This window comes from Streptomyces sp. NPDC044044 (assembly GCF_056434405.1).
Genome location: NZ_JBWKFG010000003.1, coordinates 280,327 through 335,035 on the forward strand (window position 1 = coordinate 280,327; position 54,709 = coordinate 335,035).

Genomic DNA, 54,709 nt, shown 5'->3' on the forward strand with positions numbered 1-54,709 from the left:
GTTCGTCGCGATGCGGTACAGCCACGACCTCAGGCTGGAGCGGCCCTCGAACTTCTCATAGCTCCGCCAGGCGCGGACCATCGTGTCCTGCACCGCGTCCTCGGCCTCGAAGGCCGAGCCCAGCATGCGATAGCAGTACCCGGTCAGCTCGACCCGGTGTTTCTCCAGCGTGACGTCCAGTTCCGACGTCGTCCCTGCGATGTCCGTCATACCGACCCACCCACCCCTGCGGCTGCCACGAAAGTCCCAGCACTTTGGAAGCTACCGCAGCCCACTGACAACGGCCCCCGGAGTGGGAAAACCCGCAGGCGGGAGGGGGTCGCCCGGGACGGCTAGTGCGCGGCCACGAGCCCTCGCCGGTCCCGCCGCTCCTGGACCCGGGCCGCGTGCGACCCCCAGAAGGTGATGGACACGACGCCGAGCACCGCGAGCAGACCCAGGCCGACCGTCCCGGCCCAGCCCCCCGAGTGGAAGGCGACCGCGCCGAGCGTGCCGCCCGCGCTGGAGCCCAGGTAGTACGCGGACTGGTAGAGCGCCGAAGCCTGCGCACGCCCCGCGGTGGCCGTACGGCTCACGGACGAGGAAGCGACCGCGTGACCCGCGAAGAAGCCCGCGGTGATCAGGACGAGCCCGAGCAGCACCATGACCAGGGAGTCGGACAGGGAGAGCAGCAGACCGCCGGCCGTCGTGCTCACCGCCAGGTACAGCGCCCCGCGCCGGCCGAGCCGCGCCACCAGCTTCCCCGCGGCGGCCGAGGAGACCGTACCGACGAGATAGACCAGGAAGATCGAGCCGATGATGCCCTGCGGGAGCGAGAAGGGCGCCTCGGTGAGGCGGTAGCCGATCACCGTGTAGACCGCCCCGAAGACCGTCATGAACAGCGCGCCGATCGCGTACAGCCTGCACAGCAGCGGGTTGGCGAGGTGCGAACGGATCGTCCGGCCGAGCGCCTTGGGGTTGAGCGAGCCCGCGGTGAAGTGGCGCGGCGCGGGAAGCAGCGCGCGGAAGGCGAGCGCGCACAGGACGGCCACGACACCGACCACGCCCACGGCCACGCGCCAGCCCCAGGCCTGCGCGACCCAGCCCGTGATGACGCGCCCGCTCATGCCGCCGATCGAATTCCCCGCCACGAACATGCCGATCGCGGCGACCAGTGCCTTGGGCCTGACCTCCTCCGCGAGGAAGGCCATCGCGGACGCCGGGAGCCCGGCGAGCGCCGCGCCCTGCACGGCGCGCAGCGCGATGAGCGCGCCGATGGAGGGCGCGAAGGGGACGAGCAGCCCCACGACCACCGCGACCGTCAGCGAGACCGTCATCAGCGTCCGCCGCCCGAAGCGCTCGCTGAGCGCGCTCAGGGGCAGGACGAAGAGGGCGAGCGCGCCCGTGGCGGCGGACACCGTCCAGCTCGCCGTGCTCGCGCTGACGCCGAAGTCGGCGGAGACGAGGGGGAGCAGCGCCTGCGTGGAGTAGAGGAGGGCGAAGGTGGCGACACCCGCGAGGAAGAGGGCGAAGCTCATCCGGCGGTAGCCGGGGCCGCCGGGGGTGAGCCGGGAGTCGGCTTCGGGAGAGGCATCGGTGGACGACGGGGCGGGGGCGACCGCGTGGGTGGCGGACGCCCCGCTACTGGCGGGAGGCATGTGTCGAACGTAGGCACACGGAACTCATCCGTCCAATGCATGGATTGGCCATAATCGTTCCCATGGTGCATGAGCGCAGTTCAGAGCGGCGTCTGTCGCAGAGCAGTTACGTAGGAGACATCGGCGGGGGCGCGTCGTCGCCCGCCGAGCTGACCCCCGGGTCCTGGTCCGCGCTGCTCTCGCCGCGCCTCGCGTACTTCGCGGGGGTCGCGCGGACGGAGCACGTGACGCGGGCCGCGCAGGAGATGCAGGTGCCGCAGTCGACGCTGTCGCGCGCGCTGGTGCGCCTCGAACAGGATCTGGGGGTCGACCTGTTCGCGCGGCACGGCAGGACGGTGTCCCTGACCCCGGCGGGCCGTACGTTCCTCGCCTCCGTCGAGCGGGCGCTCGGCGAGGTGGAGCGGGCCGCGGAGTCCGTGCGGGCGGACGCGGACCCGGCGTCGGGCAAGGTCGCCTTCGGCTTCCTCCACACGATGGGCTCGGAGACCGTCCCCGGCCTGATCCGCGCCTTCCGCGCGGACCATCCGAGGGTCCGCTTCAGCCTCGTACAGAACTACGGGGAGGCGATGATCGAGCGGCTGCGGGCGGGGGAGCTGGACCTGTGCCTGACCTCGCCCGTGCCGGACGCCCCCGATCTCGTCGCACGCCGCCTGGACGAGCAGCGTCTGCGCCTCGTCGTGCCGGACGACCACCGCCTCGCCTCGCGCAAGCGGGTCCGCCTCGCGGAGGCGGCGGACGAGGCCTTCGTGACCCTCGAACCCGGCTACGGCCTGCGGCGCATCACGGACGACCTCTGCCAGGAGGCCGGCTTCAAGCCGCGGATCGCGTTCGAGGGGGAGGAGGCGGAGACGCTGCGTGGCCTGGTGGCGGCGGGCCTGGGGGTGGCCCTCCTGCCGCCACCGGCCGTCCCGCGTCCGGGAGTCGTGGAGCTGACGGTGACGGGGCAGCGTGCGGTGCGGGAGATCGGCGTGGCCTGGCTCGACGGCCATCCGGACACTCCGCCGGTGGCGGCGTTCAAGAAGTTCCTGCTGGGGCGGCGGGGAAGGCTGCTGCCTGAGGGGACCCCCACGACGGGCTGAGTCACCGCTGCCGCATCGACTCACCGAAGCCGGAGGCGAGCGGCATCCGCAGCCCCAGCGGCGGCGGAGCCGCCAGCGCGTCCTCCAGGGGGCGTGCGTACGCGTGCCCGAACAGCGAACCCATGACGAAGTCCGAAGCCAGCGCCTGGACTTCGGAGTGATGCTGCTGCAACCGGTGCCCGTCGGAGTGGACTTCGAACCGGCACACCTCCCGGTTCGCCTTCTTCGCCCGCTCCGCGAGCCGGAACGAGAGCTCGGGATCGGTCCGCTCGTCGTTCGTGCCGTGCACGATCAGGACCCGCCGCCCCGCGAGCTGCTTCACCGGTTCAGGGGACGCGGCCACATCGTCCTCGGGCAGCCAAGGGGCCAGCGCGAGGACGGAGTTGACCGCGTCGTGCCCACCGGCCCGCAGCGCGGCCCGGCCGCCCATGTCCATGCCGACGAGGCAGATGGAGACGTCGCCGTAGAGGCGGACGATCTCGTCCGCCGCCCACTCCGCGTCCCGCGCGAGCTGTGCCTGCGCGCCGTTCCACCCGCGGCAGCGGTAATGGACGACGTGCGCGGCCAGCCCCTCGCCGCGGCCGTCCTGGGCGAGCCTGCGGCCGAGCGCGCGCACCGCGTTCGCGGCGAACGGGGACGGCTTGCGGGCAGAGGTCTCGTGGCCGCCGGGGAGCAGCAGCACCGCGCCGCTGACCGCCGATGGACGGGTGCCGATCACGCGCCCGAGCCTGGCCGCGCGCGCGGAATCGGGCGTCGCTTGCTGTGCCATGACAGAACAGTGTCAGAAGCGATGGTGTACGCCACCCGTCCGCGGGGTCACTGTTACGTATCGACCCGTGAGATCTACGCGCGTAGGCGCTAGAGTGCCGAGATGACGAGCCAGACCACCAAAGCCGGTCACACGGACCGCGAAACGCCAAGCGCCGAACAGATCCGCCGCGCCCCGAAGGTGCTCCTGCACGACCACCTCGACGGCGGTCTGCGCCCCGGCACGATCGTCGACCTCGCCCGCGAGTCGGGGTACGAGTCGCTGCCCGAGACCGACCCCGACAAGCTGGGGATCTGGTTCAGGGAAGCCGCCGACTCCGGTTCGCTGCCGCGCTATCTGGAGACCTTCGCCCACACCTGCGCTGTCATGCAGACGAAGGACGCCCTCAAGCGCGTGGCGGCCGAGTGCGCCGAGGATCTCGCCGAGGACGGCGTCGTCTACGCCGAGATCCGGTACGCCCCCGAGCAGCACCTGGAGCAGGGCCTCACCCTCGAAGAGGTCGTCGAGGCCGTCAACGAAGGCTTCCGGGAGGGCGAGCGGCGCGCGAAGGCCAACGGCCACCGCATCCGCGTGGGCGCGCTGCTCACCGCCATGCGGCACGCCGCCCGCGCCCTGGAGATCGCCGAACTCGCCAACCGCTACCGCGACCTGGGCGTCGTCGGCTTCGACATCGCGGGCGCGGAGGCGGGCTTCCCGCCCACCAGGCACCTCGACGCGTTCGAGTACCTCAAGCGCGAGAACAACCACTTCACCATCCACGCGGGCGAGGCCTTCGGTCTGCCGTCGATCTGGCAGGCCCTGCAGTGGTGCGGCGCCGACCGGCTCGGCCACGGCGTGCGGATCATCGACGACATCCAGGTCGCCGACGACGGCACCGTCAAGCTCGGCCGCCTCGCCAGCTACGTACGCGACAAGCGCATCCCCCTGGAGATGTGCCCGAGCTCGAACCTGCAGACGGGCGCGGCGAGCTCGTACGCCGAGCACCCCATCGGCCTGCTCCGCAAGCTGCACTTCCGGGCGACGGTGAACACCGACAACCGTCTGATGTCCGGCACCAGCATGAGTCGCGAATTCGAGCACCTGGTCGGCACATTCGGCTACACGCTCGATGACATGCAGTGGTTCACAGTCAATGCGATGAAATCAGCGTTCATTCCTTTCGATGAACGCCTTGCCATGATCAATGACGTCATCAAGCCCGGATATGCCGAGCTGAAGTCCGAATGGCTGTTCCGTCAGACCGCCTCCACCAGGGCTTCTGTCGACGTGTAACAGAAATTGAGGCAATGCGGGCGCGGCCGGGAACATTAATTCCCGGCCGCGTTTTTGCTGTTTCGCTGTTTGCGGACCGCCCCTTCACATGTTTACGGTCATGGGCCGCTCAAAAGTCCCCGTCATCAAGGACGCATTGAAGATGAAGCAGTCTGCCGCCAAGACCCTCGGTGTCGCCGCTCTCGGCGCCGCCTTCGCCGCCGCCGGCGCGGGTGCCGCGAACGCCGCACCGGCCGTGCCCGACGCCACGGGCGCGCTGGGCGCCGCCACCTCGACGCTGCCCATGGGGCAGGTCGCCGACACCCTGCCCGCCGGTGGCCCCGAGGCCGTCGCCGCGGGCCAGAACGCGCTCGGCAGCACCCTGCAGGCCGCCGCGCCGACCGTCGACAAGCTCGGCGAGAGCACCAAGGACGCCGCCGACCGCAGCAAGCCCGCCGCCGACCCGGTCTCCGGTCTGCTCGGTGGTCTGCCGGTCGCCGGTGCCCTGCCGGTCGCAGGTTCCCTGCCGCTCCAGGGCCTGCCCACGCAGGGTCTGCCCGTCGAGGGCCTGCCGCTCGGCTGACCCTCGCCGGTCTCCGCGTACGCCGATGGGGCGCACCCTTTCGCAAGGGGCGCCCCATCGGCGTACGCATGTGGCAGCGAGGGCCGCCGGATCACCAGGCGGCCTGCTGGGTCTTGCCCTCGGTGGGCAACAGGACCCAGAGCGCGATGTAGAGCAGGAACTGCGGTCCGGGAAGAAGGCACGAGAGCACGAAGATCACGCGCATCGTGGTGGCCGATGTGCCGAAGCGCCTGGCGAGGGCGGCACAGACTCCGCCGATCATCCGGCCGTTCGTGGGGCGGGCAAGGGCGGTCATGGTGGCTCCTTCGTGAACCGTCGGCATGAGGTCCGGGGGCGTTTCCCCGATGACTCGAAGTTACGTTCACGAAGCGGGCAAAGCGTCGCTCTAAGGTGCGATACCGACCCTGGGAATCGTCGGGGTCGCACCCTGAGAAGCGTCCTCCCGCAGGAGGGCCGCGCGATGCTCCACGTCGGTCCGGCGGCGGAGCCTGGCCCTGACCGCGGGCACCACGGCGACGTGCGCGAGCGCCACGCCCACCGTGTTCAGGAACAGCGAGTCGATGTCGACGACCTGCCCGGGGACCCCGGTCTGCAGCAGTTCGATGCCGAGCGAGATCAGCGCGCCCGCCGCGACCGTGCGCACCAGCGAACCCAGCGGCGAGACATGGACCCGCCCCCCGGCGAGCGGAAGCAGCAGGCCGAGCGGGGCGAGGAGCAGCAGGCTGCCGCCTATCTGCCGGGCCGCCTGGACAGGGCCGAGCGCCAGATCCGCCTTGATGCCGGCGAAGGGCTGAAGGTTCGCCGCGCTGACCCAGGGCACGTCCAGTGGACGCAGAGTGAACCAGCCGACGAGCAGAAGATGCGCGACGAGGAGGAATCCTCCCGCCGCGCGGAAGCGGATGGCGGCCCCGTGGCCGCCCGAGCCTTGACGCACGCCCCCCAAGACGCGGCAAGGGGCAGGATCGGTTCCGCGCATCTCATCCCGGTACGCGGCGGTGTCCTGATCGCACAGGGTGACCACCCCGGTTCTGCCGCCCCGGCAGGGTCCCGTTACTTCACCGTCTCCGTGGGCGGAGCCACCGTTCCGGGGCGCTGGCGGACCGCCTGGGTGCATTCGTAGCGGCGCAGCGGGTCGTCGCCGGGGCCGCCCATGATCACCTCACGGTCGTCGCCCGCCGCCGCGCTGTCCGCGAATGTGCACACGATCTGGGCCAGCGCGAACGCCGACAGGTCCTCGGGGGACGAACTGAACCGCAGCGCGTCCTCGGGATCCCCCTCGGCCGGGCCGCTGACGACCGTCCCGCCGCGCACGTCCGTCGCGAAGCCCGCCTGCTTCTCCGGGGCCGATGGGGTGTGCGCCAGCTCGTCCAGGAGCGCCTGAGCGATGCGGACCCGGTCGGACGTCGCCTTCTCGGCGGGGATCCGCACCGACCGGTCGACGGTCACCAGCTGCGCCGCGCACACCAGGAAGACCTGCACCGGCACGCCGCTGGTGGACTGCGACGCGATGCTCGAACCGGACATCACGCACGGCACCCGGGAGGGCCCGGGACCGAAGTCGGTGGGCACCTCCGTCGAGCGGATCCCGCATCCGGCGAGCGTCGCGGTCAGCACGGTGGCCAGGAGAGCGGCCCGAAGCCGTCGGCGGTTCATCGTTCGTCTCCCTCGACACCGGCGTCGGTGTCGGCGCCGCCGTCCGTGCCGTCGTCCGCATCGTCGTCGGGCAGCAGCCCCGACGGATCGCGCGGCAGCCACAGCGTGAACACCGCACCGCCCTTGGGCGAGTTCGCGGCGGTGATCTCACCGCCGTGGATGTGCGCGTTCTCCAGCGCGATGGAGAGCCCCAGACCGCTGCCCTCCGAACGCGGCCGGGACGCGCTCGCCTTGTAGAACCGGTCGAAGACGTGCGGCAGTACGTCCTCGGGGATGCCGGGGCCTCCGTCACGCACCGCGATGACGAGCTTCTCGCCCGCGAGCCGCACCGACACCTCCACCGGCGAACCGCCGTGCTTGAGGGCGTTGCCGATCAGGTTCGCCAGGATGACGTCCAGGCGCCGCGGGTCGAGCCGCACCGTGATGCCGCGCTCCGCGTCGAGCTCGACCGCGTCGAGCCAGGCGCGGGCGTCGATGCAGGCCGTGATCTGGTCGGCGATGTCGACGGCGTCCAGGACGAGCCTGGCCGTGCCCGCGTCGAAGCGGGTGACCTCCATCAGGTTCTCCACCAGGTCATTCAGCCGGCGGGTCTCGCTGACCACCAGACGCACGGCGGGCTCGATCATCGGGTCCACGGAACCGGTCTCCGCGTCGAGCTCCTCCTCCAGGACCTCCGTCACCGCGGTGATCGCGGTCAGCGGCGTACGCAGCTCGTGCGACATGTCGGCGACGAAGCGCCGCGAGGCCTCCTCGCGGGCGCTCATGTCGTCGACCTTCTTCTCCAGGCTCTCCGCGGTCCGGTTGAACGTCCGTGACAGATCGGCCAGTTCATCCGTGCCCGACACCCTCAGGCGCGTGTCCAGCTTGCCCTCGCCGAGCCGCCGCGCGGCGACGCCGAGCCGGTGCACCGGTTTGAGCACGGTGGTCGCCGCGGCCTGCGCGAGCAGCGCGGAGCCGATGAGCGCGAGCCCGGTCGCGATCGCCAGCGACCAGCCGAGCGAACTCAGGTCCTTCGCCTCCGGCTCCAGGGACTTGAGCATGTAACCGGTCGGCCCGCCGCCGATGACCTTGGCACCGCCCACGAGATAGGGGGTGCCGCCGTCGACGGTGCGCTGCCAGTACAGGTGGTACGGACTCTTGTTGCTGGAGGTGAGCGGCTGCTCCTTGTTCACCGTCTTGCGCAGCGACTTGGGCACGTCGGCGAGCGTGAAGGCGTCCAGGTCGGAGTAGCCGACGATCGTGTCGCCGTCGGAGTTCTCCCCGATCAGGAGCACGCTGTAGCGCTGGCTGCTGTTGGCCATCGTCCCGGCGGCCTGCTGCAGTTCGTCCTGGGTCGGATTGGGCGGCAGCGCGCCGGCGCGGGTCTGCATCTCCTGCTGGAAGTCCTTCAGGGCGGCGTCCTGCGCGCGCGTCAGGACCGCCTCGCGGTTCAGCCAGTACGCGATTCCGGAGGCCGTCACGGCGGCGGTGAGCGCCACCAGGCCGAACACCACGACCAGCCTGAGCCGCAGGCTCGTGAAGCGAAGTCCCGCCATGATCGCCTTGCGCGCCGCGGCCCAGCCGCGGAGCTTGTCCTGCGGTTTGGTCACTGAGGAGTGTCCAGCCGGTAGCCGACCCCACGGACCGTACGGATCAGAGTCGGTGAGGACGGCACGTCCTCGACCTTCGCGCGCAGGCGCTGCACACACGCGTCGACGAGCCGGGAGTCTCCGAGATAGTCGTGCTCCCACACCAGACGCAGCAACTGCTGCCGCGACAAGGCCTGTCCGGGCCTGCGGCTCAGCTCCAGGAGCAGCCGCAGCTCGGTCGGCGTGAGCTGGAGATCCTCGCCGTTCTTCGTCACGGTCATGGCGGCGCGGTCGATGACGAGCGAACCGAACGTCGCCGCGTCGTTGGCCTCGCGCTCACCGCGGCGAAGGACCGCACGGATACGGGCGTCGAGCACCCGCCCCTGCACGGGTTTGACCACATAGTCGTCGGCACCGGATTCGAGCCCGACGACCACGTCGATGTCATCGCTGCGCGCGGTCAGCAGGATGATCGGCAACTGGTCGGTGCGCCGGATGCGACGGCACACCTCGAATCCGTCGATGCCCGGCAGCATCACATCCAGCACGATCAGGTCCGGCCGCTGCTCACTGAGCAGCTTCAGGCCGTCCTCGCCGGTGGCAGCAGTAGCCACCCGATGCCCTTGGCGGGTGAGCGAAAGCTCAAGGGCCGTACGGATGGCGTCGTCGTCCTCGATCAGCAACAGGGAAGGCACGGACGTCATTCTGTCCCATGGTGCGGCCACAGTTCGACTGTTGGAGCGCTCCCACACGTTCCCCCTACAGATGGAAGGGCTGTTGCAGGCCTGTGACAGTCGGCGGACACCGTCATGAAGTGGGTCGGGCAGAGTTTTGGTCACACGGAAGAAGCCGGACTCCACCGACGGGGGGCGCGAGATGAACACACTGCACAGCACCAGCTCAAGCGCAGTAATCACGCGTCTCCACGACGTGATCCGGACCGCCGAGAGGCACGAGAAGTCCGGTGCCGTGAGCGGGCGGGGGTGCGCTCGCGGCACCGGGCGTCAGCACACCGCGTACATGACGGTGGTTGACGCGTTCCGGGGGGAGAACCACGGGGGAACCGAGGGGGTGGCTCACGGGGGAGCCGCGTACAGGGAGGACACGGGGGAGCGCACATCAGTGTCGGAGGCGGAGTTCACCGCCTACGTCCAGGAGCGTCGTGCCTCCCTGTACGCAACCGCCTATCACCTGACCGGTGACCGTTTCGAGGCCGAGGACCTGCTCCAGAGCGCCCTCTTCTCGACGTACCGGGCCTGGGACAGGATCAGCGACAAGGCCGCGGTCGGCGGATATCTCCGCCGGACCATGACCAACCTGCACATCAGCGCCTGGCGGCGCCGCAAGCTCAACGAATACCCGACCGAGGAGCTGCCGGAGACGGCGGGCGACACGGACGCGATGCGTGGCACCGAACTCCGCGCGGTTCTCTGGCAGGCCCTGGCCCGCCTCCCCGAACTGCAGCGGACGATGCTGGTCCTGCGCTACTACGAGGGCCGCACGGACCCCGAGATCGCGGACATCCTCGACATCAGCGTGGGCACGGTGAAGTCCAGCATCTGGCGCTCGCTGCGCCGGCTGCGCGAGGACGAGGTCCTCAGCTTCGGCCGTGACCAGGAAGAGTCCTTCGGCGAGTTGGTCGCCTGAGGATCACGGGGGCCGCCGCTCCCGGGGGGAGGCGGCGGGCAGTACCGGGGGGATCCACGGGGGAAAACGGGGATCACGGGGGAAACAAGTGGCGGGACCGGAAGGCCGGGGGGTCTTTCCGGTCCTTCTGCTTTTGGTGCGGGGCGAGCGGGTGCGTGGGGGAGAGATCCGCCGCGAAGCGGCGGTCCGGTGAACCGCTCCCTCCCCGGCGGAGCTACGCGGCGTCGGCGCGAGCCTTGACGCACCGCCCCGCGGCAGCGGCGGCGACCCGCCCCAGGGCCTCGTCCTTCCCGCAGGGGTGAGCGCCCAGCGCGGTCTGCCGGGCCACGATGGCGCGTTCGGCGCGCATCAGGCGCCAGCCGCGCCGCAGCAGGAACGCCACGGACTTGCGTCCCTCGCGCAGATCCCGCAGCAGCCGCCGCCGGTAGGTGGTGGACGGCCGCCCGCGCAGACAGATCGCGTCGGCGAGCACGCCGATCTCCCGGCACCGGTCCACGATGTCCGCCGCGAAGATCCCCTCCGCGATGAAGAGGGGTGTGCGCTCGATGTCCATCGCGGACTCGCCCGTACGCGAGCTGGTGGCGATGTCGTAGACGGGGACGCTCGTACGTCCCGTGCGGCACAGCTGCTCGATGGCGGCGACGGCGACGTCCGCGTCCCAGGAGGCGGGGGAGTCCCAGTCGATGTCCGTGCTGCCGGGGACCTGCGGCAGTGTCGGGTCGTCACCCTCCTTGTAGAAGTCGTCGAGGCACAGGACGGGCAGCCCGGAGCGGGCGGCGAACGACGACTTGCCTGACCCGGAGGGGCCGGCCAGCAGCACGACTCGGGTGGGTATCGGGGGATGGGAACTCACGAGAGACCAGTGTGCTGCATTGACCCGCCCAGGCGACCCCACGGGTAGGGCTTTGGTGCCCACAACACACCTCAACTACGCTACGTGCACATCTGATTACTCAAGAGGATTCGGGCGGTACCCATGGCACGGCACGCAACAGCCTCCACGCAACTCTCCCGCGCCCTCCTGCGCGCGGGCCTGACGGTCACCGTCGCGGGCGCGGCGCTCGGCATCGGCGGTGCGGCGACGGCGAGCGCCGCGCCGGTCCCCGCGCCCCCGGCGTCCGACAATCTCTCGGCGGGCGCCGCGGGGATGCTCGGTGCGGTGCAGGAGGCCGCCGGTGGTGGGCTCGGGCCCGTCAAGGCGCTGAAGCTCGACCCGCTCGCGGGCACGGGGGTCGACCCGCTGGACAACGCGGTGGGCACCCGGATCGCGGACTTCAAGCCCGTCACGACGGCGCCGTTGACGGCCCCGCTGACGCAGGGCGGATCGCTCGACGACCTGCCGCTGGTGGGCCCGGCCGCGGGGCTGCTGCCCGGCTGACCTCCGCGAGCGTCAGCTCTTTCGCAGCGGCACTTCGCGCACCAGCCAGGCCACCGCGAACGCCACGGCCCCCAGCAGCGCGGACCCCAGGACCACGCCGTGCAGCCCGCTGGTGACCGACGCCCGCACCGCTTCCCGCACCCCCTCCGGCATCTCCCGCACGGCTTCGGGCGTCCACGCGGTGCCGCCCTCCGGCATCCCGGCCGACGCGACCCGGCTGGAGTAGACCGCGCCGAGCACGGCGATCCCGAGCGAGCCGCCGATGGTCCGGAGGAGGGTGGCGGTGCCGGTGGCCGCGCCCATGTCGCGCGGCTCCGCGCTGTTGATGGTGATCAGCAGCGTGCTCTGCATCAAGAAGCCCATTCCGGCGCCCAGTACGAGAGTCAGCGCCGAGGTCACCGCGGTCGGGGTGTCCGCGCCGACCGCGAGGAGCGCGAGCCCGCCCACGGCCGTCAGGGCCCCGCCGATGATGGGGTAGGCGCGGTAGCCGCCGCCGTTGGACGTGACCTTCCCCAGCAGGAGTTGCGCGCCGAACATCCCCGCCATCAGCGGGAGCAGCAGCATGCCGCTGGCCGTCGACGAAGCGCCGCGTACGAACTGCATGTACTGCGGCAGATAGGAGGACGCCCCGAGCATGGCCGCGCCCACCAGGAAGGCGAGGATCTGGGCGAGCGTGAAGTTGCGGTCGGCGAACAGCCGGGGCGGGATGATCGGCTCGGGCGCGCGCCGCTCGACCCGGGCGAACCAGACGAGGGCGCCGGTGCCTAGCGCGCCGAGTCCGAGGATCTGCGGTGAGGTCCAGGCGTACGTCGTGCCGCCCCAACTGCCGAGCAGCGTCAGGGAAAGGATGCCCGTGGAGAGCAGCGCGGCCCCCGCGTAGTCGATCCGTGCGGTGATCCGCTCACTGGGCAGGTGCAGGCGGAAGCAGACGATGAGCAGGGCGATCGCCCCGATGGGCACGTTGACGTAGAAGACCCAGCGCCAGTCGAGCTGGTCGGTGAGGAAGCCGCCGAGCAGCGGCCCGCCGACCAGCGCGGCCGGCATCATCGCGCCGACCATCGACTGCGAGCGGCCCGCCTGCGACGGCGGCAGCATGACCCCGATGATCGAGATGGCGCCGACCATGAGGCCGCCCGCGCCGAGGCCCTGCACGGCGCGGAAGGCGATGAGCTGACCCATGTCCTGGGCGAGCCCGGAGAGCACGGAGCCCGCGAGGAACACCGTGATCGACCAGATGAAGCTGCCCTTGCGCCCGTACAGGTCGCCGAGCTTGCCCCAGACGGGAGTGGAGACGGAGGCGGTCAGCAGATAGGCGGTCACCACCCAGGAGAGCTGGTCGAGGCCGCCCAGGTCGCCGACGATCGTGGGCAGGGCGGTGCCGACGATCGTGCCGTCGAGCAGACCCAGCACCAGGCCGAGCAGGAGCCCGAAGAGGACGAGCCTGGACGGGCCGCCCGGAGTGGTGGGCGGCTGTGCGGCGCCCGGCGCGTCCGGGACGCTCTTCTCTTCCGTACGGTTACTCATGGTTCCCCCAGGAGATGTGACGCGCCGTCAGGCGGTGTACGGGCGGATGGACTTGGCGTCCCGCAGTGCGTGCGCCCACCAGGTCAGCTGGTCGAGCAGCGCCTTGGCGGCCGTGTCGACCTGGGGGTCGTCGACGGCGCCGTCCTCGCCGAACTGGCCCCAGGCGTTGTGGAAGCTGACCGTGTTGCGGATGGTCGTGGCGTTCAACTCGGCCATCACGACGCGGAGTTGTTCCACCGCGCGCAGGCCGCCCGACAGGCCGCCGTAGGAGACGAAGCCGATCGGCTTCGCGTGCCACTGCTCGTTGTGCCAGTCGATGGCGTTCTTCAGGGATGCCGGGAAGCTGTGGTTGTACTCCGGCGTGACGAAGATGAACGCGTCGGCTGCCGCGAGGCGCGGGGAGACCAGGGCGAGCAGCTCCTCGGTGCCGGGCGCGGGCGGTTGGCCGAAGGCGGGGAAGACGGTCGGCAGCGGGGTCTCGCCGAGGTCGACGACGTCGGTGGTCAGGTCGTCGCGCTGGGCGAGATGCCCCGTCAGCCACCGCGTGACGACGGGCGCGAACCGGCCCTCGCGGTTGCTGCCGACGAGGACGGCCACGCGGAGGGGCTGGGTGGTGGTGCTGCTGGTCATGGGGGACCCCCGGGAACGATGGGATGCACGCCTGGATGTGTACGGCGTATCTCGATGCGTACAACGTACACGTCGGTGTGTACAGCGTCTACTGAGGGATACGTTGTACGCTCGCGTTCCGACGAGAGGAGCCCTGCTGTGGCTGGCCAGAAGAAGGACGGCAAGGCGGCGGTGCCGGACAAGTCGCTCTGGGAACGCCTGGAGCAGCCCGCGCCGCCCCGCGCCTCGCTGTCCCTGGAGCGCATCGGGGCCGTCGCGGTGGAGGTCGCCGACGCGGAGGGCTTCGCCGCCGTCACCATGCGACGGCTCGCCACGGAGCTGGGGGTCGCGCCCATGGCGGCGTACCGGCATGTCTCGGGCAAGGACGACCTGTGGGCGCTGATGGCCGAGCGGGTGGCGGCCGAGTACCGGATTCCCGAGGAGCTGACCGGGTGGCGCGAGGTGCTGCGGGCCTACGCCCTGCTGACCCGGGACATGATGATGCGCCACCCGTGGGTGGGCCAGCTGCCCACGGCCCTGTTCGTGCTCACTCCGGGCCGGATGGCCATCGCCGAGCGGCAGTTGGCGGCGCTCGACGGGATCGGCCTCGACGAGGACGCCATGATGATGGCCTTCCGCACGGTCAGCTCGTACGCGCACGGCGCGGCCTCGTCCGAAGTGGCCCTGCGGGACTGGACGGAGTCGGAGGGCTGGTCGTCCGGCGACGAGACCCGGATGGGCCTCGCGCCGCAGATGACGTACCTCATGGACACCGGCCGCTACCCCACCTATCGGCGCTACGGCCTGCGTTCGCGCCGCAAGGACGACGCCATCTGGATGTACGAGACGGGCCTCGAATGCGTCCTGGACGGCATCGCGGCACGGCTCGGCATCTGACCTGGCCGACGGACGGACGAAGCCCCGGCCCTCCTGGACGGAGGAGGGCCGGGGCTTCGTGGTGCGGGGAGTGGCTCGGTGCGGCTCAGTACGAGGAGCCGGACGCGCCCAGCGAACCCGTGGGGTGCCAGACCGTCTTGGTCTCCAGGAAGGCCGTCAGGCGGTGCGTGCCCGGATCGGCCGACCAGTCCACAGGCTGTGGACGGACGACGCGCTTGAGGTTGTCCGCCGCGGCGACCTCCAGCTCCTTGGCCAGTACCTCGTCCTCGACGCCCGCGAGGTCGATCGCGTTCACGTCCTGGTGCGCGGCGAGCGACGGGGCGATCTCCGCCGTCCTGCCCGACAGGATGTTCACGACGCCGCCCGGCAGGTCGGAGGTGGCGAGCACCTCGCCCAGCGAGAGCGCCGGGAGCGGGGAGTCCTCGCTGGCGATCACCACGGCCGTGTTGCCCGTCGCGATCACCGGGGCGATCACGGACACCAGGCCCAGGAACGACGACTTCTGCGGGGCGACGACCGTCACCACGCCCGTCGGCTCCGGCGAGGAGAGGTTGAAGAACGGGCCCGCGACCGGGTTCCCGCCGCCCACGATCTGGGCGATCTTGTCCGTCCACCCCGCGTACCAGACCCAGCGGTCGATCGCCGCGTCCACGACCGCGGCGGCCTTGGACTTGGAAAGACCCTCGGCCTCGGCGACCTCGCGGACGAACTGGTCCTTGCGGCCCTCCAGCATCTCCGCGACGCGGTAGAGGATCTGGCCGCGCAGGTAGGCCGTCTTGCCCGCCCAGCCGCCCTGCGCCTTGCGCGCGGCCACGACCGCGTCACGCGCGTCCTTGCGGGAGGAGAGCGGGGCGTTGGCCAGCCACTTGTCCTTGGAGTCCGTCACCTCGTACACCCGGCCGCTCTCGCTGCGGGGGAACTTGCCCCCGACGTACAGCTTGTAGGTCTTGAAGACACTCAAACGCTGCTCAGACATCGAGGTAAGCCTCCAGGCCGTGGCGGCCGCCCTCGCGGCCGTAACCCGATTCCTTGTAGCCGCCGAAGGGCGAGGTCGGGTCGAACTTGTTGAACGTGTTGGCCCAGATGACGCCCGCGCGCAGGCGATCGGCGACCGCGAGGATGCGGGAGCCCTTCTCCGTCCAGATGCCGGCGGAGAGGCCGTACTGGGTGTTGTTGGCCTTGGCGACGGCCTCTTCCGGCGTGCGGAAGGTCAGCACCGAGAGCACCGGGCCGAAGATCTCGTCGCGGGCGACGGTGTGCGCCTGCGTGACGTTCGTGAAGAGCGTCGGCGCGAACCAGTAGCCGGACGAGGGCAGTTCGCACGGGGCGGACCAGCGCTCGGCGCCCTCCGCCTCGCCCGTCTCGGTGAGCGCGGTGATGCGGGCGAGCTGCTCGGCGGAGTTGATCGCGCCGATGTCCGTGTTCTTGTCCAGCGGGTCGCCCAGGCGCAGGGTCGAAAGGCGCCGCTTGAGCGCGTCGAGCACCTCGTCCTGGACCGACTCCTGTACGAGGAGGCGCGAGCCCGCGCAGCAGACCTGGCCCTGGTTGAAGAAGATGCCGGTGACGATGCCCTCGACGGCCTGGTCGATGGGGGCGTCGTCGAAGACGATGTTCGCGCCCTTGCCGCCCAGTTCGAGCGTGACCTTCTTGTCCGTGCCCGCGACCTGGCGCGCGATGGCCTTGCCGACGGCGGTCGAGCCGGTGAAGGCGACCTTGTTCACGTCCGGGTGGGCGGTGAGGGCGGCGCCCGCGTCGCCGTACCCGGGAAGGATGTTGACGACGCCCTTGGGCAGGCCCGCCTGGCGGCAGATGTCCGCGAAGAACAGGGCGCTCAGGGGAGTGGTCTCGGCGGGCTTCAGGACGACCGTGTTGCCCGTGGCGAGGGCCGGGGCGATCTTCCAGGCCAGCATCAGGAGCGGGAAGTTCCAGGGGATGACCTGGCCCGCGACGCCGAGCGGCCGCGGGTCCGCGCCGTACCCCGCGTGGTCGAGCTTGTCGGCCCAGCCCGCGTAGTAGAAGAAGTGCGCGGCGACCAGGGGGAGGTCGGCGTCGCGCGTCTCCTTGATGGGCTTTCCGTTGTCGAGCGTCTCCAGGACGGCCAGTTCGCGGCTGCGCTCCTGGATGATCCGCGCGATGCGGAAGAGGTACTTGGCGCGCTCGGCACCCGGCAGCGCCGACCACTTCTCGAAGGCCTTGCGGGCGGCCTTCACCGCGCGGTCGACGTCCTCGGAGGAGGCCTGCGCGACTTCGGAGAGGACCTCTTCGGTGGAGGGCGAGACGGTCTTGAAGACCTTGCCGTCCGCCGCCTCCACGAACTCGCCGTCGATGAACAGGCCGTACGACGGCGCGATGTCGACGACGGAGCGGGACTCCGGCGCGGGGGCGTACTCGAAGGCTGCGGAAGCCGAAGGTGTGGAAGTCATGGGTCAGTCCACCGTCACGTAGTCGGGGCCGGAGTAGCGGCCCGTGGCCAGCTTCTGGCGCTGCATCAGCAGGTCGTTGAGGAGCGATGAGGCGCCGAAGCGGAACCAGTGGTTGTCCAGCCAGTCCTCGCCCGCGGTCTCGTTCACCAGGACGAGGAACTTGATCGCGTCCTTGGAGGTACGGATGCCGCCCGCGGGCTTCACCCCGACCTGTACCCCGGTCTGCTCGCGGAAGTCGCGCACGGCCTCCAGCATCAGGAGGGTGTTCGCGGGGGTCGCGTTGACGCCGACCTTGCCGGTCGAGGTCTTGATGAAGTCCGCGCCCGCGAGCATGCCGATCCAGGAGGCGCGCCGGATGTTGTCGTACGTCGACAGCTCACCGGTCTCGAAGATGACCTTGAGCCGGGCCGCGCCGGAGGCCTCCTTGACGGCGCGGATCTGCTCGAACACCGTCATGTAGTCGCCCGCGAGGAAGGCGCCGCGGTCGATGACCATGTCGATCTCGTCGGCACCCGCCGCGACGGCCTCGCGGACGTCGCCGAGCTTCACGTCGATGGCGGCGCGGCCCGCGGGGAAGGCGGTCGCGACGGAGGCGACCTTGACGCCGCTGTCGCCGACGGCTTCCTTGGCGGTGGCCACCATGTCCGGATAGACGCAGACGGCGGCGGTCATCGGCGTGCCGCGGTCGGTCGGATCCGGGTGCACGGCCTTCGCGCCGAGCGCCCGGACCTTGCCCGGGGTGTCGGCGCCTTCCAGCGTCGTCAGGTCGATCATGGAGATGGCGAGATCGATGGCGTACGCCTTCGCCGTGCTCTTGATCGAACGAGTGCCGAGCGCTGCGGCGCGCGCCTCGAGGCCGACCGTGTCGACGCCGGGCAGCCCGTGGAGGAAACGGCGCAGCGTGCCGGCCGACGCGGTGGCGTCCGTGAGTGCGTGTGCGGGTGCTGGTGCAGTGGGCATGGTCACGAGGGGAGCATATCTACGCGCGTAGCGGCTGTACAGGGGGCGGGGGCGATGGGGGGTGGCGGGGGTGTGGTGGGGGCCGTGGCGGGGGTCTGCGGGGGCTGCGGGCTTTGCGCGGGGCCTGCGGGGGCTGCGGGGCCTGTGGGGCCCGCGGGCGCTGCAGGCCTGCGGGGGCTGCGGGCCTTGCGGGGGCTGCGGGGGCCTGCGGGCTTTGCGGGGGCGGGCCTTGCGGGCGCTGCGGGCGCAGTCGGCGGATGTCCGCCGCCCGGCTCCCGCGCTCGGGCCCACCTCCGGCCGGTTGCCCGGCTCCCGCTGATGTGCCGCCCTCGCGCCCACCTTCTGCCGGTTGCCCGGCTCCCGCTGGTGTGCGGCGCTTGCGCTCGCCTTCTGCCGGTTGCCCGGCTCCCGCTGATGTGCCGCCTTCGCGCCCACCTTCTGCCGGTTGCCCGGCTCCCGCTGATGTGCCGCGCTTGCGCTCGCCTTCCGCCGGTTGGCCGTCTCCCGCTGATGTGCCGCGCTTGCGCCCACCTTCCGTCGGTTGCCCGGCTCCCGCTCATGTCCCGCGCTTGCGCTCGCCTTCCGCCGGTTGGCCGTCTCCCGCTGATGTGCCGCCTTCGCGCCCACCTTCTGCCGGTTGCCTGGCTCCCGCTGGTGTCCCGCCCTCGCGCCCACCTCCCGCCGGTTGCCCGGCAACGGGGCGATGGCCGTCGCGCGGCGGCGGTGCGTCTTCCTCCGGGCGGCGCCTCCGCCTGGCCACCGCGACGCACTCACAAGGCCTCCGCGATGCCCCCGCCTGGCCACCGCGACGCCCCTGCAAGGCGCCCACGACGCCCGCGCAAGGCACCCGCGACGCCCCCGCAGGGGACCCGTCGCGGAACTCAGGCAGAATCAACGCATGACCGACCCCCAGCCCCCCGTGGCGGAGCCCGAGTACAAGGACCGGACCTTCCGGTCGTCCGGCGGTATCGCCGGAGGCGTCCTGCTGCTCGCCCTCGGCGGCTGGCTCGGCATCGACGCGATGATCCGGGGCGAGGGCCGCACTCCGTGGCTCGCGCTCGCCGGGCTGCTCCTGGCGGTGCCGCTCGTCGTCGCGTTCACCGTGCGCCCCGCCGTGTACGCCAACGACGACCGGCTCCGCATCCGGAACCCCTTCCGGACGATCACGCTGCCGTGGGCGTCGGTCTCGGGGCTGCGCTCCGGGTACTCGAACGAGGTCTTCACCCAGTCCGGCACCAAGTACCAGCTCTGGGCCATCCCGGTCTCCCTCCGCGGGCGCAAGAAGGCCTCCAGGAGGAAGTCGCAGGGGGCGGCCGCCGGTGATCCGAGCGTCGTGAACGCGCGGCGCCCGGGTGAGGCGGCATCCCTCCGCGCGGCCGGTGACCAGATCATGGACGACCTGCGCGAACTCTCCGAGCTCCGTGCCGGCGCGGAGTCCGCGCAGGGGGAGCCCGTGGTGCGCTGGGGCTACGAGATCCTGGCGCCCGCGGTGGCAGGGGCGGTGCTCCTCGCTGTGGTGCTCGCGGTCGCGTAGGAGCGTTCACGCGTTACGCGGTTCACGTGCTCTCGTGGTTCACGCGTTCACGCGCTTGGGCGGTGCAGGCGGCTCGTGGCTCGGCGTTCACGGCTCATGCGCTTGGGCGGTGCAGGCGGCTCGTGGCTCAGCGTTCACGGCTCATCCGCTTGGGCGGCTCACGCGCTCGGGCGGTGCAGGCGGGCAGGCGGTGCACGCGGCTCGCGGCTCGCGGCTCATGCGCTCGGGCGATGCACGCGGCTCCGGCGGTGCACGCGACTCACGCAGCCCTCATGCGCTCAGGGCGGGCCGAGCCACGCCAGCAGCATGTGGCCCCCGAGCGCCGCCGACGTCACCGCCGCGGCCACCATCACCGTCACGGCGACATGCGTCCGTGCGCGGGCCAGCGCCGCCGCGAGCGGCAGCAGCAGGGGGAAGCCGGGGAGCAGGAAGCGGGCCCGCGGGAAGTAGACCCCCTTGCTGCCGAGCACGATCAGGAGCAGCAGCCCCGTGAAGACGAGGAGAGGCAGCGGCTGCCTGTCGCCCACGGACAGGACGAACAGCGCCGCCGACGCGAGCAGCGTCGCCGTCACCATCATCAGGAACAGCTGTGGACGCTGGACCGCGAGCAGGTCGTACATGGCCCGCAGGGTCCCCACCCCGCCGTCCCACTCGTTGTGCCACAGCTTCTGTACGGCGAAATAGCCGTCCCAGCGGCCGAGCCGCAGCCCCACCCACCCGACGTACGAAAGCCATCCGAGGGGGGCGAGCAGGGCGCCCAGGAGCGTGCGTACGAGGTGGCCGCCCTCCGTCTCCCGGTCCTCTCCCCGGCGCACGCGCCGGTGTTGCCGGAAGAGTGTGAGCAGCGCGGTCAGGGAGACCGCGGCCGCCAGCGCGACACCCGTGGGGCGGGTCAGGCCCGCGAGCGCGGCCAGCGTGCCCGCCCAGATCCAGCGGCCGGTGAGCACGGCGTACAGCGCCCACGCGGTGAGAGCAGTGAAGAGCGACTCCGTGTACCCCATCCACTGCACGAGCGCGACGGGCAGCGAGCCCCAGAGGGCGGCGAGCAGGACGCCGGTCCTGCGCCCGTACAGGCGGTCGCCCACCGCGAAGATCCCCCACGCCGCGAGGAACGAGCAGGCGACGGCGATCGCGAGCCCCACCGCGCCGCGCGGCTCCGGGGCGATCACGCTCCCCGCCCTGATGAGCAGGGGGTGCAGGGGGAAGAAGGCGAGGTTGTTCGCGTCGAACTGGGTGCCCAGGGTGTCCGCGTAGCCCTTGTCGGCGATCTTCAAGTACCAGTCGATGTCCCACGACTCCGCCAGGAGCTGCCAGACGCTTCGGTGCTCCCTGCGTGCCCAGAGGGCGAAGACCAGGAGTCCCAAGAGGCGTACGGCGGCGTACGCGAGGAGTGCGGGCGACGCGTGCCGCAGCGCGCGGGCCGCGCGTGCGGGGCGGCCGGGGGAGCGGTCCGGCGTGACACGGGGGCGGCGGGACGGGGGAACGATCCGGGGCGGGGCGGCCGACATCGGGGAAGAAGTCGGGGTAGCCGGGGAAGTCCGGGAAGTCGAGGACGACGTCGATGCGGTCGAGGTCTCTGGGGTCGGTCCGTACGGCACTGCGGCAGCTCCCGGAACGTGATCGTGCGCTGCCGGTCACCCTTCCTGGGGGACCGGCAGCGCACCGGATCGCTGCGGCAGCTGCGCCGCGGGAACCACTCGGACGGGTGGCCCGGGGGCCGCCCGCCCTCGTTCGTGCCCGCTAGATGCCCGCCGCCACGGAGAGGTCGCGCTTGATCGCCGCGAGGAGGTCCGTCGCCTTGGCGCGGGCGGCGGGCAGGTCGGCCTTGGCCGACACCGGGACCACCACCTCCAGGTAGCACTTGAGCTTCGGCTCCGTGCCGCTCGGGCGCACGATGACGCGGGCCCCGTCGAGCGTGTAGCGCAGACCGTCCGTGGGCGGCAGCTTCTCCGTGCCCCGCGTCAGGTCCTCGGCCTTCGTCACCGCGAGGCCCGCGAGTGCCGTCGGCGGCTGCTCGCGCAGGCGGCGCATCGCGTCCGCGATCAGGGAGAGGTCCTCCACGCGGACCGACAGCTGGTCGGTGGCGTGCAGGCCGTGCTCCACGGCGAGGTCGTCCAGGAGGTCGAGCAGGGTGAGCTGCTGCTCCTTGAGCTCGGAGGCCAGCTCCGTGAGCAGGAGCGCCGCCGTGATGCCGTCCTTGTCGCGTACGCCTTCGGGGTCCACGCAGTAGCCGAGGGCCTCTTCGTAGCCGTAGCGCAGGCCGTCGACGCGGGCGATCCACTTGAAGCCGGTCAGGGTCTCCTCGTACGGGAGGCCCGCCTTCTCCGCGATCCGGCCCAGGAGGGAGGAGGAGACGATCGACTCGGCGAACGTGCCGCGGGCGCCCCGGCGTACGAGGTGGGCCGCGAGGAGGGCGCCGACCTCGTCGCCCCGGAGCATGCGCCAGTCCGCACCCTCCTTCACCGCCGCCGCGCAGCGGTCCGCGTCCGGGTCGTTGGCGATGATCAGGTCAGGGTCCACCTCGCGGGCCTTCGCGAAGGCGAGGTCCATCGCGCCCGGCTCCTCCGGGTTGGGGAACGCGACCGTGGGGAAGTCCGGGTCGGGCTCCGCCTGTTCGGCGACGAGGGCGGGGGCGGGGAAGCCCGCCCGCTCGAACGCCGCGAGGAGCGTCTCCTTGCCGACGCCGTGCATCGCCGTGTAGACGGTGCGGGCCGTGCGGGGGGAGCCGGGGGCCAGGACCGCGTCCGTGCGGGCCAGGTAGGCATTCAGGACGTCGTCCGCGAGCGTCTGCCAGCCGGTCTCCGGGCGGGGCACGTCGTGGAGCGAGGCGATCGCGTCGATCTGCGCCGCGATCTCCGCGTCCGCGGGCGGGACGATCTGGGAGCCGTCGCCCAGGTAGACCTTGTAGCCGTTGTCGCGCGGGGGGTTGTGGCTCGCCGTCACCTCTACGCCGGCGACCGCCCCGAGGTGCCTTATGGCGAAGGCGAGTACGGGGGTGGGGAGGGGGCGGGGGAGCACCGCGGCGTCGAGGCCGGCGCCGGTCATGACGGCCGCCGTGTCGCGCGCGAAGTCCTCGGACTTGTAGCGGGCGTCGTAGCCGATCACCACGGGGCCGGAGGTCTGGTTCGTGGCCTTGAGGTACGCGGCGAGGCCCGCGGCGGCGCGGATGACTACGGAGCGGTTCATGCGCATGGGGCCCGCGCCGAGTTCGCCGCGGAGGCCCGCGGTGCCGAACTGGAGGGTGCCGCCGAAGCGGGCGGCCAGCTCTTCGGTGTCCCCGCTGTCGATGAGCTTGGCGAGCTCGTCGCGGGTGTCGGGGTCCGGGTCCTCGGCCAGCCAGGCCTGGGCCCGCGCGATGAGTTCAGAGTCGTCCGGCACGTTTCTTCAGCCTCTCGTGTGCGGAGTTCTATTGCGGGGTCTGGGTACGCCTACCCGGCGTGCGGGGGCTTGCTTGTCCACCGGGTACGGCTACCCGGCGTGCGGAGCTGCTCTGTCCCGTGCGGGTTCTGCGGGGGGCTTGCCTGTCCTGGGCCCGGAAGGCCTGGTCGGTGCGGCTCGGTGGGGGGCTTTCCTGTCCCGCCGCTTCGCGCCGGATCTTTCCCGCCCACCCACCCGATTACCCCGGGGCAATCGGGTGGGTGGGCGGGAAAGCTTGTGCGGCAACGGCTTCGAAGCCGCGGGGCAATCGGGTGGGTGGGCGGGAAAGCCCGTGCGGCAACGATCGCCGCGGTCTGCCAAGGCACCGCGCAGGAACGCCACCCGGCAGATGCCCTTGCCAGGCAAGGCACCCCGCCCAGGAAGGCGCCCCACCGGGCAGATGCACCCCCGCCAGGCAGGGCACCCCCGCTAGGCGGGGCCTTCCGCCCGGCAAGGCACCCCGCCCGGCAGATACACCCCCGCCAGGCAAGACCACCCACCGGCAGAGGCGCCAGCCAAGACTGCCCACCCGGCAGAGGCGCCTCACCCGGCAGAGGCGCCCCGCCAGGCAAGGCGCCCCCGCCAGTCAAAGGCGCCCCCGCCCGAAAAAATCAGATACGGCCCAGGACCTGGCCCAGCAGCTCGCCCATGCGGGTAGCGCTGTCGCGGCCCGCCTGGAGTACCTCTTCGTGGTTCAGCGGCTCGCCCGTCATGCCCGCGGCGAGGTTCGTGACCAGGGAGATGCCGAGCACCTCCGCGCCTGCCTCGCGTGCGGCGATCGCTTCGAGGACCGTCGACATGCCCACCAGGTCCGCACCGATCGTGCGGGCCATGCGGACCTCGGCCGGGGTCTCGTAGTGCGGGCCGGGGAACTGCGCGTAGACGCCCTCTTCGAGGGAGGGGTCGATCTCCTTGCAGAGGCTGCGCAGTCGCGGCGAGTACAGGTCCGTGAGGTCCACGAAGTTCGCGCCGACGATCGGCGACGTGGCCGTCAGGTTGAGGTGATCGCTGATCAGGACCGGCTGACCGGGGCGCATGCCCTCGCGCAGACCGCCGCAGCCGTTCGTCAGCACGATCGTCTTGCAGCCGGCGGCCACCGCGGTACGCACACCGTGCGCGACGGCGGCGACGCCACGGCCCTCGTAGTAGTGGGTGCGGCCAAGGAAGACCAGGGCGCGCTTGTCACCGACCTGGAAGGAGCGGATGCGGCCTCCGTGGCCCTCCACCGCCGGCGGCGGGAAGCCGGGGAGCTCGGTGACGGGGAACTCGGCCTCGGGCACGCCGAGCGCGTCGACGGCCGGCGCCCAGCCGGAGCCCATCACGAGGGCTACGTCGTGGGTCTCGGCGCCCGTCAGCTCACGCAGGCGCGCGGCGGCGGCGTCGGCGGCGGCGTAGGGGTCGCCCTGGATGTCGTCCGGAATAACTGAAGCGTTCACGCGGACGAGAGTAGCCGCTCACGCCCTACGCGCGTAGATGACGATGCTCACGGGATTCGGATCGTTGTCTTGTCGTTTCCGACGAGAGGTTCGACGAGAGGTTCGAGGCGAGGTTCGAGGAGCCGTTCGAGGCGAAGCCGACCCGTGCCCCAGCCGGAGCCACAGCCCCCGCCCCAGCCCCAGCAGAAGGAGAAGCGCCCCTAGCAGGGCCGCTTCCGCAGCTCCATCACATAGTCGTGCGGCGCCCCCGCGGTCTCCGCCGCGTCGGCCAGCTCCCCCAGATAGCGCGCCGACGGCAGGCCGCCCTCGTAACCATTGAGGACGTACACCCAGGCGGGTTCCTCGCCGTCCAGGGTGTGCACGCGCACGCGCATGCGGCGGTAGACGTCGAGCCCCACGCCCTCCCACCGGTCCATGGAGTCCTCGTCCATGGGCGCGACGTCGTAGAGCGTCACGAAGACCTGGGAGCGCGGCGCCTCGACGATGGTGGCCAGCGCGCCCTCCCACCCCATGTGCTCCCCGCCGAAGGTCAGCCGCCAGCCGTTCAGCCAGCCGGTCTGGCGCAGCGGCGAGTGCGGGGCGCGGCGTGACATGAGCCGCGGATCCAGATTGCCGGCGTACGCGGCGTAGAGCGACATGTGGTCGAGGGTACGGCAGGTGACGCGTGCGCCCCTCCGGTCACGGAAGTGCCCTTCTTGGAGGGAGAACGGCTCGGATGGAGCCCCCGGGGCGAAGCACCTTGAAGCGTGCGGGACAATGGAGTACGTGACTCGGATCGTGATCATTGGCGGCGGACCCGGCGGATACGAGGCGGCACTCGTTGCCGCCCAGCTCGGCGCGGAGGTGACCGTCGTCGACTGCGACGGTCTGGGCGGGGCGTCGGTGCTCACCGACTGCGTCCCGTCCAAGACTCTGATCGCCACGGCCGAGGTGATGACCAGCTTCGACTCCTCGTACGAGGAGCTCGGCATCATCGTCGCGGACGACACCCCGCACATCGACACCCCCGCGCGCGTCGTCGGCGTCGACCTCGGCAAGGTCAACCGCCGTGTGAAGCGCCTGGCGCTCGCGCAGTCCCACGACATCACCGCCTCCGTCACGCGGGCCGGCGCCCGCGTGCTGCGCGGCCGCGGCCGTCTGGAGGGCCAGCAGGACACGGACGGCTCGCGCAAGGTCGTCGTGCGCGCGGCCGACGGGAGCGAGGAGACCCTCGTCGCCGACGCCGTCCTCATCGCCACCGGCGGGCACCCGCGCGAGGTCCCCGACGCGCTGCCCGACGGCGAGCGGATCCTCAACTGGACCCAGGTGTACGACCTGGACGAGCTCCCCGAGGAGCTCATCGTGGTCGGATCCGGTGTCACCGGTGCCGAGTTCGCCGGTGCCTATCAGGCGCTCGGGTCGAACGTCACGCTCGTATCGAGCCGTGATCGCGTGCTGCCCGGCGAGGACCCGGACGCCGCCGCCGTCCTGGAGGACGTCTTCCGGCGCCGTGGCATGAACGTCATGTCGCGCTCCCGGGCCGCCTCCGCCAAGCGCGTGGGCGACCGCGTCGAGGTGACGCTCGACGACGGCCGCGTCATCAGCGGTACGCACTGTCTGATGGCCGTGGGTGCCATCCCGAACAGCAGCGGCATGGGCCTGGAGGAGGCCGGGGTCAAGCTCAAGGACTCCGGGCACATCTGGACCGACAAGGTCTCGCGCACCTCCGCCCCCGGTGTGTACGCCGCCGGTGACGTGACTGGGATCTTCGCGCTCGCCTCAGTGGCCGCCATGCAGGGCCGCATCGCGATGTACCACTTCCTGGGCGACGCGGTGCAGCCGCTGAACCTGAAGACCGTGTCGTCGAACGTCTTCACCGACCCGGAGATCGCGACCGTCGGCTACAGCCAGTCCGACGTCGACGGCGGCAAGATCGACGCCCGCGTCGTCAAGCTGCCGCTCCTGCGCAACCCGCGCGCGAAGATGCAGGGCATCCGCGACGGCTTCGTCAAGATCTTCTGCCGTCCCGGTACGGGCATCGTGGTGGGCGGTGTGGTCGTCGCGCCGCGCGCTTCGGAACTGATCCACCCCATCTCGATCGCGGTCGACAACAATCTGACGGTCGAGCAGATCGCGAATGCGTTCACTGTGTATCCATCTCTTTCGGGCTCGATCGCCGAGGTCGCGCGTCAACTTCACACGCGAAAGACGGCGGGCGAAGCCTGATCGCGGACCGATCGTCGGCTGAACGCCGACTGATCGGGTTCTGCACGGGACGTACGGGGTAACAACTCCGCGCAGGTCACGGGCTGTTGTCGCCCATTCGCCCGGCATAGGCGGGGTGGGTAGGCGCGTATACCACTTCCCACCCAACCGTGCGAACAACTTCTGTAATTCGGCGCAAACTGCTGAAAGCAGACGGTCGTTGGGGTTACTGTCAGTTTCGTGTTCGCTGCAGAACGTCGCCAATTGATCCTCGAAATGGTGCGGGCCAACGGAGCTGTATCGCTCCGGGAGCTCGCCCGCGTCGTCCAGACCTCCGAAGTGACCGTACGGCGGGACGTGCGCGCGCTGGAGGCAGAAGGACTCCTCGACCGCAGACATGGCGGTGCGGTATTGCCGGGCGGATTCACGCGGGAGTCCGGCTTTCCGCAGAAATCACATCTCGCGACCGCCGAGAAGACGGCCATCGCCGATCTCGCGGCGGGACTCGTCGAAGAAGGCGAAGCCATCGTCGTCGGGGCGGGTACGACCACGCAGGAGCTGGCCCGACGGCTCGCGCGGGTGCCCGGTCTGACCGTCGTCACCAACTCCCTTTTGGTGGCACAGGCCTTGGCCCATGCCAACCGCGTCGAGGTCGTCATGACCGGCGGCACCCTGCGCGGTTCCAACTACGCCCTCGTGGGCAGCGGGGCCGAACAGTCCCTGCAGGGCCTGCGGGTCTCACGCGCCTTCCTGTCGGGCAGTGGTCTGACCGCCGAACGCGGGCTCTCCACGTCCAACATGCTCTCGGCCAGCGTGGACCGCGCGCTCGTCCAGGCGGCTGCCGAGGTCGTGGTCCTCGCCGACCACACCAAGCTCGGCACCGACACGATGTTCCAGACGGTGCCGACGGACGTCATCACCCGCCTGGTCACGGACGAACCGCCCACGCACGACGACCGCGCGGCCACCGAGCTGCAGGCCCTGGCGGACCAGGGCGTGCAGATCGCGGTCGCGGGCGGGACCGCGAGCTCGGGCTCCGGCTCGGGGGTGGATTCCGTCCCGGCGCGGCAGTCGCGCCGGGACGTGCCACTGCCGGGCCAGCGCCGTAACCACGGCGGTCACGCGGCAGGTCCTGGTGCGCAGTTGCGCAGTGCGGTGCTCGGGGAGCAGCAGCCCGGGGAGCGGGCCGCGCGGGTGGCGGATCTACGCCGCCGCTGAACCGGTCGCCGGGTCCGTGCGGGGCGCGTCGGGTGCCGATCCTTCGGGCTTCAGGCCGCGCAGGGTCAGCATCAGCAGGCGGTCGGCCAACTCGGGCTCGTCGGGGGTCTCTTCGGCGGCCAGCGCGATCGCGTTGGTCAGCTGCATCAGATCGCCGATCGAGACACCGGGGCGTACGGCACCTGCCTGCTGTGCCCGCACGAGCAGGGCCGTACCCGCCTCGCGCATCGGCTTGCTGCAGCGGGAGAGTGCCGAACTGTCGTCGTGCGACGCCGACATGAGGGCGCGGGAGAGCCCGCGGTACTCACCCGCATGAGTGATGATGGCGCGCAGCCACGTCACCAGGGCCGAGCAGGGCTGCGGATCTTCGAGCAGCGCGCGGGAGCGGTCCAGGAGATCGCTCACCGCCTCTTCGAAGACGGCGCTCATCAGGGCGTGACGGTTGGGGAAGTGGCGGTAGAGGGTGCCGATGCCCACGTTCGCGTGGCGGGCGATGTCCTCCAGGGAGGCGTCCGTGCCGTGCTCGGCGAAGGCGGCGCGGGCCTCCGCGAGGAGCCGGTCGTAGTTGCGGCGCGCGTCGGCTCTCTTCGAGCGGGGGCGCTCTTGCGGGCTCTCTGCCATGTCGGCCTCCCTGGGCGTACGGCCGCCTCAAGTGTGCCCGAAGCGTGCTTGCCGTCTGTCACCGGCTTCGCCGAGTTCGTCCTCAAACGCCGGACGGGCTGAATACTTCGCCGGCCGGGCTGGATGCTCCAGCCCGGCCGGCGAATGGGTGTCGCTCTGCGGTCAGTCCTTGATCTCGCAGATGACCGCACCGGAGGTGAGGCTCGCGCCCACCTCCGCCGTGAGGCCCTTGATCGTGCCCGAGCGGTGCGCGTTCAGAGGCTGCTCCATCTTCATGGCCTCCAGGACGACGACCAGGTCGCCCTCCTGGACCTCCTGGCCCTCCTCGACCGCGATCTTGACGATCGTGCCCTGCATGGGCGATGCGAGGGTGTCACCGGAAGCCGCCGGGCCCGACTTCTTCGCCGCGCGCCGCTTGGGGCGGGCGCCGCCCGCCGCCGCGGTGCGGGCGATGGTCATGCCCAGCGAGGAGGGGAGCGAGACCTCCAGGCGCTTGCCGCCCACCTCGACGACGACCGTCTCGCGGCCGGGCTCCTCGTCCGTCTCCGTGTCGGCCGCCGCGGCGAACGCGGGGATCTCGTTGACGAACTCCGTCTCGATCCACCGCGTGTGGATCGTGAACGGGTCGGCGGAGCCGGTGAGTTCGGGGGCGAAGGCGGGGTCCTTGACGACCGCGCGGTGGAAGGGGATGGCGGTGGCCATGCCCTCCACGGTGAACTCCTCCAGAGCGCGGGCGGCCCGCTGCAGGGCCTGCTGACGCGTGGCGCCGGTCACGATCAGCTTGGCCAGGAGCGAGTCCCAGGCCGGGCCGATCACGGAGCCGGACTCCACGCCCGCGTCCAGGCGCACGCCCGGACCCGACGGCGGCGCGAAGAGGGTGACGGTGCCGGGTGCCGGCAGGAAGCCGCGGCCCGGGTCCTCGCCGTTGATGCGGAACTCGAAGGAGTGGCCGCGCATCTCCGGGTCGCCGTAACCGAGTTCCTCGCCGTCGGCGATGCGGAACATCTCGCGGACCAGGTCGATGCCGGTGATCTCTTCGGTGACCGGGTGCTCGACCTGCAGACGGGTGTTGACCTCCAGGAAGGAGATCGTGCCGTCGACGCCGACGAGGAACTCGACGGTGCCCGCGCCCTCGTAGCCGGCCTCCTTGAGGATGGCCTTGGACGCCGCGTACAGCTCGGCGTTCTGCGCCTCGCTCAGGAACGGGGCGGGGGCCTCCTCCACCAGCTTCTGGTGGCGGCGCTGGAGCGAGCAGTCACGGGTGGAGACGACGACCACGTTGCCGTGCTTGTCGGCCAGGCACTGGGTCTCCACGTGCCGGGGCTTGTCGAGGTAGCGCTCCACGAAGCACTCGCCGCGGCCGAAGGCCGCCACGGCCTCGCGCACCGCGGAGTCGTACAGCTCGGGGACCTCTTCGAGGGTCCGGGCCACCTTCAGACCGCGTCCGCCGCCACCGAAGGCGGCCTTGATCGCGATGGGCAGGCCGTGCTCCTCGGCGAAGGCCACCACCTCGTCGGATCCGCTGACCGGGTCCGGCGTGCCGGCCACCAGCGGGGCACCCGCGCGCTGCGCGATGTGCCGGGCCGCGACCTTGTCACCCAGGTCGCGGATGGCCTGCGGGGGCGGGCCGATCCAGATCAGGCCCGCGTCCAGTACGGCCTGCGCGAAGTCGGCGTTCTCCGAAAGGAAGCCATAGCCGGGATGGATCGCGTCCGCCCCTGCGTCCTTGGCCGCGGCCAGCACCTTGGAAATGTCCAGGTAGCTGGTGGCCGGAGTGTCACCGCCCAGCGCGAACGCCTCATCTGCCGCACGTACATGCAGAGCATCCCGGTCAGGATCTGCGTAGACGGCTACGCTCGCGATCCCTGCATCCCGGCATGCCCGAGCAACGCGGACAGCGATTTCGCCACGGTTGGCGATGAGCACCTTGCGCACGATGGCTCCCTCCTTGAAACAAGCCGAGTTTAGGGACTGCCGACACGACCTTTCGACCCGTCCCCAATGGTGAGCTTGCCCACACGGAGCGTGATCCGGGGCCTGCCCGTCCGCGAAATCCCTTGTCGCACCACGGTACGCAGGGTCCCTTCCGGTGAGACTAACGCGCCGGTGTGGTCAAGGTCTCTGTGAGAGCGTGCTGCGGCAGAGGGCCATTCTTTGTGGAGTCCCTACGAATGGCCCAATGATTCTTTGCCTTCGGCAGAGCCCTTGTCCCCCGGTTTACCCGTTAGTAGCGTTCGCGATGTCTGGGACGTACTAGCGGTAACAGCGGAAGAGGGTGGGCGCCGTGGCGCGTAGACCGGTGGCCTGGGTGGGCGCGATCGTGCTCCTGGTGGAGGCGGTGGGCATCGCGTTGCTCAACTGGTTCCTGGGGCTTGTCGTGAACAAGCAGGACATGTCGCTCGCCGGGCTCGACCCGCACGCGATGTCCGTGTCGACGTGGATCGCGGGCGGCATCTTCGGCCTCTACCTCGCGCTGTGCGGCGTCGTCATGGCGCGCTCGGCGATACGCGACCGCGCGCCGGGCCGCTTCGGACGGCTGCTGCTGATCAGCGCCGCCGTGGTGCACGGACTGCTCGGGGCGTTCTCGGTGGGCCTGGTGGGCTGGCCCGCGTTCGTCTTCATGATGGTGGTGCTCGGCCTGATCGTGCTGACGCTGGTGGCGTACGACAAGAAGCCCGAGGAGGTCGCCGACGAGCCGCGCGCGAGCAGCGGGGCAGCGGGCGGCGGCACGCCGGAGAACGGCGCCCCACAGCCCGCCTGAGCCGTCCTGGGGCCTACTTGGCGCCCCTTGGTGCCCCTTGAGGCCGCTGAGGCTGCTGGGGGCGCCGTCCTGCCGGGTTACTCCGCCCACAACTCCGTGATGCCGACGCCCAGTTCGGCGAGGAGGCGGCGGAGCAGCGGCAGCGAGAGGCCGATGACGTTGCCGTGGTCGCCCTCGATCGAGTCGACGAAGGGTGCCGAGCGGCCGTCGAGCGTGAACGCGCCCGCCACGTGCAGGGGTTCGCCGCTGGCCACGTACGCGGCGATCTCCTCGTCCGACGGCTCGCCGAAGCGCACGACGGTCGAGGCGAGCGCCGAGACATGGCGTCCCGCCACGGTGTCGTACACGCAGTGGCCGGTCTGCAGGACGCCCGCGCGGCCGCGCATGGACTTCCAGCGGGCGGTGGCCTCCTCGGCGTCGGCGGGCTTGCCGAGCGCCTGCCCGTCCAGTTCGAGGACCGAGTCGCAGCCGACGACCAGGGCGCCCTTGGCGTCGGGGCGGGCGGAGACGACCGATGCCTTGGCCTCGGCGAGGGCGAGCGCGAGCTCGGCGGGCGTCGGTGCGGAGATCGCGTCCTCGTCGACCCCGCTGACGATCACCTCGGGGGCGAGGCCTGCCTGGCGCAGGAGGCCGAGCCGTGCGGGGGACTTGGAGGCGAGGACGAGACGGCGGGGCTGTCGGGGCTGATCACTCATGCGGTCAGGTTAGCGAGCCTCGGCGGATGCCTCAGCGGGCAGCGGGGTCTCGGCCGATGTCTCAGTGGATGCCCAGGACGAACATCGCCACGACCATCGCCAGGGCAAGGACGAGACCCGCACGGCGCATCTTCGCCTGCATGTCCCGCATGTCCTTGGGAGGGCTGTCCTCCGGATCCGACCACAGCATGAATCCGATACTGCGCGCGGTGACGGCGGGGCGCCTGAGTACGCGTACTCAGGCGCCCCGGCCCGTCCCACTCATTCTGGTGTCACCCGCCCGGCTACCCGGGCCAGTACGTGCGGCCCCACGCCGTCGGCCCCGGTGCGGGCAGCCGGTCGCGGGCCACGCGCGCGGGGTCCGCCCAGGCGTCGAGCGCCGCGGGCGCGCCGGACGGCTGGTTCGCGACCGCCGCGGCGCGCGCCTGGACCACCGCGAGTGCGGCGGCCAGCTCCTCCGGGGTGGGATTGCCCCGTACGACCTTGATCATGAACGGTCTCCTCACTGGGGCACGGTCTACAGGGGGATGTTGCCGTGCTTCTTCGGGGGCAGGGACTCCCGCTTCGTACGCAGCTGACGCAGGCCGCGCACCAGGTGGGAGCGGGTCTCCGAGGGCATGATCACGGTGTCGATGTAGCCGCGCTCGGCGGCCGTGTACGGGTTGAGCAGCCGGTCCTCGTACTCCTGGATCAGGCGGGCACGGGTCGCCTCCACGTCACCCGAGGCCTCGGCCGCGGCGATGGTCTTGCGGTGCAGGATGTTCACCGCGCCCTGCGCGCCCATCACCGCGATCTGCGCGGTCGGCCAGGCCAGGTTGAGGTCGGCGCCCAGGTGCTTGGAGCCCATGACGTCGTACGCGCCGCCGAACGCCTTGCGGGTGATGACGGTGATCAGCGGGACCGTCGCCTCCGCGTAGGCGTAGATCAGCTTCGCGCCGCGGCGGATGATGCCCGTGTGCTCCTGCTCGACGCCCGGCAGGAAGCCCGGCACGTCGACGAAGGTGATGACCGGGACGTTGAACGCGTCGCAGGTGCGGACGAAGCGGGCGCCCTTCTCGGAGGCGTCGATGTTCAGGCAGCCGGCGAACTGCGTCGGCTGGTTGGCGACGATGCCCACCGGGCGGCCCTCGATGCGGCCGAAGCCGGTGAGGATGTTCGGCGCGAACAGCGGCTGCGTCTCGAAGAACTCGGCGTCGTCCAGGACGTGTTCGATCACCGTGTGCATGTCGTACGGCTGGTTCGCGCTGTCCGGGATGAGGGTGTCGAGCTCGCGGTCCTCGTCCGTCAGCTCCAGGTCCGCGTCCTCGGGGAAGGCGGGCGGCTCGCTGAGGTTGTTCGAAGGCAGGTAGGAGAGCAGGGACTTGACGTACTCGATCGCGTCCTTCTCGTCGCCCGCCATGTGGTGGGCCACACCTGATGTGGAGTTGTGGGTGCGGGCGCCGCCGAGCTCCTCGAAGCCGACGTCCTCGCCGGTGACCGTCTTGATGACGTCGGGCCCGGTGATGAACATGTGCGAGGTCTGGTCGACCATGACCGTGAAGTCGGTGATGGCCGGGGAGTAGACGGCGCCGCCTGCGCACGGCCCGACGACCAGACTGATCTGCGGGATCACGCCGGATGCATGCGTGTTGCGGCGGAAGATCTCTCCGTACATCCCGAGGGCCATGACGCCCTCCTGGATGCGGGCGCCGCCGGAGTCGTTGATGCCGACGACCGGGCAGCCGGTCTTCAGGGCGAAGTCCATGACCTTGACGATCTTCTGGCCGAAGACCTCGCCCAGGGCGCCGCCGAAGACGGTGAAGTCCTGGGAGAAGACGGCCACGGGGCGGCCGTCGACGGTGCCGTAACCGGTCACGACTCCGTCGCCGTAAGGGCGGTTGGCCTCCAGGCCGAAGTCGGTCGAGCGGTGCTGGGCGAACTCGTCGAACTCGACGAACGAGTGCTCGTCCAGGAGCAGGTCGATGCGTTCGCGCGCCGTCAACTTGCCCTTGGCGTGCTGCTTCTCGACCGCGCGAGCCGAACCGGCGTGCTTGGCCTCCTCGATGCGGCGCTGCAGATCAGCCAGCTTTCCCGCAGTCGTATGGATGTCGATACCGGGGGTGGGGCCGTGGCCCTCGGTGGTGTTCTCGGTATCGCTTGCGGCGCTTGGCACGGGCACGTTGGGCTCTTCCGGCTCGGACATAGGGATGCGGCTCCCTGCCTGCTCAAAGGGGCGACTGGCGGCTTGCGGCGGCTCGCGACTGCTGGTGACCCGCTTGCTACTGACTCGTAGGGTATCGGCGCCGATACGGATCGGCAGTGCGGCGTTTACCACACCTAAGGTGGCTTGCATGACGCCGCGAGATGCTTCAGACGACTCGTCCGACCTCCCTTCGGACGTCCCTTCGGACCTCCCTTCCGATGCCCCTTCCGATGCCCCCGGGGGCAGCCGTTGGTCCGACCTCGACAGGCCGCCGCTGAACGCCGCGTCGCTGCGGCGTGCGCTGGTGCGGGACGGGGGTCTGTGGACCTCTCTGGACGTGGTGCCCGCGACGGGGTCGACCAACACGGATCTGGCCGCGCGTGCGGACGAGCTGCCCGAGGGTGCGGTCCTTGTCGCCGAGGAGCAGAGCTCGGGGCGCGGGCGCCTCGACCGCCGCTGGTCGGCTCCCGCTCGCTCGGGGCTCTTCTTCTCCGTACTCCTGAAGCCGGGTGCGGCGGTTCCGGTGGAGCGGTGGGGGTGGCTGCCGCTGCTCACCGGGGTCGCCGTCGCGACGGGGCTTTCGCGGGCGGCGGGGGTGGACACGGCACTGAAGTGGCCGAACGACCTGCTGGTGACGGTGGAGGGAGAGGAGCGCAAGGCGGGGGGAATCCTGGCCGAGCGAGCGGGCTCGGTGGACGGGGGAGGCGTGGTCGTCGGCATCGGGATCAACGTGACCCTGCGGGCGGATGAGCTGCCGGTGCCCGGGGCGGGGTCGCTGGCGCTGGCCGGGGCGGTGAGCACTGACCGGGACACGGTGTTGCGGGCGGTGCTGCGTTCGCTGGAGCAGTGGTACGGGGACTGGCGCGCGGCGGAGGGCGATCCGGTGGCGTCCCGCCTCCAGGAGACGTACGCGGCGGGCTGCGCGACGCTCGGCCGCAAGGTCCGGGCGGAGCTGCCGGGTGATCGGTCGATCACGGGGGAGGCGGTGGCGGTCGACGGCGATGGGCGGCTTGTGCTGGCTACGGGGGAGGGGGTTCAGGAGCCTGTGGGGGCGGGGGATGTCGTGCATTTGCGGGGGGCGTAGGGGGCTGCGCCGTGTGGGGGCGTTCCCTCGGGTGCGGGTGCGGGTGTGTGCGTGCTGCGCTTCGGCTCCGGAGTGTTGGGAGCCGTGCTCCGGGCGGACATACCGGTATGTCCCGTCGCGTGCGCTCCCGACTGCGGGTGCGTGCGGTGCGCGGTGCGGTCCGTGTGTGGGTGCGGGGCCGTGCCGGTATGTCCGTCCTCGCTATCGTCCGGTGGCCGTGGGGTTGCTTCGGTGCTGGAGTGTTGGGAGCCGTGCTCCGGGCGGACATACCGCCACGTCCCCTCGCGTGCGTCGCCGACTGCGGGTGCACTTGCGCTGCGGGGCTGGTCTGCCTTGGGTGCGGGGCCCGTCCCCTCGCGTGCGCTCCCGGGTGCGGGTGCGTGGCTCTCTTCTTGTTCCTGGCGCCTCGGGGCAATCGGGTGGGTGGCGGGAAAGCTTGTTCGTTCAGGTGAGGATGCGGGGCAAACGGGCGGGTGGGTCGGGAAAGTGTGTTCGTCGGCGTGGCTGCGGGGAGCCACAGTCCAAGGCGCCCCGCCAGGAAAGGCGTGAGCTGCGGCACACCTGCCGTAAAGTTGGCGCCGGTCGATACCTGACCGCGGCAGATCGGAAGGGCAGCAGGCGTGACCGTCGACGACACGGGCTCCGGCACGGGTGCATCCCCCGACGGCGAGCCCGGACGTACCGCTGGGTCCGTCACCCATACGTTCGACTCGATGGACTCCGGGGACGAGAAGCCGGGGGATCCGGAGAAGGACCCCCTTGCCCTGCGTCTTGAAGGGCTGATCCTCGGCGCGGACCGCCGCTACACCCCGTTCCAGGCGGCCCGCAGCGCCGGCGTCTCCATGGAGCTGGCCTCCCGCTTCTGGCGGGCCATGGGCTTTCCCGACATCGGCCAGGCCAAGGCCCTGACCGAGGCGGACGTACTCGCCCTGCGCCGCCTCGCCGGTCTCGTCGAGGCGGGGCTGCTCAGCGAGGCGATGGCGGTGCAGGTGGCCCGGTCGACCGGGCAGACCACCGCCCGCCTGGCCGAATGGCAGATCGACTCCTTCCTGGAGGGTCTGACGGAGCCGCCCGAGCCGGGCATGACACGTACCGAAGTGACCTATCCGTTGATAGAGCTTCTGCTGCCCGAGCTCGAAGAGTTTCTTGTCTATGTGTGGCGGCGGCAGCTCGCCGCCGCCACCGGGCGGGTCGTGCAGGCCGCCGACGACGAGGAAATGGTCGACCGGCGGCTCGCCGTCGGGTTCGCCGATCTCGTCGGCTTCACGCGGCTCACCCGGCGCATGGAGGAGGAAGAACTCGGCGAGCTCGTCGAGGCCTTCGAGACCACGGCCGCGGACCTTGTCGCGGCGCACGGCGGGCGGCTCATCAAGACGCTCGGCGATGAAGTGCTGTACGCCGCCGACGACGCGGGCGTGGCCGCCGAGATCGCCCTGCGGCTGATCGAGACCATGGCGAACGACGAGACGATGCCCGAGCTGCGGGTCGGCATCGCCTTCGGCACGGTCACGACGCGGATGGGCGACGTTTTCGGTACGACGGTGAATCTCGCGAGCCGCCTCACCTCGATAGCGCCTCGGGACGCGGTCCTTGTGGACGGCGCGCTCGCCGAGGAGCTGACGCGGACCGGGGAGGCGCCCGCCTCCGAGACGGAAGCGGCGGAGGCCGCCGAGGTCGCGGAGAAGGAGGGCTCGGAGCCGCCCTCCTACCGCTTTGCCCTGCAGCCGATGTGGCAGCGGCCCGTGCGAGGCCTTGGTGTCGTCGAGCCCTGGCTGCTGGCCCGGCGCGGCTGATTCCCCGCTCGACCGCTGGTTCGCGGCGGAATTTTCCCGCCTGCCCGCCCGATTGCCGCGTGGCGGTGGCATGATCCGCAGGGTGGCCCGGTAACGGGCGTTAACCAGATGCGGAGGAAGCAATGGGCGACGAGCAGCGCTTCGGGGAATTCGTCGGCGTCAGGCGGCACGGCTATGTCGCCGAGCTCGTCCTTGACCGGCCCAAGGCCATGAATGCCGTGTCCACGGACATGGCACGCTCCATCGGCTCCGCCTGCGCCGCCCTCGCGCAGGACCGTGACGCCCGCGTCGTGGTCGTCACCTCCACCCATGAGCGCGCCTTCTGCGTCGGCGCCGACCTGAAGGAGCGCAACTCCTTCTCCGACGCCGAGTTGGTGCGCCAGCGGCCCACGGCACGGGCCGCCTACACCGGCGTACTCGAACTGCCCATGCCGACCGTCGCGGCCCTGCACGGCTTCGCGCTCGGCGGCGGGTTCGAGCTCGCGCTCGCCTGCGATCTCATCGTGGCCGACCCGACCGCCGTGGTCGGACTCCCCGAGGTGTCCGTCGGCGTGATCCCGGGCGGCGGCGGTACGCAGCTGCTCCCGCGCCGCGTGGGCGCGGCCGGAGCCGCCGAGCTGATCTTCACCGCGCGGCGCGTGGAGGCCGCGGAGGCGCGGGAGTTGGGGCTCGTGGATCACCTCGTGGGCGAGGGCGAGGACCGTACGGAAGCGCTCGCGCTCGCCGCGCGGATCGCCGCCAACTCGCCCGTCGGACTGCGCGCCGCCAAGCGCGCCCTGCGGCTGGGGCACGGCCTCGACCTGCGGGCCGGGCTTGAGGTCGAGGACGCGGCCTGGCGCTCGGTCGCCTTCTCCGGGGACCGGGCGGAGGGCGTCGCCGCGTTCAACGAGAAGCGGAAGCCGAACTGGCCCGGGGAGTGAATGATTCAGGCCGCCCCCACTCTGCGTAATGTTCCGATCGCCCAAAATGTCGCAAATCTCCTAGCCTAGGGAGATGGGAGAGGATCTCCGGCTGCGGGCCGTGGTCGTGCTGGCGCAGGGGATGGCCGCCGCGCACACTCCGCGTGAGTCCTGGCGGGCCGCCGCGCGCGGCGCGTGCCGTGCGCTGGCGGGGAATTTCGCGGCTCTGTCGGTCTGGGAGCGCGACCTCGGGCGGCTGAGGGTGCTCGTGAACGTGGGTGAACGGGCCGAGGGGGAGGAAGAGTTCCCGGAGCGCGAGGCGTATCCGGTGAACGAGTTCCCGGAGATCACCGAGTTCCTGCACGAGCGCTGGGCGGGCGGCGGCGAGCCGCACGCCTGGGTCGAGACGGCGCGGGGACCGATGGATACGTCGAAGGTCCCCGCCCCGGGCTACTGCCACCAGCGCGTCGCCGCCCTGCGCAGGCGCGGGCGCGGCTGCTGCGTGGTCGCGCCGATCGTGCTGCACGGGCGGGCGTGGGGCGAGCTGTATGTGGCGCGCCCGGTGGGGGCGCCGGTCTTCGGCCGTGAGGACGCGGACTTCGCCACGGTGCTCGCCTCGGTCGTCGCGGCGGGCATCGCGCAGACCGAACGGCTCGAGGAGGCCCGCCGTCTTGCCTTCACCGACTCGCTGACGGGTCTCGCCAACCGGCGCGCGGTCGACCTGCGGCTCGAAGAGGCGGTGGAGCGGCACCGCGCGGACGGGACCGTGGTGAGCCTCGTCGTGTGTGACGTGAACGGGCTCAAGTGGGTCAACGACACCCAGGGGCACGCGGTCGGCGACCGCCTCCTCGAACGCTTCGGCTCGGTGCTCTCCCTGTGCGGGGCGATGCTGCCGGGGACGCTGGCGGCGCGGCTCGGCGGCGACGAGTTCTGCCTGCTCTCGGTGGGGCCGGCGGCCGATGAGGTGGTGCGGGTCGCCGATGAACTGTGCCTTCGGGCCTTCGAGTTGGAGCTGGGGGACGGCGTCGCGTGCGGGGTCGCCTCCACGGAGGACCCGATCGGCGAGGTCCGCTCGGCCCGCCGCCTGTTCCGCCTCGCGGACGCGGCCCAGTACCGCGCGAAGGCGGCCCGCGCGCCGAAGCCTGTCGTCGCGGGGCGCGAGGGTGCGGACGACCCGGTGGTGCGGCTCGCGAACTCGGAGGGGTCGCGCCCGGCGGGGGAGAGGCGCCGCTTCCGTGGGCGTGAGCCGGAGCCGCGGGCCCCCAGGGAAGGCGGGCGCGGGGCTCGGTGATGAGCCCGCGGGCCGGGTGAGGGCTGGTCGCGCAGTTCCCCGCGCCCCTTGGGGGGTGCGGTATCGACCCCTGAGTAAGTGGCTCAGTACGTATCCACCCGTGACACCTGGCGATTCAGTCCGTACGCTGCTGAATATGGATATGCACACCGTGGTCCTGGGGACGTCCGGGACAACCGCGGCGGACGTCATCGCCGTCGCGCGCGGCAACGCCCGCATCGACCTTTCGGCCGAAGCCGTGACCGCCCTCGCCGCATCCCGCGAGATCGTCGACGCCCTCGCGGCCAAGCCCGAGCCGGTCTACGGCGTGTCGACCGGCTTCGGCGCCCTCGCCACCCGGCACATCGGCCCGGACCTCCGCGCCCAGCTGCAGCGCAACATCGTCCGCTCGCACGCGGCCGGGATGGGCCCGCGCGTGGAGCGCGAGGTCGTGCGCGCGCTGATGTTCCTGCGCCTGAAGACGGTCTGCTCCGGCCGTACCGGCGTGCGCCCCGAGGTCGCGCAGACCATGGCCGACGTACTCAACGCGGGGATCACGCCCGTCGTCCACGAGTACGGCTCGCTCGGCTGCTCCGGCGACCTCGCGCCGCTCAGCCACTGCGCGCTGACGCTCATGGGCGAGGGCGACGCCGAGGGCCCGGACGGCGAGCTGAAGCCGGCGGGCGAGCTGCTCGCCGCGCACGGCATCACGCCGGTCGAGCTGCGCGAGAAGGAGGGCCTGGCCCTCCTGAACGGCACCGACGGCATGCTCGGCATGCTGGTCATGGCCCTCGCCGACCTCGACGCCCTTTACAAGTCCGCCGACATCACCGCGGCCCTCACGCTCGAGGCGCTCCTCGGCACCGCCAAGGTCCTCGCCCCCGAGCTGCACGCCATCCGGCCGCACCCGGGCCAGGGGGCGTCGGCCGCCAACATGCTCGCGGTCCTCGCCGGTTCGGGCCTGACAGGACACCACCAGGACGACGCGCCGCGCGTGCAGGACGCGTACTCGGTGCGGTGCGCGCCGCAGGTGGCGGGCGCGGGGCGCGACACGATGGCGCACGCGCGCCTGGTCGCCGAGCGCGAGCTCGCCGCCGCCGTCGACAACCCGGTGGTCCTGCCCGACGGCCGCGTCGAGTCGAACGGCAACTTCCACGGGGCGCCCGTCGCGTACGTCCTCGACTTCCTCGCGATCGCCGCCGCGGACCTCGGCTCGATCACCGAGCGCCGCACGGACCGGCTGCTCGACAAGAACCGCTCGCACGGCCTGCCGCCGTTCCTCGCGGACGACGCGGGCGTGGACTCGGGCCTCATGATCGCCCAGTACACGCAGGCGGCCCTCGTCCACGAGATGAAGCGGCTCGCGGTGCCGTCGTCGGCCGACTCGATCCCGTCCTCCGCGATGCAGGAGGACCACGTGTCGATGGGCTGGTCGGCGGCCCGCAAGCTCCGCACGGCGGTCGACAACCTGACCCGCATCGTCGCGATCGAGCTGTACGCGGCGACGCGCGCGGTCGAACTCCGTGAGGGCCTCACGCCGGCCCCGGCGACCCAGGCGGTCATCGAGGCGATCCGCAAGGCGGGTGTCGAGGGTCCGGGCCCGGACCGCTTCCTCGCGCCCGACCTGGCGGCGGCCGACGCGTTCGTGCGCTCCGGCGCGCTGCTCGACGCGGTGGAGCCGGTGACGGGTCCGCTGGCCTAGCGGAGGCGTCTCGTACGTACGCATAAGGTACGTACGCATAAGGGGGCGCCGTCACCAGGTGACGGCGCCCCCTTCGCGTGGTGACGGGCCGTCAGTCGCGGTCGACGTCCTCACGGGTGATGTCGCCCTTGACCGCGTCGATCTCGAAGTCGGTCTTGTTCCAGTCGTCGGTGACGACGTCGACGGACCAGACGAGCGTGTTGCTGTCGTTGTCGTCCAGGCCGATGGACGTGACCGTGCCCTTCTTCTTGTCCGTCGCGACCTTGGCCGCCTGCTCAGGCGACTGCTTGACGCGGGAGAGCCAGTCGGCCGTCTCCTTCTTGTCGTCGGCGTCCTGGTCGTTCTCGGGCGCGGAGCTGATCACCTTGCCCGAGACCGCGTCGATGCGGACGTTGTGCACGGTGCCGTCCTTCTCGGCGACCTCGGCGACCCACTGCGGGGCGGCCGAGCTGCCGCTCGGGCTCGGGCTGGGGCTCCCGCTCGCGTCGTCGTCATCGTCGCTGTCGTTGTCGTCGTCAAGGCCCTCCAGGTCGAGGTCGGTCAGCTTGCTGCCCGAGACCTTGTCCACCGCCGTGTCGGCGGCCTTGTCGTAGGTGACCTTGGTGGCGGCGAGCAGCGCCTTGCGCTCCTGCTGGTCCTGCGTGAGGGACGCGCTGCCCGTGGGGCTCTCCGACGGAGCCTCCTTCGGGACGGTCTTCGCCGCCTCCGATGTCGCGTCGGCGGACGACTTGTCGCTGTCCCCGCCGCAGCCTGTCACCAGGGCTGCCGATGCCGCGACGGCGCACAGGGCGCCGACGAGACGGAGGCGGCGGGCGCGGGGGGTTCCGGTCTTCTTCAGCCGGGGCTCGAATCTCATGTCCGCATGCCTAGCGGCCGACCCGTATCCGGCCGTGTTGCCGCGCGGCCAGGGTCACCCAAGTGCCCGGCGCGCGAGCCCATCCGTCAGTACGTCCACCGCGAACTCGAAGAGCGCGTCAGGGGATTCGGCCACCAGTTCCTCGCTCGCCCGGCGCAGGTACGGCAGCTCGTCCCCGGCGCCGGACGAGCCGGACCGCAGCCATGGCGGTGGGACCTGCTCCAGGTCGGCGGGGTCGAGGTCGGGAGGCGGCCGGTCGAACGCGCGGTCCTGCAGCTCCACGAACCCGACGACGAGCCGGATGGACTCCATGCAGGCGAGGTAGGCGTCGCGCAGGGGCAGGCCGACCTCCGTGAAGAAGCCGATGAGCCCGTCGACGTTGCGCAGCATGGCCGGGTGGCGGGCCGTGGTGATGTTCTCGCCGAGCGCGAGGGTGGTCATGCCCGGATGGCGCCGGTAGTGGGCCCGCAGATCCCGGAGATAGCCGCGCAGGGAGTCCCGCCACTGCCCCGCGTCCAGCTCCGGCGGCTGCCACCGCGCCTCGAAGACCTCGGCGGCGACGGTGATCAGATCCCGCCGGTCCTCCACGTAGTTGTAGAGGGCCCGGGGCGAGACGCCCAGCTCGTCCGCGAGCGAGCGCATGGTCAGCTCGGCGGCCGGGCGCCCGCCGAGGAACTCCAGGGCGGCCCGGCCCAAGCCCTCACGGGTGAGGGTGGCGCGGCCCTTCCGGTGGGTGGGGCGCCGCCGGGGCCTGGCGGCGCCGGGCGGGGATTCGGGTTCCGGAGTCTGTTCCGGGGTCTCACTGTGCATCGCCCCTGAAGGTACCGCTCCCGTCGCGACGGCGGCCGTCTCGCGCGTCTCCTCTCGTCTTCCTTGAACTTCACACACGTTGACTTTAACGAGCGGCCCCGCCAGAGTGATCCAAGTAAGGCTGGCCTAACCCCTTTTGGAGCCGCTCATGCCTCGCCTGTCCGGCCTCGCCATGGATCTCACGCCACTGCGCGAGCACCGCGATTTCCGCCTCCTCTACGCCGGTTTCCTCGGCGCGCTGCTCGGCACCCTGATGACGAGCGTCGCGGTGGCCGTGCAGATCTACGAGCTCACGGGATCGCCCCTCCAGATCGGCCTGGTCAGCCTGGCCAGGGCGCTCCCGCTCGTCGTCGGCGTACTGATCGGCGGAGTACTCGCCGACCGCAGGGACCGCCGCCTCCTGATGCTGGTGACCCGGCTCCCCCTGACGTTCGTCGCGGCCGGGCTCATGGCCAACGCGCTCCTGCCGCACCCCCAGCTATGGGTGATCTACGTGGCCACCGGCCTCACCGGGCTCTTCGCGGGGCTCGGAGGACCGGCGATGATGGCGGCGATCCCCGCCCTCGTCGGCACCGAACGCCTCGCGGCGGCGGGCGCGTTGACCGCGGCGTCCACGCAGCTCGCCGCGCTGCTCGGCCCCGCGCTCGGCGGCGTCCTCATCGCGGGACCCGGAATCGCCGCCTGCTTCGCGGTCGACGCGGCAGGATTCCTGGTCTTCACCGTGGCCCTGCTCTTCGTGCGCCCGCTGCCGCCCGCGAAGCCCGCGACGGCGGCCCCGGGCAAGGGAGTCCGGCAGGCCTTCGCCGCCGTGGCGGACGGCGTGCGCTTCGTACGGGGACACCGCCTGATCGTCGGGCTGCTGCTCATCGACGCGGCGGCGATGGTCTTCACGATGCCGCAGGCGCTGTATCCGGTCCTCGCGGACGAGCAGTTCGGCGGCGGGCCCGGAGTGGTCGGCCTGCTCTACGCCGCGCCCGCGCTCGGCGCCCTCGTCGGCGCGGCCACCAGCGGCTGGACGGCACGGGCGGGCGGGCACGCGCTGGTCGGGGCGGTCCTCGTGTGGGGTCTCTCCCTGACGGGCTTCGGCCTGACGTCGTACCTGCCGCTCGCCCTGGTCCTGCTCGCCCTTGCCGGTCTCGGCGACCTGATCTCCGAGACCCTCCGCTCGGCCCTGCTCCAGCACGGCACCCCGGACGAACTGCGCGGCAGGGTCAGCAGCCTCTGGATGGTCCAGGCGACGGTCTCCCCTGCCCTGGGCAACGCGGCGGTCGGCTTCCTCGCCGAGCTGAGCAGCGCGCGGGCCGCGGTGACCGCGGGAGGCCTGGTGTGCGTGGTGGCGACGCTTGTGGTGGCCGCGGGCTTCCCCGCGCTACGGGGGGCGAGGCTGGGCGCGCAGACGGCCGTCCCGCAGGAGACGACCCCCCGGGGACAGGCCGACAAGAGCGCCCCTCAGGCCCCTCGGTAAGCGGGCCCCCGCTGCTCCCGCCGTACGGAATACGCCACGAACCCCGCCCCGAGCCCCAGGAACGCCGTCCCGCCGATCAGGTACGGCGTGGTGTCGACGCCCGCGCCCGTGTCCGCGAGGCGGGCATCGGCCGGGGCCGCGGTGTCGGCGGTGTCGGCGGTGTCGTCCGACGGCAGCGTCGCGCGGCGCTGTTCGGTGTGGACGACCCGGGTGGTGTCAGGGGCCTCCGGTGATCTGAACGTCGCCGTCGCATTGGCGGAGGGAACGAACCACAGGGCGCCGAGGAGGGCTCCTGCGGCAGTGGCGGTGAGCAGCGATCGACGTGCGGACACGGAATCGGATCCCCCTTGTGGCGCTGGCGAATTGGCCGTGTGGGGCGATGGTAATGAAAGGCGCGGGTCGCGGGAAAGTCGCGGGGGTCATGGGTCGTACGCTCCGACTCATGAGCACATCTGAGACATCACGTTTTGTACGACTCCGCGTCGAATTGGTGGTGGAGGTCGACGACTCCGGCGATCTCGCGGCCACCGCGCTGCGCCGGATCGCGGAGGACGAGCACATGCCCGCCGAGGAGCGTCTCCATGCCGAGACGGCCGTCAAGGAGGACGACGCGGAGGCACTCGCCTATCTGGTGGACCCGTTCGACCTGGTCAGCGCCGTACCCGGGGTGGAGCTCTCGCAGGCCTCCTGGAGCAGCGAGCAGATCGACTACGACCCCGATTCGCCTGACTGGGACCCGGACGAGGATGATGACGACGACGAGGACGGCGATGGGGACGGCGCCGGTGGCCGAGGGTAGCGGGCGGTAGGCGGAAAGTAGTACGTCTGCCGGACGGAAAAAACGGAACCCGTAGCCCCGGACGGCAACCGCCGCCCGGGGTTCCGTCGTCTCAGAGGTGCACGGCTGTCACCGGCGCATCGCATGACGTGGTGTTCCCCACATCTTCGGCGGAAGTGGAACGGGACGAACCGGGCAGGACGTTATGCGGGACTACGGGGACTCTCGGCGTTCTTGGCGTGTTGGGGATTTCGGCAACGATGGAGAAGCGTGTGATGACGGACAGTAGGCGGCAGCGCGGACGGCGCAAGGGTCTTGCGGCCGTGTCCGCTCTGGTCGGCGGCGTCCTGGTGCTCTCGGCCTGTAGCAGTGACGACGGCGACAAGAGCAGCGCCGGCGGCAAGGAGTCGCAGAACCAGGTCGACGAGGCAGCCGCCAAGAAGACCTCCGACGCCGACATCAAGATCGCGCCCAAGGACGGCTCCGACAACGCGAGCATCAACAGCGCGGCTGCCGTCAAGGTGAGCAACGGCTCGCTGACGGACGTCAAGATGACGACCGAGGCGGGTACGGCGGTGGCCGGCGAGATAGCTGCCGACAAGAAGAGCTGGAAGCCCAGCGGCCAGCTGGAGCGGGCGACCACGTACAAGATCAGTGCCACCGCCAAGGACTCCGAGGGCCGCAAGGCGCACGAGAACTCGAAGTTCACGACGGTATCGCCGAGCAACAGCTTCATCGGGAACTTCACGCCCGAGGACGGCTCCACGGTCGGCGTGGGCATGCCGGTGTCGATCAACTTCGACAAGGCGATCACGAACAAGAAGGACGTCCAGTCCGCCATCAAGGTGTCGTCCAGCAGCGGCCAGGAAGTCGTCGGCCACTGGTTCGGCAACAACCGCATCGACTTCCGCCCCGAGGACTACTGGCAGGGCAACTCCACGGTCACCATGAAGCTGGCCCTGGACGGCGTCGAGGGCGCGGACGGCGTCACCGGCGTCCAGGAGAAGACGGTCCAGTTCAAGATCGGCCGTAACCAGGTCTCCATCGTCGACGCCAAGACGAAGACGATGAAGGTCATGCGGGACGACAAGGTCGTCAAGACCATCCCGATCTCCGCGGGCTCCCCGGAGAACAAGACGTACAACGGCAAGATGGTGATCTCCGAGAAGTTCAAGGAGACCCGCATGGACGGCGCGACCGTCGGCTTCACGGACGGCGACGGCAAGGGCGAGTACGACATCAAGGACGTGCCGCACGCCATGCGCCTGTCCCAGTCGGGCACGTTCATCCACGGCAACTACTGGGGCGCCAAGTCCATCTTCGGTGGCGCCAACACCAGCCACGGCTGCGTGGGCCTGGAAGACGCCAAGGGTGCGAACGACAAGAGCACCCCGGGCGCCTGGTTCTACGACAACTCGATGGTCGGTGACGTCGTGGACGTCCGGAACACCGGCGACAAGACGGTCCAGCCGGACAACGGCTTCAACGGCTGGGTCATGGACTGGGCGCAGTGGAAGGCCGGTTCCGCGGTCTGAGACCCGGATCCGGACATGACCGGGTAGCCCTCTTCACCTTTGCGGCGGCGGCCCGCACCCCTCAACGGGGGTGCGGGCCGCCGCCGTTCGGGCTTCTCATCCTTCTCTTATGCCGCCCTTATCCGTTCATCACGGTGCGTACTTAGCTTCACGCACATGTTCTTCACCTACCTGAGGCGCGAGCTGCGCCGCCGCAGAAGAGCGGCCCTCGTCGTGGCCTCCGGACTCGCGCTCGGCATCGCGCTGGTCATCGTCGTCAGCTCCGTGTCGTCCGGCATGAAGCAGGCGCAGGGCAAGGTCCTCGAGTCGCTCTACGGGCTCGGCACCGACATGACCGTCACCAAGGCGGCCACCCCGCCCAAGGAGGGGAGCGGCCAGACCGGGCGCCCCCGCTTCAAGTTCGACGCCAAGGACTCCGACGACGAGGACGGCAAGGAGCAGAGCAGCGACCGCGTCATGGTGCAGGGCTTCCAGACGCTCTCCTCGGCCACCGTCGCCGATGTGGGTGGCCAGAGCGGTGTCGCCGATGCCGTCGGTGGGCTGAGCCTGCAGGTCATGAAGGTCGACGGCCAGTTCGAGCGGGGTGAGTTCGAGCAGGCGCCCGGCGGCTCCACCGGCAAGGCGCAGCCGCCCGGCGGTGGCGGAGGCGACGAGCAGGAGGGGCGGGTGCGCGGCGGCGGCGCCGACTTCGACGTCGACTCCTACAGCGTCTACGGCACGGACGTCAGCAAGCTCGACCTGGGCCCGCTGACCTCCTCCAGGATCAGCAAGGGGCGTACGTTCACGGGGTCGGAGTCCGACGCCAAGGTGGCCGTCGCCGATGCCTCGTACGCCAAGGAGAAGAAGCTCTCCGTCGGTGACACCGTCACGATCTCAAGCACCAAGATCAAGGTCGTCGGCATCGCGACGCCCGACAGCGGGGACGCCGCGGCCAACCTCTACGTCCCGCTCAAGCGTGCGCAGACCCTCGCCGACTCGAAGAACAAGATCACGACCGTGTACGTCAAGGCCGCGGACTCGCAGCAGATCGACGCGGTCAAGAGCGCCATCCAGAAGAACGTCTCCGGGACGACCGTGACCACATCGGCCGACCTCGCCGACACCGTCTCCGGTTCGCTCTCCACCGCGTCCGACCTCGCGTCCAGCGTCGGCAAGTGGCTGTCGATCGCCGTGCTCGTCGCGGCCTTCCTGGTCGCGGGGCTGCTCACGTCGTCGGCCGTCAGCCGTCGCGTACGGGAGTTCGGCACCCTGAAGGCGCTCGGCTGGAGGAGCGGCCGTGTCACCCGGCAGGTCGTCGGCGAGGCGGTCGTCAACGGCCTGGTGGGCGGAGTGCTCGGCATCGCCGTCGGCCTCGGCGGGGCCTACGTGGTGACGGCGATCAGCCCCACCCTGACGGCGCAACTCGGCTCGGCCGGCGGACAGGCGGGCGGCGGAGCCATGGGCGGCGGCCCCGGCGGTGGCGGTCCCGGAGCCGCGCTGAGCGAGTCGGCCTCCAAGGCCCTGGACATCTCGCTGACCGCGCCGGTCAGCGCGACCACCATCGCGCTCGCCGTCGGCCTCGCCGTGGCCGGTGGTCTCGTCGCGGGCGCCTTCGGCGGCTGGCGTGCCTCGCGGCTGCGGCCCGCGGACGCCCTGCGCCGCGTCGAGTAGGCGGCGGCAGCGACCACCGCGCACGCCGCCAACCCCCTTACGTATCGCAGGAGTCACACCATGTATCAGCTCAGAGGCGTCACCAAGCAGTACCGCAGGGGCAAGGAGAGCGTCGACGCGCTCGCCGGGGTCGACCTGGCCATCGGCGACGGTGACCGGCTCGTCATCCAGGGTCCGACGGGCGGCGGCAAGTCCACGCTCCTGCAGATGCTCGGCGGGCTCGACCGGCCGACGTCCGGCAGCGTCGAGCTCGACGGGGTCGATCTGGCCGCGCTGCCCGAGGCGCGGCTGACCAAGGTCCGCGCCGAGTCCATCGGCTTCGTCTTCCAGTCCTTCAACCTGATTCCCACGCTCAGCGCCGAGGAGAACGTCGAGACGGCGCTCGTCCCCCTCGGCCTGCGCGCCGCCGACCGCCGCGAACGCGCCGCCGACGCCCTGGAGTCGGTGGGCCTCGGCGAACGCCGCAGCCATCTGCCCGCCGAGCTCTCCGGAGGCCAGCAGCAGCGCGTCGCCATCGCCCGCGCCCTGGTCAAGCGGCCGAAGGTGCTGCTCGCCGACGAGCCGACCGGCAACCTCGACGAGTCCATGCGCGACGAGATCATGGAACTGCTCGAAGGGCTCTGGAAGGAGCACGGCCTGACGTTCGTGATGGTCACGCACGACAGCGCGATCGCACGGAAGGCGCCGCGTCTCGCGACGATCCGGCGCGGGCAGATCAAGGTCACGGAGCGGGCCCACCAGTGACCAACTCATCACTTGTGACGCGCTATTGAACTTCTGACGCACTATTGAGCAGATGTTCGGCTCTGGGCAATACTTCCTCGTCCAGGGGCGGGAGCCCCTTGACCTCCAGGGGGAGACTTGCGCAGAAAAGTGAAGAGAGCCTACGGGGCCACGATCGCCACAGCGGCGGCCGTGGCCCTCGCCGCGGGCATGACCAGCCCGGCGTCGGCGGCGAAGCAGTCGCCGGACGCGACCCCGGCAGCCGCGCGGCAGGCGGGCCTCGACAGCGCCGAACGGACCACGCACCGCATCACGCTCGTCACCGGCGACCGCGTCACCGCCGACTCCAAGGGGCGCGTCACCCGCTTCGAGCGGGCGAAGGGGCGCGAGGGGATCCCCGTCATGACCAAGCGCGTCGGCGGCCACACCCTCGTGATCCCGGCCGACGCACAGCGCCTGATAGCCACCGGCAAGCTGGATCAGCGTCTGTTCGACATCACCGAGTTGGCCAAGAAGGACAACCGCAGGGCCCAGAAGAAGGGCCTCAGGCTGATCGTCGGCTACAAGGGAGCGGCGGCGGGGGCCAGGTCCGACGTGCGTGCCGCGGGTGACACCACGGTCCGCAGGACCCTGAAGTCCCTGAACGCCGACGCCATCACGACCCCGAAGCAGGACGCCGCCGACCTGTGGTCCGCGCTCGTGGCCGAGAAGGGCGGCGCCACCGCGTCCGGCGTCAGCCGGGTCTGGCTGGACGGCGTCCGCAAGGCCAGCCTCGACAAGAGCGTGCCGCAGATCGGCGCCGACAAGGCCTGGGCCGCCGGGTTCGACGGCAAGGGCGTCAAGGTCGCCGTCCTGGACACCGGCGTCGACGCCACGCACGCCGACCTGAAGGACCAGGTCGTCGGCGCGAAGAACTTCACCCCGGCGGCCGACGCCACCGACCACTACGGCCACGGCACCCACGTCGCCTCCATCGCGGCCGGCACCGGCGCGAAGTCGGGCGGCAAGCTCAAGGGCGTGGCGCCCGGCGCCAAGCTCCTGAACGGCAAGGTCCTCGACGACAGCGGCTTCGGCGACGACTCCGGGATCATCGCGGGCATGGACTGGGCGGCCGAGCAGGGCGCCGACATCGTCAACCTCAGCCTCGGCGGCGGAGACACCCCCGGCGTCGACCCGCTCGAAGCCCAGGTCAACAAGCTCTCCGCGGACAAGGGCATCCTCTTCGCGATCGCGGCGGGCAACGACGGAGCGCCCGGCAGCGTCGGCTCCCCGGGCAGCGCGGACGCGGCCCTCACCGTCGGCGCGGTCGACGACAACGACAAGCTGGCCGAGTTCTCCAGCCAGGGCCCGCGCGTCGGCGACGGCGCCATCAAGCCCGACGTCACCGCCCCCGGCGTGGACATCACGGCCGCCGCGGCCCCCGGCAGCGTCATCGAGCAGGAGGTCGGCCAGAAGCCCGAGGGCTATCTGACGATCTCCGGTACGTCGATGGCGACCCCGCACGTGGCGGGCGCCGCCGCGCTGCTCAAGCAGCAGCATCCGGACTGGAAGTACGCCGAGCTCAAGGGCGCGCTGACCGCGTCCACGAAGGGCGGCAAGTACACGCCGTTCCAGCAGGGTTCGGGGCGCATCGCCGTCGACAAGGCCATCAAGCAGTCGGTGATCGCCGAGCCGGTGTCGCTCTCCTTCGAGCCGCAGCAGTGGCCGCACACCGACGACAAGCCGGTCACGAAGAAGGTGACGTACAAGAACCTCGGCAAGGACGACGTCACCCTCGACCTGGCGGTGACGGGCCTGAACCCCAAGGGCGCCCCGGCACCCGCGGGCTTCTTCAAGCTCGGCGAGAAGACGCTGAAGGTCCCGGCGGGCGGCACGGCGGCGGTCGACCTGACCACCGACACCAAGCTCGGCGGCACGGTCGACGGCGCGTACTCCGCGTACGTCGTGGCGAGTGGCGCCGGGCAGTCCGTGCGCACGGCGGCCGCGGTCGAGCGTGAGGTCGAGTCGTACGAGCTGACGCTGAAGCACATCGGGCGTGACGGACAGGCCCCGAAGTACTACGACAGCGACCTGGAGGGTGTCTCCGGCCTCGCCGCCGACAAGTCCTTCAACCCGTACGACGCGTCCGGCACGGTCAAGGTCCGTGTCCCCAAGGGCGGTTACCTGCTCAACACCAGCATGTACGCTGACCCGACCGACTTCACCAAGGGCGCCGACTGGATCGCCCAGCCGAAGCTGAGCATCACCAAGGACACCACGGTGACGCTGGACGCCCGCACGGCGAAGCCGGTCGACATCACGGTCCCGTCGGCCGACGCCAAGTCGTTCTTCGCGTCCCCCGACTACACGGTCGACGTGCCGGGCGGCAGCTACTCCTTCGGCTGGTGGCTCGACTCGTACACCGACTTCCGCACCGCGCACCTGGGCCCGCAGATCACCGACGGCTCGCTGCACCAGCAGTGGGACGGGCACTGGACCAAGGGTGAGGACGCCGAGTACGACACCGTGCTCGGCGGCAAGGTCAAGCAGGTCGCCACGGGCTACACCAAGCACTTCAAGGCGTCCGAACTGGCCACGGTGAAGGTGAACCTGGGCGCGTCGGCGAAGGGGAAGAAGGGCACGATCGGCGCCCTGGGGTACCTCCCCGGCAGCTCGGGCGGCTCCTCGATCAACGTTCCGCAGACACTGCCCGGCACCCGGACGCTGTACCTGTCCACGGCCGACGACGTGAAGTGGGGCTTGAACTTCGAGCAGCACGCCGGGGTCGACCCGGACGGCTGGCCGATCCAGGACGCGGGATACACGCTGGGCGCCGCGCAGACGTTCGCGGGCGGCAAGAGCTACGAGAAGACGTTCAACACGGCCGTCTTCGGCCCGCGCATCGGCGGCGAGTACGGCGTCTTCCGGCAGGGCAACGAGATCACGGGCTCCCTGCCGCTGTTCGCCGACGGCAAGACGCACGCGGGCTCCTCGCTCTACACCTCGGTGAAGACGACCCTCTACAAGGGCGCCACCAAGATCGGCGAGAACGAGGACCCGCTGGCAGGCGGCTCCACGTTCAAGGTCCCCGCGGCCGAGGCCGAGTACAAGCTGTCGACCTCCGTGAAGCGCAGCGTCAAGGTGGCCGCGGCCTCCACCCGCATCGACGCGAGCTGGACGTTCCGCTCCAAGAGGGCCGACAGCGCGAAGCTGCCGGTCTCCACGGCGCGGTTCGCCCCGGCGGTCGACCTGAGCAGCAAGGCGAAGGCCGGCGAGACCCAGTCCGTGCCGGTCACGGTGCTGGGCGCGGCGGCGGGCTCCAACCTCAAGTCCCTTGCCACGTACGTGTCGTACGACTACGGCCAGACCTGGGAGAAGGTCACCGTCAGCGGCGGCAAGATCAAGGTCAAGAACCCGGCCGCGGGCAAGGGGATCTCCTTCCACGCCAAGATCGCGGACAAGAAGGGGAACAAGTCGACGCTGTCGGTCTACAACGCGTACTACGGCAAGTAGCGCGTACGACGGTCGACGAGACAGCCGCACCGCGCGCTGTCTAGGCAGGAACCGCGGCGCCGAAGGGACTGTCGATCACGTATCGCCAGTACCCGTCGGCGCCGCGGCGTGCCACGTCCGTGGCCGTGGACTGCACGACGCCCTCGATCTCCCAGTCGACGACGAGCAGCGCGATGTCGCCGGACACGTGGACATGGCGCGGGCGCACGGAGATGGGCAGCCCGATCGCGAGGAACGGGCCGTTCTCCTTCGCGATCTCCGCGCTCCCGTGCACCGGTGTCCCCGACTCCGGCACGAACGCGGCGCTCTCCTCGTACAGCTCGCGCACCGCGCCCGGATCGCCGCTGTTGAACCGCTCGGCGAAGGCCGCGGGGATATCCTCGGGGCGGGTGGGAAGAGCCGTCGTTGCCATGTGCAACCCTCCTGTGTGGTCCTGTCGGCAACAGTAGGAGGCGGCTTCGTGACTCACCGAACGGTAAGCCAGGGGCTCCCGGACGACCCCAGGGCCCGCGTCGCCGCACCGAGCCCCGGCTGCCCCGTGGGGAGATCGCCCTCGCCGCCCTGCGCGGCCGCTGGACCACCTTGATCGTCCGCGAGCTGCTGCGGGCCGACTCCTACGCGTACAGCGAACTGGCCTCCACGTTGCCGGAGCTGTCGGACAAGGTGCTCACAGAGCGGCTCGCCCAGCTGGTCGCCGCGGGCGTCGTCCTGCGCACCAGGACGCCCGGCTGGCCCCCCACGGTCACCTATGAACTCACCCCCCACGGAAAAGAACTCGGCCCGGTCCTGCAGGCACTGTGGGACTGGGGAGCACGCGTGCCGGCACCACCCACCCCAGAGGAAGCCGACGTCACATGACCGCCCATACCGTCGAGTACATCCGCTACCGCATCCCCTCCGAGCGCTCCGCGGAGTTCCTCTCCGCGTACACACGGGCCGCCGTCCCCCTGGCCGCGGCACCGCAGTGCATCGACTACGAACTCACCCGCTGCGAGGAGGACTTCGAGCACTTCGTCCTGCGCATCACCTGGACCTCCACCAAGGACCACCTGGAGGGCTTCCGCGACTCGGACCTCTTCCGCGAGTTCTTCGCGGAGATCCGTCCGTACGTCGAGAACATCGAGGAGATGCGCCACTACACACCCACCACCGTGCGCGGCACGGGCTCCTCCACACCGACCTTGTACGCGTGGGCGGGCGGCGAGGAGAGCTTCGGGCGTCTGACGGAGATCTTCTACGCGAAGGTGCTCAAGGACGACCTCCTCGCCCCGCTCTTCGACGGCCTGCCCGTCGAGCACGCGCTGCACGTCGCCCAGTGGCTCGGCGAGGTCTTCGGCGGCCCGGCCACCTACTCGCAGGAGCACGGCGGGCACGCCGAGATGGTCGGCAAGCACCTCGGCAAGGGCATCACCGAGCCGCAGCGCCGCCGCTGGGTCAACCTGATGCAGGACGCGGCGGACGACGCGGGTCTTCCCACGGACGCCGAGTTCCGCTCCGCCTTCCTCGCCTACGTCGAGTGGGGCACCCGGCTCGCGGTCTACTTCTCCGGCCCGGACGCCGGCCGCCCGACCGACCAGCCGGTTCCGCGGTGGAACTGGGGCGCGGCGCCTCCCTACCAGCCGTGATGATCGCGGCGCCGGGTGGTGCGCGGTGCTACTTCCCGGCGCCCGCCGCACCGGTGCGCGTCGCGTCCGCTCCCCAGCTGGCGAGCAGCCGCAAGGCTTCCGCCGACGCCGAGTCCGGCTCCGCGTGGTACGTCACCAGTGACTGATCGTGATCGTCGGGCAGTCGCAGCGTCTCGAACGACAGGGTGAGATCGCCCACCAGGGAGTGGTGCAGGCGCTTGACGCCGTGGCCCTTCTCCCGCACGTCGTGCGTGGCCCACAGGCCGCGGAACTCCTCGCTCTTCACGGAGAGCTCGCCGACCAGGGCCGAGAGCGCCGGGTCGTTCGGATAGCAGCCCGCGTCCATCCGCAGGAAGCTCACCAGGTCCGACGCCTTCTGCTCCCAGTCCCGGAACAGGGTGTGGGACTCGGGGTGCAGGAAGCAGATCCGCGCCCAGTTCCGCTCCTCGGGCGCCAGCGCGCCCCAGTCGCCGAAGAGCGCGGCGGCCATGCGGTTCCAGCCGAGGATGTCCGAGCGGCGGCCGACCACGTAGGCGGGGACGCCGTCCATCGCGTCCATGAGCTGGAGCAGCGCGGGCCGCACGCGCTGCGGGCGGGCCGCGCGCTTCTTCTTGTGCTGCTTGGGCTTGGCCAGGTGCGTCAGGTGGGCGTGCTCGGCGTCCGTGAGCCGCAGGGCGCGCGCGATCGCGTCCAGGACCTCGCCCGAGACGTTGCGGCCGTTGCCCTGCTCAAGGCGTGTGTAGTACGCGACGGAGACCCCCGCGAGCTGCGCGAGCTCCTCGCGGCGAAGCCCCGGCACCCGCCGGTGGCGCCCGAAGTTCGGCAGGCCGACGTCCTCCGGCTGGAGCCGGGCCCTGCGGGTGCGCAGGAACTCGCTGAGCTCGGCGCGGCCGTCGAGCGGCTCGGGTGCGGGGGTGGGCTGGGGCTGCCCGGCGTCGGCGTTCATGTATTCCAGTATCCGGGCTCGCAGGCGTACGAGCCTGTCCCCACCAGTAGTAGGA

At 71.1% G+C, this 54,709-nt stretch carries 52 protein-coding genes (1 of these 52 cut by a window edge); 23 read left to right on the plus strand and 29 right to left on the minus strand.

Annotated elements, in window-relative coordinates; translation table 11 throughout:
• Positions 1–210: the 5' end (the start) of a sigma-70 family RNA polymerase sigma factor gene (locus AC07AG_RS12195; protein WP_478754375.1), read on the minus strand. The gene continues 798 nt to the left of window position 1, outside the view; only the first 210 of its 1,008 coding nucleotides appear in the window; it begins with the start codon at positions 208–210; its stop codon lies beyond the left edge, outside the window.
• A gap of 122 nt (positions 211–332) precedes the next feature.
• Positions 333–1,637, minus strand: coding sequence for an MFS transporter (locus AC07AG_RS12200; protein ID WP_478754377.1), 1,305 nt, complete (start codon positions 1,635–1,637; stop codon positions 333–335).
• 62 nt (positions 1,638–1,699) lie between these two features.
• On the opposite strand from AC07AG_RS12200, the gene AC07AG_RS12205 reads away from it, so the two are divergent.
• Positions 1,700–2,716 (plus strand): LysR family transcriptional regulator, encoded by a 1,017-nt coding sequence (locus AC07AG_RS12205; RefSeq protein ID WP_478754379.1) that lies wholly within the window; start codon positions 1,700–1,702, stop codon positions 2,714–2,716.
• 1 nt (position 2,717) lies between these two features.
• Here AC07AG_RS12205 and AC07AG_RS12210 read toward each other — a convergent pair whose 3' ends face one another.
• Positions 2,718–3,485, minus strand: coding sequence for an alpha/beta hydrolase (locus tag AC07AG_RS12210; RefSeq protein ID WP_478754381.1), 768 nt, complete (start codon positions 3,483–3,485; stop codon positions 2,718–2,720).
• Positions 3,486–3,587: 102 nt separating this feature from the next.
• Between AC07AG_RS12210 and AC07AG_RS12215 the strand changes: the two genes are divergently transcribed.
• Positions 3,588–4,757 carry an adenosine deaminase gene (locus AC07AG_RS12215; protein WP_249588152.1) on the plus strand — a complete coding sequence of 390 codons (1,170 nt, stop codon included), beginning with the start codon at positions 3,588–3,590 and terminating at the stop codon, positions 4,755–4,757.
• A gap of 142 nt (positions 4,758–4,899) precedes the next feature.
• Complete coding sequence (locus AC07AG_RS12220) at positions 4,900–5,319, plus strand: ATP-binding protein (RefSeq protein ID WP_478754382.1); 420 nt, start codon at positions 4,900–4,902, stop codon at positions 5,317–5,319.
• A gap of 91 nt (positions 5,320–5,410) precedes the next feature.
• Here the strand turns inward: AC07AG_RS12220 and AC07AG_RS12225 are convergent, their stop codons facing one another.
• From AC07AG_RS12225 to afsQ1, 5 genes are all read right to left on the minus strand, one after another.
• A complete protein-coding gene (locus AC07AG_RS12225; protein WP_478754384.1) occupies positions 5,411–5,614 on the minus strand; it encodes a PspC domain-containing protein in 204 nt (67 codons plus the stop codon).
• A gap of 90 nt (positions 5,615–5,704) precedes the next feature.
• The gene (locus tag AC07AG_RS12230) at positions 5,705–6,295 is read right to left on the minus strand and encodes a VanZ family protein (RefSeq protein ID WP_478754386.1); all 591 of its coding nucleotides are present in this window, start codon (positions 6,293–6,295) and stop codon (positions 5,705–5,707) included.
• A gap of 74 nt (positions 6,296–6,369) precedes the next feature.
• A complete protein-coding gene (locus AC07AG_RS12235) occupies positions 6,370–6,972 on the minus strand; it encodes a hypothetical protein (RefSeq protein ID WP_478754387.1) in 603 nt (200 codons plus the stop codon).
• The gene (locus tag AC07AG_RS12240) at positions 6,969–8,561 is read right to left on the minus strand and encodes an ATP-binding protein (protein ID WP_478754389.1); all 1,593 of its coding nucleotides are present in this window, start codon (positions 8,559–8,561) and stop codon (positions 6,969–6,971) included. Before AC07AG_RS12240 ends, AC07AG_RS12235 begins: the two co-directional genes overlap by 4 nt.
• The gene (afsQ1, locus tag AC07AG_RS12245) at positions 8,558–9,235 is read right to left on the minus strand and encodes a two-component system response regulator AfsQ1 (RefSeq protein WP_030562528.1); all 678 of its coding nucleotides are present in this window, start codon (positions 9,233–9,235) and stop codon (positions 8,558–8,560) included. The genes AC07AG_RS12240 and afsQ1 overlap by 4 nt, the downstream gene beginning before the upstream one ends.
• Positions 9,236–9,416: 181 nt before the next feature.
• Between afsQ1 and AC07AG_RS12250 the strand changes: the two genes are divergently transcribed.
• Positions 9,417–10,187 (plus strand): SigE family RNA polymerase sigma factor, encoded by a 771-nt coding sequence (locus AC07AG_RS12250; RefSeq protein WP_478754391.1) that lies wholly within the window; start codon positions 9,417–9,419, stop codon positions 10,185–10,187.
• Positions 10,188–10,401: 214 nt separating this feature from the next.
• Here AC07AG_RS12250 and AC07AG_RS12255 read toward each other — a convergent pair whose 3' ends face one another.
• Complete coding sequence (locus AC07AG_RS12255) at positions 10,402–11,040, minus strand: uridine kinase family protein (protein ID WP_478754393.1); 639 nt, start codon at positions 11,038–11,040, stop codon at positions 10,402–10,404.
• Between the two features lie 123 nt (positions 11,041–11,163).
• Here AC07AG_RS12255 and AC07AG_RS12260 point away from each other — a divergent pair, with 123 nt between their 5' ends.
• Positions 11,164–11,565, plus strand: coding sequence for a hypothetical protein (locus AC07AG_RS12260; RefSeq protein WP_478754395.1), 402 nt, complete (start codon positions 11,164–11,166; stop codon positions 11,563–11,565).
• A gap of 12 nt (positions 11,566–11,577) precedes the next feature.
• Here the strand turns inward: AC07AG_RS12260 and AC07AG_RS12265 are convergent, their stop codons facing one another.
• Together AC07AG_RS12265 and AC07AG_RS12270 are read right to left on the minus strand one after the other, a co-directional pair.
• On the minus strand, positions 11,578–13,089 hold the full coding sequence (locus AC07AG_RS12265) for an MDR family MFS transporter (protein WP_478754397.1): 1,512 nt from the start codon (positions 13,087–13,089) through the stop codon (positions 11,578–11,580).
• 27 nt (positions 13,090–13,116) lie between these two features.
• Positions 13,117–13,719 (minus strand): NADPH-dependent FMN reductase, encoded by a 603-nt coding sequence (locus AC07AG_RS12270; RefSeq protein WP_478754398.1) that lies wholly within the window; start codon positions 13,717–13,719, stop codon positions 13,117–13,119.
• A gap of 138 nt (positions 13,720–13,857) precedes the next feature.
• On the opposite strand from AC07AG_RS12270, the gene AC07AG_RS12275 reads away from it, so the two are divergent.
• Entirely contained in the window at positions 13,858–14,595 is a 738-nt protein-coding gene (locus AC07AG_RS12275; protein WP_478754400.1) for a TetR/AcrR family transcriptional regulator, read from the plus strand.
• An 85-nt stretch (positions 14,596–14,680) separates the two neighbouring features.
• On the opposite strand, the gene AC07AG_RS12280 is transcribed toward AC07AG_RS12275, so the two are convergent.
• From AC07AG_RS12280 to deoC, 3 genes are read right to left on the minus strand one after another with little or no spacing between them, the layout of a single operon-like run.
• Positions 14,681–15,571: an aldehyde dehydrogenase family protein gene (locus AC07AG_RS12280; RefSeq protein ID WP_478754402.1), complete on the minus strand. Its 891-nt coding sequence runs from the start codon at positions 15,569–15,571 to the stop codon at positions 14,681–14,683.
• Positions 15,564–17,018 (minus strand): aldehyde dehydrogenase family protein, encoded by a 1,455-nt coding sequence (locus tag AC07AG_RS12285; RefSeq protein WP_478754404.1) that lies wholly within the window; start codon positions 17,016–17,018, stop codon positions 15,564–15,566. Before AC07AG_RS12285 ends, AC07AG_RS12280 begins: the two co-directional genes overlap by 8 nt.
• A gap of 3 nt (positions 17,019–17,021) precedes the next feature.
• Entirely contained in the window at positions 17,022–17,984 is a 963-nt protein-coding gene (gene deoC, locus AC07AG_RS12290; RefSeq protein WP_478754406.1) for a deoxyribose-phosphate aldolase, read from the minus strand.
• Between the two features lie 892 nt (positions 17,985–18,876).
• On the opposite strand from deoC, the gene AC07AG_RS12295 reads away from it, so the two are divergent.
• The gene (locus AC07AG_RS12295) at positions 18,877–19,512 is read left to right on the plus strand and encodes a PH domain-containing protein (RefSeq protein ID WP_478754408.1); all 636 of its coding nucleotides are present in this window, start codon (positions 18,877–18,879) and stop codon (positions 19,510–19,512) included.
• 278 nt (positions 19,513–19,790) lie between these two features.
• On the opposite strand, the gene AC07AG_RS12300 is transcribed toward AC07AG_RS12295, so the two are convergent.
• The 4 genes from AC07AG_RS12300 to AC07AG_RS12315 all read right to left on the minus strand — a co-directional run bounded on the left by AC07AG_RS12300 (position 19,791) and on the right by AC07AG_RS12315 (position 25,003).
• Positions 19,791–21,020 (minus strand): hypothetical protein, encoded by a 1,230-nt coding sequence (locus AC07AG_RS12300; RefSeq protein WP_478754410.1) that lies wholly within the window; start codon positions 21,018–21,020, stop codon positions 19,791–19,793.
• A 232-nt stretch (positions 21,021–21,252) separates the two neighbouring features.
• Entirely contained in the window at positions 21,253–22,890 is a 1,638-nt protein-coding gene (locus AC07AG_RS12305) for a phospho-sugar mutase (RefSeq protein ID WP_478754411.1), read from the minus strand.
• 650 nt (positions 22,891–23,540) lie between these two features.
• On the minus strand, positions 23,541–24,365 hold the full coding sequence (locus tag AC07AG_RS12310) for a purine-nucleoside phosphorylase (RefSeq protein ID WP_249588136.1): 825 nt from the start codon (positions 24,363–24,365) through the stop codon (positions 23,541–23,543).
• A gap of 200 nt (positions 24,366–24,565) precedes the next feature.
• Positions 24,566–25,003 carry a gamma-glutamylcyclotransferase family protein gene (locus tag AC07AG_RS12315; RefSeq protein ID WP_344523525.1) on the minus strand — a complete coding sequence of 146 codons (438 nt, stop codon included), beginning with the start codon at positions 25,001–25,003 and terminating at the stop codon, positions 24,566–24,568.
• Between the two features lie 118 nt (positions 25,004–25,121).
• Between AC07AG_RS12315 and AC07AG_RS12320 the strand changes: the two genes are divergently transcribed.
• The gene (locus AC07AG_RS12320; RefSeq protein WP_383334092.1) at positions 25,122–26,570 is read left to right on the plus strand and encodes an NAD(P)H-quinone dehydrogenase; all 1,449 of its coding nucleotides are present in this window, start codon (positions 25,122–25,124) and stop codon (positions 26,568–26,570) included.
• A gap of 219 nt (positions 26,571–26,789) precedes the next feature.
• Complete coding sequence (locus AC07AG_RS12325) at positions 26,790–27,767, plus strand: DeoR/GlpR family DNA-binding transcription regulator (RefSeq protein ID WP_283779091.1); 978 nt, start codon at positions 26,790–26,792, stop codon at positions 27,765–27,767.
• Here AC07AG_RS12325 and AC07AG_RS12330 read toward each other — a convergent pair.
• Together AC07AG_RS12330 and AC07AG_RS12335 are read right to left on the minus strand one after the other, a co-directional pair.
• Positions 27,753–28,388 (minus strand): TetR/AcrR family transcriptional regulator, encoded by a 636-nt coding sequence (locus AC07AG_RS12330; protein ID WP_478754414.1) that lies wholly within the window; start codon positions 28,386–28,388, stop codon positions 27,753–27,755. The genes AC07AG_RS12325 and AC07AG_RS12330 overlap by 15 nt on opposite strands.
• A 162-nt stretch (positions 28,389–28,550) precedes the next feature.
• On the minus strand, positions 28,551–30,323 hold the full coding sequence (locus tag AC07AG_RS12335; RefSeq protein WP_478754415.1) for an acetyl/propionyl/methylcrotonyl-CoA carboxylase subunit alpha: 1,773 nt from the start codon (positions 30,321–30,323) through the stop codon (positions 28,551–28,553).
• Positions 30,324–30,672: 349 nt separating this feature from the next.
• Here AC07AG_RS12335 and AC07AG_RS12340 point away from each other — a divergent pair, with 349 nt between their 5' ends.
• The gene (locus tag AC07AG_RS12340; protein ID WP_478754417.1) at positions 30,673–31,149 is read left to right on the plus strand and encodes a hypothetical protein; all 477 of its coding nucleotides are present in this window, start codon (positions 30,673–30,675) and stop codon (positions 31,147–31,149) included.
• 77 nt (positions 31,150–31,226) lie between these two features.
• Here AC07AG_RS12340 and AC07AG_RS12345 read toward each other — a convergent pair whose 3' ends face one another.
• The 4 genes from AC07AG_RS12345 to AC07AG_RS12360 form a co-directional block, all read right to left on the minus strand.
• Positions 31,227–31,844 (minus strand): nucleoside triphosphate pyrophosphatase, encoded by a 618-nt coding sequence (locus tag AC07AG_RS12345; protein ID WP_478754419.1) that lies wholly within the window; start codon positions 31,842–31,844, stop codon positions 31,227–31,229.
• Between the two features lie 61 nt (positions 31,845–31,905).
• The gene (mmpB, locus tag AC07AG_RS12350; RefSeq protein ID WP_361055230.1) at positions 31,906–32,034 is read right to left on the minus strand and encodes a morphogenic membrane protein MmpB; all 129 of its coding nucleotides are present in this window, start codon (positions 32,032–32,034) and stop codon (positions 31,906–31,908) included.
• A gap of 94 nt (positions 32,035–32,128) precedes the next feature.
• Positions 32,129–32,335 (minus strand): acyl-CoA carboxylase subunit epsilon, encoded by a 207-nt coding sequence (locus AC07AG_RS12355; RefSeq protein ID WP_190085224.1) that lies wholly within the window; start codon positions 32,333–32,335, stop codon positions 32,129–32,131.
• A 26-nt stretch (positions 32,336–32,361) separates the two neighbouring features.
• Positions 32,362–34,026 carry an acyl-CoA carboxylase subunit beta gene (locus tag AC07AG_RS12360; RefSeq protein WP_478754422.1) on the minus strand — a complete coding sequence of 555 codons (1,665 nt, stop codon included), beginning with the start codon at positions 34,024–34,026 and terminating at the stop codon, positions 32,362–32,364.
• 148 nt (positions 34,027–34,174) lie between these two features.
• Between AC07AG_RS12360 and AC07AG_RS12365 the strand changes: the two genes are divergently transcribed.
• From AC07AG_RS12365 to hutH, 5 genes are all read left to right on the plus strand, one after another.
• On the plus strand, positions 34,175–35,110 hold the full coding sequence (locus AC07AG_RS12365; protein ID WP_478754424.1) for a biotin--[acetyl-CoA-carboxylase] ligase: 936 nt from the start codon (positions 34,175–34,177) through the stop codon (positions 35,108–35,110).
• Positions 35,111–35,730: 620 nt separating this feature from the next.
• Positions 35,731–36,903: an adenylate/guanylate cyclase domain-containing protein gene (locus AC07AG_RS12370; RefSeq protein ID WP_478754426.1), complete on the plus strand. Its 1,173-nt coding sequence runs from the start codon at positions 35,731–35,733 to the stop codon at positions 36,901–36,903.
• 122 nt (positions 36,904–37,025) lie between these two features.
• The gene (locus AC07AG_RS12375) at positions 37,026–37,823 is read left to right on the plus strand and encodes an enoyl-CoA hydratase/isomerase family protein (RefSeq protein ID WP_478754428.1); all 798 of its coding nucleotides are present in this window, start codon (positions 37,026–37,028) and stop codon (positions 37,821–37,823) included.
• Between the two features lie 73 nt (positions 37,824–37,896).
• Positions 37,897–39,093, plus strand: a complete 1,197-nt coding sequence (locus AC07AG_RS12380; RefSeq protein WP_478754429.1) for a GGDEF domain-containing protein — start codon at positions 37,897–37,899, stop codon at positions 39,091–39,093.
• A 142-nt stretch (positions 39,094–39,235) separates the two neighbouring features.
• Positions 39,236–40,774, plus strand: coding sequence for a histidine ammonia-lyase (hutH, locus tag AC07AG_RS12385; RefSeq protein WP_249592872.1), 1,539 nt, complete (start codon positions 39,236–39,238; stop codon positions 40,772–40,774).
• A 91-nt stretch (positions 40,775–40,865) separates the two neighbouring features.
• On the opposite strand, the gene AC07AG_RS12390 is transcribed toward hutH, so the two are convergent.
• Complete coding sequence (locus AC07AG_RS12390; RefSeq protein ID WP_478754431.1) at positions 40,866–41,630, minus strand: PepSY domain-containing protein; 765 nt, start codon at positions 41,628–41,630, stop codon at positions 40,866–40,868.
• Positions 41,631–41,684: 54 nt separating this feature from the next.
• Complete coding sequence (locus AC07AG_RS12395; protein ID WP_478754433.1) at positions 41,685–42,440, minus strand: TetR/AcrR family transcriptional regulator; 756 nt, start codon at positions 42,438–42,440, stop codon at positions 41,685–41,687.
• A gap of 148 nt (positions 42,441–42,588) precedes the next feature.
• Here AC07AG_RS12395 and AC07AG_RS12400 point away from each other — a divergent pair, with 148 nt between their 5' ends.
• Positions 42,589–43,905 carry an MFS transporter gene (locus AC07AG_RS12400; RefSeq protein WP_478754435.1) on the plus strand — a complete coding sequence of 439 codons (1,317 nt, stop codon included), beginning with the start codon at positions 42,589–42,591 and terminating at the stop codon, positions 43,903–43,905.
• On the opposite strand, the gene AC07AG_RS12405 is transcribed toward AC07AG_RS12400, so the two are convergent.
• On the minus strand, positions 43,890–44,237 hold the full coding sequence (locus AC07AG_RS12405) for a hypothetical protein (protein WP_478754436.1): 348 nt from the start codon (positions 44,235–44,237) through the stop codon (positions 43,890–43,892). The two genes, AC07AG_RS12400 and AC07AG_RS12405, sit on opposite strands and share 16 nt — an antisense overlap.
• Positions 44,238–44,347: 110 nt before the next feature.
• On the opposite strand from AC07AG_RS12405, the gene AC07AG_RS12410 reads away from it, so the two are divergent.
• The 5 genes from AC07AG_RS12410 to AC07AG_RS12430 all read left to right on the plus strand — a co-directional run bounded on the left by AC07AG_RS12410 (position 44,348) and on the right by AC07AG_RS12430 (position 52,083).
• Complete coding sequence (locus AC07AG_RS12410; RefSeq protein ID WP_478754438.1) at positions 44,348–44,704, plus strand: hypothetical protein; 357 nt, start codon at positions 44,348–44,350, stop codon at positions 44,702–44,704.
• Positions 44,705–44,958: 254 nt separating this feature from the next.
• On the plus strand, positions 44,959–46,218 hold the full coding sequence (locus AC07AG_RS12415; protein WP_361055264.1) for a L,D-transpeptidase: 1,260 nt from the start codon (positions 44,959–44,961) through the stop codon (positions 46,216–46,218).
• A gap of 156 nt (positions 46,219–46,374) precedes the next feature.
• Positions 46,375–47,868 carry an ABC transporter permease gene (locus AC07AG_RS12420; RefSeq protein ID WP_478754441.1) on the plus strand — a complete coding sequence of 498 codons (1,494 nt, stop codon included), beginning with the start codon at positions 46,375–46,377 and terminating at the stop codon, positions 47,866–47,868.
• A 60-nt stretch (positions 47,869–47,928) separates the two neighbouring features.
• Positions 47,929–48,612 carry an ABC transporter ATP-binding protein gene (locus AC07AG_RS12425; protein ID WP_478754443.1) on the plus strand — a complete coding sequence of 228 codons (684 nt, stop codon included), beginning with the start codon at positions 47,929–47,931 and terminating at the stop codon, positions 48,610–48,612.
• A 189-nt stretch (positions 48,613–48,801) separates the two neighbouring features.
• Complete coding sequence (locus tag AC07AG_RS12430) at positions 48,802–52,083, plus strand: S8 family peptidase (protein WP_478755520.1); 3,282 nt, start codon at positions 48,802–48,804, stop codon at positions 52,081–52,083.
• Positions 52,084–52,123: 40 nt separating this feature from the next.
• Here the strand turns inward: AC07AG_RS12430 and AC07AG_RS12435 are convergent, their stop codons facing one another.
• Positions 52,124–52,495 carry a YybH family protein gene (locus AC07AG_RS12435; protein ID WP_478754444.1) on the minus strand — a complete coding sequence of 124 codons (372 nt, stop codon included), beginning with the start codon at positions 52,493–52,495 and terminating at the stop codon, positions 52,124–52,126.
• 170 nt (positions 52,496–52,665) lie between these two features.
• Here AC07AG_RS12435 and AC07AG_RS12440 point away from each other — a divergent pair, with 170 nt between their 5' ends.
• Both AC07AG_RS12440 and AC07AG_RS12445 read left to right on the plus strand, forming a co-directional pair.
• Positions 52,666–52,941: a winged helix-turn-helix transcriptional regulator gene (locus AC07AG_RS12440; RefSeq protein ID WP_478754446.1), complete on the plus strand. Its 276-nt coding sequence runs from the start codon at positions 52,666–52,668 to the stop codon at positions 52,939–52,941.
• On the plus strand, positions 52,938–53,708 hold the full coding sequence (locus tag AC07AG_RS12445) for a globin domain-containing protein (protein WP_478754448.1): 771 nt from the start codon (positions 52,938–52,940) through the stop codon (positions 53,706–53,708). Before AC07AG_RS12440 ends, AC07AG_RS12445 begins: the two co-directional genes overlap by 4 nt.
• 28 nt (positions 53,709–53,736) lie before the next feature.
• Here the strand turns inward: AC07AG_RS12445 and AC07AG_RS12450 are convergent, their stop codons facing one another.
• The gene (locus AC07AG_RS12450; protein WP_478754450.1) at positions 53,737–54,654 is read right to left on the minus strand and encodes a helix-turn-helix domain-containing protein; all 918 of its coding nucleotides are present in this window, start codon (positions 54,652–54,654) and stop codon (positions 53,737–53,739) included.
• Positions 54,655–54,709: the final 55 nt, after the last annotated feature.

What these genes read in the sequence shown, in the direction of transcription:
- AC07AG_RS12360 (WP_478754422.1), bottom strand. Translation starts at nt 34,026, where the DNA reads ATGTCCGAGCCGGAAGAGCCCAACGTGCCCGTGCCAAGCGCCGCAAGC.
- AC07AG_RS12375 (WP_478754428.1), top strand. Translation starts at nt 37,026, where the DNA reads ATGGGCGACGAGCAGCGCTTCGGGGAATTCGTCGGCGTCAGGCGGCAC.
- AC07AG_RS12280 (WP_478754402.1), bottom strand. Translation starts at nt 15,571, where the DNA reads ATGTCTGAGCAGCGTTTGAGTGTCTTCAAGACCTACAAGCTGTACGTC.
- AC07AG_RS12200 (WP_478754377.1), bottom strand. Translation starts at nt 1,637, where the DNA reads ATGCCTCCCGCCAGTAGCGGGGCGTCCGCCACCCACGCGGTCGCCCCC.
- hutH (WP_249592872.1), top strand. Translation starts at nt 39,236, where the DNA reads ATGCACACCGTGGTCCTGGGGACGTCCGGGACAACCGCGGCGGACGTC.
- AC07AG_RS12215 (WP_249588152.1), top strand. Translation starts at nt 3,588, where the DNA reads ATGACGAGCCAGACCACCAAAGCCGGTCACACGGACCGCGAAACGCCA.
- AC07AG_RS12415 (WP_361055264.1), top strand. Translation starts at nt 44,959, where the DNA reads ATGACGGACAGTAGGCGGCAGCGCGGACGGCGCAAGGGTCTTGCGGCC.
- AC07AG_RS12445 (WP_478754448.1), top strand. Translation starts at nt 52,938, where the DNA reads ATGACCGCCCATACCGTCGAGTACATCCGCTACCGCATCCCCTCCGAG.
- AC07AG_RS12435 (WP_478754444.1), bottom strand. Translation starts at nt 52,495, where the DNA reads ATGGCAACGACGGCTCTTCCCACCCGCCCCGAGGATATCCCCGCGGCC.
- AC07AG_RS12265 (WP_478754397.1), bottom strand. Translation starts at nt 13,089, where the DNA reads ATGAGTAACCGTACGGAAGAGAAGAGCGTCCCGGACGCGCCGGGCGCC.
- AC07AG_RS12430 (WP_478755520.1), top strand. Translation starts at nt 48,802, where the DNA reads ATGACCAGCCCGGCGTCGGCGGCGAAGCAGTCGCCGGACGCGACCCCG.
- AC07AG_RS12220 (WP_478754382.1), top strand. Translation starts at nt 4,900, where the DNA reads ATGAAGCAGTCTGCCGCCAAGACCCTCGGTGTCGCCGCTCTCGGCGCC.
- mmpB (WP_361055230.1), bottom strand. Translation starts at nt 32,034, where the DNA reads ATGCTGTGGTCGGATCCGGAGGACAGCCCTCCCAAGGACATGCGGGAC.
- AC07AG_RS12380 (WP_478754429.1), top strand. Translation starts at nt 37,897, where the DNA reads ATGGGAGAGGATCTCCGGCTGCGGGCCGTGGTCGTGCTGGCGCAGGGG.
- AC07AG_RS12345 (WP_478754419.1), bottom strand. Translation starts at nt 31,844, where the DNA reads ATGAGTGATCAGCCCCGACAGCCCCGCCGTCTCGTCCTCGCCTCCAAG.
- AC07AG_RS12365 (WP_478754424.1), top strand. Translation starts at nt 34,175, where the DNA reads ATGACGCCGCGAGATGCTTCAGACGACTCGTCCGACCTCCCTTCGGAC.
- AC07AG_RS12425 (WP_478754443.1), top strand. Translation starts at nt 47,929, where the DNA reads ATGTATCAGCTCAGAGGCGTCACCAAGCAGTACCGCAGGGGCAAGGAG.
- AC07AG_RS12250 (WP_478754391.1), top strand. Translation starts at nt 9,417, where the DNA reads ATGAACACACTGCACAGCACCAGCTCAAGCGCAGTAATCACGCGTCTC.
- AC07AG_RS12285 (WP_478754404.1), bottom strand. Translation starts at nt 17,018, where the DNA reads ATGACTTCCACACCTTCGGCTTCCGCAGCCTTCGAGTACGCCCCCGCG.
- AC07AG_RS12295 (WP_478754408.1), top strand. Translation starts at nt 18,877, where the DNA reads ATGACCGACCCCCAGCCCCCCGTGGCGGAGCCCGAGTACAAGGACCGG.
- AC07AG_RS12410 (WP_478754438.1), top strand. Translation starts at nt 44,348, where the DNA reads ATGAGCACATCTGAGACATCACGTTTTGTACGACTCCGCGTCGAATTG.
- AC07AG_RS12230 (WP_478754386.1), bottom strand. Translation starts at nt 6,295, where the DNA reads ATGCGCGGAACCGATCCTGCCCCTTGCCGCGTCTTGGGGGGCGTGCGT.
- AC07AG_RS12420 (WP_478754441.1), top strand. Translation starts at nt 46,375, where the DNA reads ATGTTCTTCACCTACCTGAGGCGCGAGCTGCGCCGCCGCAGAAGAGCG.
- AC07AG_RS12320 (WP_383334092.1), top strand. Translation starts at nt 25,122, where the DNA reads ATGGAGTACGTGACTCGGATCGTGATCATTGGCGGCGGACCCGGCGGA.
- AC07AG_RS12400 (WP_478754435.1), top strand. Translation starts at nt 42,589, where the DNA reads ATGCCTCGCCTGTCCGGCCTCGCCATGGATCTCACGCCACTGCGCGAG.
- AC07AG_RS12300 (WP_478754410.1), bottom strand. Translation starts at nt 21,020, where the DNA reads ATGTCGGCCGCCCCGCCCCGGATCGTTCCCCCGTCCCGCCGCCCCCGT.
- AC07AG_RS12210 (WP_478754381.1), bottom strand. Translation starts at nt 3,485, where the DNA reads ATGGCACAGCAAGCGACGCCCGATTCCGCGCGCGCGGCCAGGCTCGGG.
- AC07AG_RS12450 (WP_478754450.1), bottom strand. Translation starts at nt 54,654, where the DNA reads ATGAACGCCGACGCCGGGCAGCCCCAGCCCACCCCCGCACCCGAGCCG.
- AC07AG_RS12395 (WP_478754433.1), bottom strand. Translation starts at nt 42,440, where the DNA reads ATGCACAGTGAGACCCCGGAACAGACTCCGGAACCCGAATCCCCGCCC.
- AC07AG_RS12390 (WP_478754431.1), bottom strand. Translation starts at nt 41,630, where the DNA reads ATGAGATTCGAGCCCCGGCTGAAGAAGACCGGAACCCCCCGCGCCCGC.
- AC07AG_RS12260 (WP_478754395.1), top strand. Translation starts at nt 11,164, where the DNA reads ATGGCACGGCACGCAACAGCCTCCACGCAACTCTCCCGCGCCCTCCTG.
- AC07AG_RS12355 (WP_190085224.1), bottom strand. Translation starts at nt 32,335, where the DNA reads ATGATCAAGGTCGTACGGGGCAATCCCACCCCGGAGGAGCTGGCCGCC.
- AC07AG_RS12330 (WP_478754414.1), bottom strand. Translation starts at nt 28,388, where the DNA reads ATGGCAGAGAGCCCGCAAGAGCGCCCCCGCTCGAAGAGAGCCGACGCG.
- AC07AG_RS12270 (WP_478754398.1), bottom strand. Translation starts at nt 13,719, where the DNA reads ATGACCAGCAGCACCACCACCCAGCCCCTCCGCGTGGCCGTCCTCGTC.
- AC07AG_RS12205 (WP_478754379.1), top strand. Translation starts at nt 1,700, where the DNA reads ATGGTGCATGAGCGCAGTTCAGAGCGGCGTCTGTCGCAGAGCAGTTAC.
- AC07AG_RS12315 (WP_344523525.1), bottom strand. Translation starts at nt 25,003, where the DNA reads ATGTCGCTCTACGCCGCGTACGCCGGCAATCTGGATCCGCGGCTCATG.
- AC07AG_RS12225 (WP_478754384.1), bottom strand. Translation starts at nt 5,614, where the DNA reads ATGACCGCCCTTGCCCGCCCCACGAACGGCCGGATGATCGGCGGAGTC.
- AC07AG_RS12235 (WP_478754387.1), bottom strand. Translation starts at nt 6,972, where the DNA reads ATGAACCGCCGACGGCTTCGGGCCGCTCTCCTGGCCACCGTGCTGACC.